Source organism: Bacteroidetes bacterium SB0662_bin_6, assembly GCA_009839485.1.
GTDB lineage: Bacteria > Bacteroidota > Rhodothermia > Rhodothermales > VXPQ01 > VXPQ01.
The window spans coordinates 57,672-115,224 of the sequence record VXPQ01000038.1 but is presented as its reverse complement, the minus strand read 5'-3'; the positions used below and the strand labels follow the sequence as shown (position 1 = coordinate 115,224).

Here is a 57,553-nt window from a genome sequence, read left to right as displayed (position 1 = left end):
TTTCTGGAAGGCTCCGGCATTTTTTCCTTCGCTCCCCGAAGCAATCCTACCCCGTTTTTTTCACGTAACATCGGCCTGGTGGGGGGGCGTCCTGTCCCCATCGACTACGGGGTCCGCATGACGGGACAGGTCGGCCGGACCGATGTGGGGTTCTTTCAGGTAGGCGTCGGCGATGATCAGTACCGTAATGAAGACGGGGAAGATGTGGCGATTCCTTCCGAGCAGTTTACCGTGGCCCGTGTCCGGCATCCCATTTTCGAACAGTCCACGGTCGGAGCAATCTATACGCGCCGCGCCACCTCCGAAGACGCGACAGGCTTTGCCCCCGAAACCGGCCACACGTTCGGTGTGGATGTGCAACTCGCCACCCGGCACTTTTTCGGGGATAAGAATGCGGAACTCGAAGTCTTTGCCGTGGGCAATTCCAACATTGATCCGAATACGACCAAATCGTTGAACGACCTGACTGCGCGCGGCCTCCGCTTCAACTTTCCCAATGATATCTGGTCCGGGCACATTTCCTATCGGGAGTTCGGCGCCGATTACCGTCCGCGGGCGGGTTTTGTGCGACGCAACAATTTCCGCCGCGTCGAGCCGCGCATAAACTGGATGCCCAGGCCCGCCAGGATCAAGCAGATACGGCAGCTTGGCTTTGGCGTGCAATACCGGCATCTGGTGGCAATGGATACGGGCGTTCCCGAGGAACGGGAGTGGGAAGTGGAAGTGCTCGGGATCGAATTTGAGAGCGGCGATAACGTGTCCATCGACTTTACGCGGCGCTTTGAAGAACTCTACCACACCTTTGGGGTCAGCGACGGGATAGATATTCTGCCCGGCGGGTACACGGTGCAGCGGTATTCTATCGGGGGATTCTCTGCGGGCAGGAGAAAGATTTCCGTGTTCGGGAGTGTGGATTGGGGGGATTTCTGGGACGGTTCCAGCACGGAGGTTTTTCTCCGTATGACGTTTCGCCCGAATGCCGGCGTCAGTATCGGGACCAGCGTCGGGTACAACGATGTGTCGATGCCCCAGGGCAGTTTCACCGCCAACGTCTATGAGCTCGAAACCGACTGGGACCCGACGCCGTCCGTTTCCGCCAAACTGCAGGTCCAGTATGACGAGGTCAGCGATCTGGTAGGCCTTTTTGCACGTTTGCGCTGGATCGTACAGCCGGGCTCGAATATCTTTCTCGTATACCGGCACAACTGGCGGAATATGGGCGAAGACCTGTTTGAAAACCGCGATATGATCACGTTGTCGCGGGGCGCTTCGCTCAAGCTCAACTACACATACCGTCTTTAGAGAAGGCGCGTCCCAAGGTCCTCGCCCATGCGAATTTAATCAGAGGTTCCTATGGTGAAATTATTGTTTTCCCGCACCCTGCGGGCGCCGGTGATCTTCTTTGTCGCTTTTCTGACCTTTCCGGCCGCCGCCCAGGACACAGGCGCCGCCGATCTGCCGGAGAGGCCCAATATCCTCTTCATTCTGACCGACGATCAGGCGCCGTGGGCGCTGGGCGCGGAAGGCCATACGCTTGCCGCATCCATGGGACATGCCCTGGAAAGCGATCCCGAAAACTTCGCCGTGCTCGGTGCGGGGCATCCGGACCTGCGCACGCCCCACATGAATCGCCTCGCGGCGGAAGGGGCATTTTTCAGCAATGCCTTTGTGGCGACGCCCGTATGCAGTCCGTCGCGGGCGGAACTCATGACAGGCCGCTACGGCTCGGAAGTGAATGTTTGGGACTGGATCAATCCTCAGCGGGAGGTCGGTCATGGGCTGGACCCGGGCCTTCTCACCTGGGTCGATTTGCTGAACCAGGAAGGCTATGAGACGGGACTTGTCGGCAAGTGGCATCTTGGAACACAGGATCGGTACCATCCCACCACGATGGGGTATGACCATTTCTTCGGATTCCGCAGCGGCGGCAACACCCCCCGCGATCCCGTCCTCGAAGAAAACGGCGTGACGGGAACGCATGAGGGGTTCACCCAGGACATCCTGACGGATCAGGCCATCGGGTTTCTCCGGGAACATCGGGAAGGCCCTTTCATGCTGTCGCTCCACTACCGGGCGCCCCACGCCGCCTGGCTGCCTTTGCCGGAGGAAGACTGGGCGCCGTATGAGGAACTCGACGCCGTCCTGCCCAATCCCGATTATCCCCTGCTCGATACGGCTCGCCTGCACCGCTATATGCCCGAGTATCTTGCGGCAGTAGCAAGCATCGATCGTAACCTGGGGCGCATTCTTGATGTGCTCGACGAACTTGGGCTTACAGACGACACCATTGTCGTCTTTACGTCCGATCATGGGTACAACATGGGCCATAACGGGATGTGGCACAAGGGGAACGGGCATTGGATCCTGACCGACCCGCCGCCGGGCACGTACAATGTGCCGCAGGGGCAGCGTCCGAACATGTACGACAATTCGCTGAAGGTGCCGCTGCTCGTCCGGTGGCCGGGGGTCACCGCGCCCGGTACCGTCGTGGAGTCGATCGTAAGCAATCTCGACTGGTACGCCACGCTTGCCGAGATGGGCGGAGCCGACGTGCCTGCCGGGCTGCTGCTGCGGGGGCGCAGTTTCGTGCCGCTCTTACGGGGCGATACGCCCGAAGACTGGCCTACCGAATTTTATGCGGAGTATTCTACGCATCACCAGTCGTGGACCCATATGCGTGCCTATCGAACCCCCGAATGGAAAATGGTCCGCGACCTGCTCGATGCGCGCCGCGACGAGTTGTTCAATCTGGTGGACGATCCCGCCGAAAGCGTGAACCTCATTGCGGAAGACACGCCGGAAGTCCGCGCCGCGATCAAGTACCTCGATGCCCGTCTGTTGGAGCGCATGACCGAGATCAACGACCCGGTGCTGCCTCTTGCGGCGCGGTTGACTCATTGACGATGCTTTTCCTGGAAATTGTCATTTTCCCTGATTTTTTCTTATTTCCCTGCTTTTCAGGATTTTCCCTGTTTTTCGCCGCTTTCCCTGCTTTATCCGAACTTTCCACATGATGCGCTTTTCCCCCTTGTTTCTCGTTCCGCTGCTTCTTCTCGCAGGATGCACCGCTCCTTCCGGCGATACGCCTCCGAACATCATCCTCGTCATTACGGATGATCAGGGCTACGGGGATTTCGGATTCACGGGCAACCCGATCCTCCGGACGCCTCACCTGGACCAACTGGCGACGGAAAGCATCCAGGTCAACCCGTTTTATGTCAGTCCGGTGTGCGCTCCCACGCGCGCATCGCTCATGACGGGGCGGTACAATTACCGCACCCGCGTCGTCGATACCTGGGTGGGCCGGGCCATGATGGACCCGGACGAGATCACTGTGGCCGAATTGCTTCAGGGCGCCGGCTATGCCACGGGCATCTTCGGGAAGTGGCACCTTGGGGATAACTACCCCATGCGCCCGCAGGACCAGGGGTTCGAAGAGGCGCTCGTGCACCGGGGCGGAGGAATCGGCCAGCCGTCGGATCCGCCCGGCGGCGAAGGAGCCTACACCGATCCGATTCTGTTGCGCAACGGCGAACTGGAGCAAATGACCGGGTACTGCACCGACATTTATTTCGACGAGGCGCGCCAGTGGATGGAAACCGAACATGCGGCGGGACGCCCGTTCTTCGCCTATATCGCCGCGAACGCCCCCCATTCGCCGTACCACGACGTGCCGGAGGACCTGTATGCGTACTATGCAGGCCAGGATCTGTCCCCCGCGCGATTTCCGCAGGAGGCCGGACACCTGCTGCCGGAAGAGAACGACCCGGACCGCCTGGCCCGCATTTTTGCCATGATCGACAACATCGACGACAACATGGGGCGGCTCACGGCCTGGCTCGACGAGTCGGGTCTGGCGGAAAACACGCTGGTCATGTTCATTGTCGATAACGGTCCGAATACGCGCCGCTACGTGGCGGGTATGCAAGGCATGAAAGCCGGCGTGCATGAGGGCGGGATCCGCTCGCCGCTTCTGGTGCGCTGGCCCGCGCAGCTTATCCCGGGACGCCTCGACGATCACATTTCGGCGCATATCGACCTGATGCCCACCATGCTCGACGCGGCGGCGGTGGCGCTCCCGGACGACCGCACGATCGACGGACAGAGCCTCTTGCCGGCGTTGCTGGGCGAAGAAGTGGATCAGGGCGATCGGATGCTTGTGCTGCAAACGCACCGCGGCAATGTGCCGGACCGCTACCATCATGTCTCGGTGCGCACGCCGCGCTGGAAACTGGTCAACGGCAGTGGGTTCGGGCTGGAGGCGCTTCCGGAAGAGGGTCCGGCGTTCGAGTTGTACGACATGCTGGAGGATCCGTACGCCCTTACGGATCTGGCCGCCGAACGTGCTGACGTCGTGGGGGACCTGATGATACGCTACAATGCCTGGTTCGACGATGTGAGCAGCACCCGGCCCGATAACTATGCCCCTCCGCGTATTCATGTGGGTACGCCGCACGAAAACCCGACGGTTTTGACGCGGCAGGACTGGCGCTTCATACAGGGGGGATGGCGCCGTAATGCGCAGGGCTTCTGGTTACTGGACGTCAGGGGCGAAGGGACCTATGACGTGCTGGTGCGGTTCGATCCCTCCGACAAACCGCTGACCGTGCTGCTTCAGGCGGATGATACGGAGTATTCCGTAGACGCCGCGGCAGGGGAAGGCGCCGTGCGGTATGAAGGTATTTCCCTGCCTGCGGGTCCGATCCGGCTTGAGGTTTCTCTGGAAGAACCGGATCTCGTGCGCGGTCCTCATCAGGTTGAAATCACGCATCGTGTCGACTGATCCGAACCGGACGGAACAGAGCGCCGCTGTATAGTTTTAACAGGCCCTGACGTTCCCGCCTCTTCCCCGTCCGGCGTATCTTATCGGGATATACTGCATTTCCGCGAACGGATATCCGCGCCGGGACAAATAGTCGCCGTGCGGGTTTTTGATATCCGGGTTTGCCCGGCCGGTGCAGCCAACCCGCATTGATTCCGTATCCTCCCATGCCCTCTGAACGCCCCGTTTACGTACACAAGTTTGGCGGCACCTCCGTGGCGACGGCGGAGCGCATCCGGCGGGCAGTCGATCTTGTATCGGCCGAGGACCGCGACGGCCTGCGCATCGTGGTGGTATCTGCGCTGGGGGGGGTGACGGACACGCTTCTCGAAGCGATCGATCTGGCCATTGCGCGCGCCGGCAATCATGGCGAAATACTTCGCGAACTCGGGGAGCGGCATCTTGCCGTTGCAGAGGCGCTGGCGAGCGATGCCGAGAGAGCTTCTCTTCGGGGGCTGCTCGAGGCCAAAATGCTGGAACTCACCGAACTTCTCGATGGCGTGTACCTGCTTCGGGAATGTACGGACCGGGCTCGTGATGCCGTACTCGGCCTGGGAGAGCAGTTATCCGCTCCGATGGTGGCGGCTGCCTTTCGCGCGGCGGGTCAGGATGCAGAGGCCGTGGACACCAGGAATATCATTTGCACGGATGCCTCGTTCGGGGAAGCGAATGTACTGTTCGACGAGACGAATGAACGGGTCCGCGCCCGTTTCGCTTCCTGCAAAAAGGGTGACATTGTGGTGGCGACCGGCTTCATTGCGTCCACGGTGCGCAAGGTATCGACCACACTGGGTCGTTCGGGGAGCGATTATACGGCGGCCATTATCGGGGCTGCTCTCGAGGCGGAGCACGTTACGATCTGGACCGATGTGGATGGGGTGCTGTCCGCCGATCCCCGGTTGGTGCCGGAGGCTTTTGCACTTCCCAGGTTGAGTTACCGGGAAGCGGCGGAACTCGCCTATTTCGGGGCGGAAGTGCTGCATTCCCGTACGATGCGCCCCCTGCTTCCCGGGAATATCCCTCTTTGCATTCGGAATACGCTGAATCCATCGGCGCCGGGTACCCTTATTTCGAAGGATACGACGACGATGGAGGGGCATGTCAAAGCCATTACCGCAATCCGGGATGTGGCGGTGGTTATGCTGGAGGGGACAGGGTTTGTCGGGATACCGGGCATTTCCGCGCGTGCGCTGACGGCGCTGGCCGCTCGGGGCATCAATGTGTTTTTGATTGCGCAGGCCTCGTCGGAACAGAGCCTCTGCACGGTAGTGCGGGCCGAGAACGCCGAACTTTCCGCCAATCTGATCCGGGAAGAGTTCGAACTCGAACTGGTCCGGGGCGATGTCGGCCGTGTATATACCATGGAGCAATGCGCCATCGTATCGGTGGTGGGCGACAATATGCGGCAGCGCCCCGGGTTGGCTGGCCGCATGTTTTCCACGTTGGGACGGGACGGGGTCAACGTACTGGCGATTGCGCAGGGGGCGGCGGAAACGAACATTTCGGCGGTCGTATCCGATGCGGAGGTGAAGCACGCCGTGCACGCCCTGCACGATGAATTCGCGCTGGTGCGGCACAGGGTGCATGTCTTCCTTATCGGCGCCGGCGTAGTCGGGCGGGCGTTGCTGAAGATGCTGGAAAATCAGCAGGAAACGCTCTTGCGGGACCTCAGGCTGAACATCCAGCTCGTGGGCCTTTCCAATACCAGGAAAATGGCCTGGGATGTGGGGGGGATCCCCTTTACTCAAGCGCTCGAATCATTGAAAAATGGAGCGAAGGGAGGGATCGATGCCGTGATGGATCAGCTCCGGGAAGGGCGGTTGCACCGGATGATGGTCATAGACGCTACGGCTTCCGAGGAGGTAGCCTCGCAGTATCCCGAACTGCTTTCGCGTTCCATATCGATCATCACGCCCAACAAACGGGCCAATACGCAGGACCAGTCGTTCTACGAAGAACTTTTAAGCACGGCGTATCGCCGGCAGGTCCCGTATCTCTACGAGACGACGGTGGGTGCGGGCTTGCCGGTGATTTCCACGCTGCGCGACCTGATTCGAAGCGGCGATCGGGTGATACGGATCGAAGGCGTATTTTCCGGGACGCTGGCCTATATCTTCTACAGCATGGCGACGGGGATGAAGTTTTCCGAGGCTGTTCGCACCGCCCGCGAGAAGGGCTATACGGAGCCGGACCCGAGGGAAGACCTGCAAGGAGAGGATGTGGCGCGCAAGATCCTCATTCTGGCCCGGGAGGCAGGGCTTCAGGTCGAACGTGATGATATTGCCGTTGATTCGCTGGTGCCGCCTCCCTTGCGCGAGGCGCCGTTGGCCGAGTTCATGGAACGCACCACCGAGCTGGATGCCGAATGGGAGGAACGTATCGGGGAAGCTGCCGGCGCGGGGCAGCGTTTGCAGTACATCGGCCGCATGGAGGAGGGGCGCTTGAGCGTGCAGACCCGTTGTATCGAACAGGGTTCGCCTTTTGCGCGGCTTGACGGCAGCAATAACATGGTTGTGTACACGACGGAACGTTACCTCGACAATCCGCTTGTGGTGCAGGGGCCGGGCGCCGGCCCGGAAGTGACGGCGGCAGGCATTCTGGCCGACCTGATCAAAGCGGCGGAACTGGGGGCCTGATGGCAGGGCGTACGAGCCTGTAGCCTGGACAAAAACGGATACATCGTATGCGAATCGCATTGGTTGGAATGGGACGGATGGGCGAAGCGGTGAGCGAACTCGCTGCGAGGCGCGGGCACGAAATCGTGGCCCGGTTCGATGAGTACATCGATCAGTACCCGTCTCTGCCCGATGTTCCGGATCTGCCTGATGCGCTGGCATCCGCCGATGCGATCATCGACTTTACCCTTCCTGGTGCGGTTCCGGAGAATATCGCACGGTATTGCCGGTGGGGTCTTCCCGCCGTGATCGGCACGACCGGCTGGTATGACCGGCTCGACGAAGTGAAGGTGCTGGTGGACAAGTACGACGGCGCTGTGCTCTACGCTCCGAATTTTTCTATCGGCGTGGCCTTGCTCGCACAGGTTGTCCGCTCCGTCCTGCCGCTTCTTGACGAGTTGCCGGAATACGATGCCGCTGTCCACGAAGTGCATCATATCGGCAAGGCTGACAGCCCTTCCGGTACGGCGCTCATGCTGGCCGATCTGATTGTGGATGGGCTCAAGAGGAAGGATCATATTGAAACCGAAACGCAACACGGGCGCATCGACGCTGCTGCGCTGCACGTAACCTCGTCCCGGCTGGGCGGCGTGGTCGGCAAGCACGATGTTTCGCTCGACAGCCCGTTCGATAAACTGGTGTTTTCGCACGAGGCGAAAAGCCGGCGCGGTTTCGCGTTCGGCGCCGTACGGGCTGCCGAGTGGCTTTCGGGTCGGAAGGGACTCTTTACACTGGATGATCTGCTGGCCGAATGGCTCGGATCATAATGCGCGCCGGCGCATTATGCGGCAGGCGCACTTTTTTCACCGGAACCATCATACCATAGCACAGGCATGGGCGATTTTCTTTTTACCGGCACCGGAACGGCCCTCGTGACGCCGTTCACCCCGGACGGAGAGCGGATTGATCACGAGGCGTTTTGCCGCCATGCAGACATGCAGATTGCCGGGGGCGTCGAGGCGCTCGTTGTACTCGGTACGACCGGCGAGAACGCCACGATCTGGCCTGCGGAGCGCGAAAAACTTGTGATCGCCGCCATAGAGCATGTGGACGGCCGCGTACCCGTCATTGTGGGTACGGGCAACAATTCCACGAGCGAGAGCATCGTTTTTTCGAAGCAGGCGGAAGCTGCCGGCGCCGACGGCCTGCTTGTGGTGGGGCCCTACTACAACAAACCGACGCAGGCGGGCTTCAAGGCCCACGTACAAGCGATCGCAGCGGAGACGGATTGTCCGATCATGCTGTACAATGTGCCCGGCCGCACCAGCTTCAACATTCTCCCGGACACCATTCTCGAACTGGCGCAGGAAATCCCCTCGGTGGTTGGCATCAAGGAGGCTTCCGGAAGCATTGCGCAGATAGGCGACCTGATTGCGGGCCGCCCCGATCATCTGGCCGTGTATTCCGGCGACGACGAAATGACGTTGCCGCTGGTTGCGATGGGCGGGCATGGCGTGATTTCCGTGGTCGCCAATGTGTTGCCTGCGGCGTTCTCCAATCTGACTCGTGCGGCGCTGGAAGGCCGCCTCGACGATGCGCGCCAGGGGCATTTCGACCTGCTGGAAGCCATGCGGGCCTGTTTCTACGAGACGAATCCGATCCCCGTCAAAGCCATGCTGGCGGAAATGGGGCGGATGGACGGCCGGCTGCGCCTGCCTCTGGTCGGGATCACAGACGAGACACTTCCGCGCGTGATCGAGGCGTTTCGTCCCCACCTGTAGGGATACGCTGATCAAGTGCACTTCGATCAGCATTTCACGCCTGCACTGACCTGTTTCCCTAAATCGATCCCGTCAGCGCGTTCTCGTCATGAAGAGCGTGGCCAACCCTGCAAGGGCGGCGGTGTAGAGTGAGGAACCAAGCCAGATTCCGGTGACGATGGATACGTTTTTCGTGCTTGCGTCCAGCGCGATGAACAGAGCAAACAGCCCGTTGTGCAATAGCGCCACGGCGAGGCTGCCAACGAAAATATACGACGGGACGACCGGGAAGCTTTCCCGCTCAGTGGGCTGGAAAATCCCTATGAGAAATCCGATCAGCGTTTTCACGAACATCTGAATGCCCCATGTTCCGTAGAGGGCATCCATAAAAAAACCGCTCACGAATCCCGTAAGCGCCCCCTTCCGCCGACCGAACTGCATGGCTGTCCAGGCTACGTACAGCAGCACAGCGTCCGGCCAGGCATTCCATATATGGAGTCTCCCCAGCAAAAGCCATTGCACAGCGATAATCAGCGCGCCGACGAGAATGTGAGGAAGCAATGAGGGCATGCCGGCGCCGGATTACGATGGGGAAGAAGAGGCGGCCAGTTCTGTAACGATGCGGTCGATCGTTTGCGTGATTCGGTAAGATGGCCCCGAGCAGTTGTTGGCGAAGACAGCGAAGGCCAGCGTTTGCCCGTCCCTGGTCGTAACGTAGCCGCTCAAAGACCGCACGAATTCGAGGGAGCCCGTTTTGGCGCGGACGGGCATCCGATTCAGTCGGTAGCGAAGCGTGGATCCCCGCTCTCCGCCTCTGGCAAGCGAAGCAAGGAATGCTTCACGTTGCTCGTGTCCGTGCATGTAGGTCAACAGGTTGCCCATGGCGCGCGGCGTAATCATATTCTTGCGGGACAGTCCGGATCCGTCACGAACCTCGATGTCGCCCGTTGCGGCTCCGGCTCGCCTCAACAGTTGCTTGATACGGTTTTCAGCACCTTGCGCGGAGCCGTTGGAAGCATACGTTCGAAAGACCTGCTCTGCATAGAAATTGTTGCTTTCCTTGTTGACGATGTTCAGAATGTCCAGCAGCGGAGGCGATACATACACGAATAAGGGTTGCTCCCTGTCGTACCGGAAATCATTCAGGTCATCGATATCGACCGGTTCGCCTTGCACCTCGATACCTGCTTCGCGCAGATATTTTGCAAAGGTGGCGGCGGCAAAGGCCGTGGGATTCGCTACCGGGACGCCGACCGTTCCGTTATACGTGCGCGGGAGGCTTCCTTGCAGGGTAATGCGTTCGTTTCTGAAGTCCCGGTGGGTCGTGATGGCGATGCCCCGCCGCCGGTTGGCCGTGACCATCCGGTTCTGAAAGTCGAGGAATCCGTCGGGATTCATACTGACCCGGGGGGGGCGTCCCGGGGAGCCGGCCCGGATACTTACCAGGACGACATTGTCGTTGTATGCGAGGCCGCCAATGCTTACACCCACCTCACGGCTGGCTCTGGAGGTGACAAAGTCGATATCCCAGCCCTCTGCATACGGCTGATCGTCGAAGGCGTTGTCATCTCCCACGATACGCCCCTCGATCCGCCTGATGCCCATGTCGGCCAGGTCCGCTGCCCATGTTCTGAGGGGATCCCTGCGGCGGACCTGCTCGCTTCCGAACGTGGGGTCGCCCGAGCCGCGCAGTACGAGATCCCCTTTCAGGACACTCCCTTCCACCTGCCCGTCAAAGTACAGCACGGTGCGGTACCGGTAATCGCCGCCGAGGGCGTCGAGGGCAGTAGCCGAAGTAAAAATTTTCTGATTGGATGCGGGGAGAAAAGCGTTCGAGGCGTTGTGCTCGTACCAGGTTTCGCCGGTTTCGACATGCTGCACATACACGCCCCAGAAAGCGTTCCGGGAGATGGACCCGTTGAGAATGGTATCGAGGTCCGGCGGCGGGCCGGTAGGGGCCGTTGCGAATGCAAGAGCGATAGCCGCTGCCGGCAGGGTTGCAAGGCGTCGGCGCTTCGTAGCAGGTAAATCGTTCACGGTGTTTCGCATAAGGGATCGCCAGGACATGGAACCTGAATGCGCCCGTCGGGTTCGCCTTGACAGTACGTTTTGATGCTCATCCTGTTCATGGTATAGATGGCAAAGCCTTCCGGACGACGCCGCACCCCGCAGGCCCGCAAGCAACGCCGCAGTGTGCGTATGGTGTTTCGCCGCAAGAATTATCTGCTGCTCCTGATCGGCGTGGCTGCGGTGGTGCTGGGATACGCGATGATGCGTATCGACAACCAGGTGGAAGGATTCGTTTCGCTGTACATTGCCCCCCTCATTATTCTGGGCGGATATCTGGAGATCATCTGGGCTATTCTTGTGCGGCCGGAAGAGGAGAAAGATTTTCCGAAAAAATCCCGGGCCGCTGCCCGATAAACAGTTCGGTAATCTCCCCTGTAAACGGCCACACGTCGGTTCGCTTCACGGATAAAGGAGCGACGCCGCGCGCATCTCGCGAAAGGCGAGCACCTCGCGTTCCCACGATGCGATGACGGTTTCGGGCGATGCCCCTTCCTGCAGCATGCTCAGCAGACGTTGCGTGCCGGCAAGCCGGGCCATTCCGGCGGGGCGGTTCACCAGTTTCTCCGGCGTATTCGATGCAGCCTGCCTCCGGAATACGTCGAGGACATGTATTCCGGTTTCTACCGGCCGGAATGCCCGCTCGTCGGTAAGGATATGGCGGATTCCCTCCAGGGCTTGCCCTTCCAGTTTCGGATGGGAAGCCATGCCCGGTATGCTTTCCGGGGTGAACACGATGGCCTCGAACCGCACGCCGGGGAGCCTCTGCGCATTGAGCGAATCGGCAGCCGCCTGCCCGTCAAGCCAGGGCGCCCCGACCTGCACGAAAGGCTGCCGGGTGCCTCGTCCTTCGCTGGCCGACGTGGCCTCGAAAAGAACGGGACCGGGGTAGACGAGAGCAGTTTCGAAATCCGGAATGTTGGGACTGGGCGCAATCCAGGGAAGTCCCGTCTCGGGCCAGAGCATGTCTCGCCGCCAGCCTTCCATTTCGACGACATGAAGGTCCAACCCGTCCAGTCCTTCCATCATGGATTCGTCCCGGATCATGCGGGCCAGTTCCCCGACGGTCATCCCGTGGACCATGGGGATGGGGTACTGCCCCACGAAGGACGTATGCTCCGGTTCGAGCATAAAGCCCGATACGTAGTTTCCTCCCAGCGGGTTGGGGCGATCCAGGACGACGAATGCAATGCCCTGTTCGGCCGCTGCCTGCATGGCCAGGCCCATCGTTGAAATGTAGGTGTAGAACCGGGCTCCGATATCCTGAATGTCGAATACCAGCACATCGGCGCCGGCGAGCATATCCGGGGTCGGTTTGCGCGTTTCCCCGTAGAGGCTGTAGACCGGCACGCCGGTGCGTTCGTCCCGCCCGTCGGCGATTTTCTCTCCGGCGTCGGCAGTGCCGCGCAAGCCGTGTTCGGGGCCGAAGAGGGCTGCAAGCTCCACGTTCGGGGCGGCGGCGATCAGGTCGATCAGATGGGTCGTGTCGACGCGGGCCGTATGGTTGACTACCAGGCCGACGCGTTTTCCGTCGAGCAGGTCGAACCCGCGCTCCGCCAGCACCGCCGCGCCTGTTTTAACAGGCGGCGCCTCCGCCGTCCCGGAGGCCGCTGCGGCAGCATCAGTCCGTTCGGCGGCGTTGCCGCACCCCAGGCAAAAAAACAGCGCGGCAAGCATGCCGGCGTACAGGGCGTTATGCCCCGTTCGCCACCAGTTCGCGTTCGCAGAAGAAATAGCCGGCCTCGATGGTTCCATTGGCGACGGAATCGGATCCGTGAACGATGTTTTGTCCCTTGTTGTCCGCAAAAGCATGGCGGATGGTGCCCTCCGCTGCCTCTGCCGGATCGGTGGCGCCGATCAGTGCGCGAAAATCCTCCACGGCATTCTCTTTTTCCAGCACCATCGGGACGCATGGACCGCTCGACATGAATTCCGTCAGTTCGTCGAAGAACGGACGCCCCTTGTGTACGGCGTAAAACCCTTCGGCTTCCTTTCGGGTGAGTTGTTGCATCCGCAGGGCGCGCAGGACGAATCCGGCTTCCTGAATGCGACGAATGACTTCTCCGATGAGGCCCTTGCGGACGCAATCGGGTTTCAGAATGGCAAGCGTGCGCTCCATATGTATACGGTGAATCGGATAAAACGTGCGTAGTGGTGCGTGTGTACAGGCCTGTCGGTGAATAACGGCAGCAAGCCTTCGGTCAGGCCGGATCGGATGCTACATGCCGCTCGGCGTGGTAGGACGACCGCACGAGGGGGCCGCTTTCGACATGATCGATTCCCTTGGCTTCACCGACGACCTTGTACTGTGCGAACGTGTCCGGGTGAATGAATTCCTCGACGGGAAGATGCATGCGCGTCGGTTGCAGATACTGCCCGATCGTCATGACGTCCACCCCGTTCGCCACAAAATCGTCCATCAGGTCGAACACTTCGGCTTCCGTTTCGCCCAGCCCGACCATGATGCCGCTTTTCGTGCGCAATCCTGCTTCCTTCGAGATGCGAAGCACTTCGAGCGACTGCCGGTAATCGGCTTGCGGGCGGACGCGGCGGTAAAGGCGCGGAACCGTTTCCACATTGTGATTCATGATATCCGGCCGGGCGTCGATCACCATCTGCAGCGCCTCCCGGTCGCCCCGGAAATCGGGAATCAGCACTTCGACCGTACAACCCTTCCGTGCTTCGCGGATCTTGCGGATTGTTTCCGCGAAGATCGGGGCGCCGCCGTCCTTGCGTTCGTCGCGGTTGACGCTCGTTACGACCGCATGATTCAACTCCATGAGGCGGGCTGCCCTGGCGACGCGGTCCGGTTCATCCCAGTCCAGGCCCTCCGGCGGGCGGCCCGTCATCACGGCGCAGAAGCCGCACGAACGCGTGCATACGTTCCCCAGGATCATGAAGGTGGCCGTGCCCGCGCTCCAGCATTCTCCCATATTGGGGCATCGCGCGCTCTGGCAGACCGTGTGCAGGTTATGGTCCTCGATGATGCGGGCCACGTTCCGGTAGGTGGGTCCGTACGGGAGCTTGACGCGGAGCCAGTCGGGGCGGCGGCCCCGGGTATTGGCAATGTCCGGCTGCTCCACTACCGGGAGTTCGAACAGGCCCGGATCGCCGTCGCCGGAAGAGAAAAGCGGCTCCTTCTTCACCCGTTCGAGCCGGATGTCGCCGGGGCGCTTGGGCTTTTCTGCAGATGGGCGGGGCATGGAACGGGAAAGGCGCGTACGCTGGATGGGGTGGTTTCCGGAATGAACTATACGTTCATACATTTTCCGATGCAGGAATACGGTTGACCGTCCGATCGGATCCCCCGGAATCCTTTTATGGATACTCTGACCAAGTCCACTTCGATCAGCGCTTCACGTTTGTGCGTTAAGCGCCCTTCGGGAGGCTGAGAGGAGCGCGCTGGCTGCGTCATTCCTCATTGTGTGGGGCCCGCCACACTTCTTCGTCATTTCTTGCCAGCGCACCCCTTTCAGCCTCTGAACTTTGCGGACTTAATCAGAGTATCCATGCGGCAATGGTATGTAGCAAGGAGGTCGATGCTTTTTTGTAACCGTTAGCAAACTCGCATGCGTAGTACGGCTTCAAACACGGTAACCCCCGGGGATGTACGGCGTATTCTGTCGGAGCATTTACAGGTGCGCGGCATGAAGCCCCTCGTGCTGGATATGCAGCGCAGCCGGGGCGTGCATCTTTGCGATGCGGTCACAGGCAGGGAATACCTCGACTTTTTCGGATTCTTTGCTTCCAGTGTGCTGGGGATGAACCACCCCGCCCTCGTTGAGGACGCGGATTTTCGGGAGCGTTTGCTGGAAGCGGCGTTCCACAAAGTCACGAATTCGGATATGGCCACCGTGCATATGGCGCGGTTCGCTCGGACGTTTTCCCGCATGGCGATTCCGGAATATCTGCCCTATGCGTTCTTTATTTCCGGCGGCGCGGCGGCGGTCGAGAATGCCCTGAAGGCGGCGTTCGACTGGAAGGTTCGGAAAAACAGGGCGAAGGGCCGCGGGGGCGAACTCGGGAGGAAGGTGCTGCATCTGGAACAGGCGTTCCATGGGCGTTCCGGATACACGCTTTCGCTCACCAACACGGCGGATCCCAACAAGACCCGGCACTTTCCCGTTTTCGACTGGCCGCGCATCCCGAACCCCAAAATCGTTCATCCGCTGAAGGCGCACCTCGAAGAAGTCGAGCGGGCCGAAGCCTTTGCACTCGACCGGGCACGGGAGCATTTTTTGGCCTGCGGAGACGACATTGCTTCCGTGATCGTCGAGCCTATCCAGGGGGAGGGAGGGGATAATCACTTTCGCCCGGAATTCCTCGCCCGGCTGAAGGACCTGGCCCACGAGAACGACGCGCTGTTCATCTTCGACGAAGTGCAGACCGGCGTTGGCATTACCGGACGGTTCTGGGCACACCAGATGCTCGGCGTGCGTCCCGACCTGATCGCATTCGGAAAGAAGACCCAGGTCTGCGGGGTGCTGGCCGGTCCGAAGATGGACGAGGTGGACGATCATGTATTCCGGTTGCCGGGCCGGATTAATTCGACCTGGGGCGGCAATCTTGCGGACATGGTTCGCTTCGACCGGATTCTGGAGGTCATGGAGGAACAGGATATCGTAGGCCGGGTGGACGGGCTGGGAGCGCATCTGCTCATGCGCCTGCATGAACTGGCCGATGCGCATCCCTGCGTCAGCAATGTTCGGGGGCGGGGCCTCATGTGCGCTTTCGATCTGCCCGATCTGGAAGTGCGCGCCGCCTTTCTCGAGAAGTGCTACGAGGCCGGGCTGGTTATGCTGGGTTGCGGCGTTTCGTCCGTACGCTTCAGGCCCCCGCTTGTCGTCACGGCGGACGAACTGGACCAGGGGATAGACCTCATCGATGGGGTGTTGCAAAGGATGAACTTGTAGCCGGATCCCGGCTGCCGATCTCAATTATGCAAAATCTGCATAATTCGGCATCCAATTATGCAAAAATCGTATAGTCCAGAGGCGCGCACTAAAAATCGCGCCTGATCCGCTACTCTTCTTTCGCATTTTCCGCTTCTTCTTCTCCTTCCTCGTCGTTTTCCTCGATCACGAGGCGGGTGACGTCGGCGATAGCGTCCCCTTCTTTCAGGTTGATGAGGCGGACGCCCTGCGTATTCCGACCCTGCACCGAAATGTCGCCTACGTTCATGCGGATCATCAGGCCTTTCCGGGTTACGATCATCAGGTCGTCGTCGCCTACCACATCCCGGATGGCCACCAGCGGTCCCACTCTTTCCGTCGTTTTGAGCGTGATGCGCCCCATGCCGCCTCGTCCCTGCGGCGTGTAATCTTCCATGCGGCTGCGTTTTCCGTAGCCGTTTTCGCTGATGGCGAGAATCTCGCGTTCCCCGTTTTCCGTCACGACCATCCCGACCACATCTTCATCCCCACGCAGCGAAATGCCTCGCACGCCGCGCGTGTCGCGTCCCATGGGCCGGGCTTCCTTTTCGTCGAAGCGAATGGCCTTGCCGCCCGACGAAGCCAGAAACACATGGGCATTGCCGCTCGTCAGCCGGGCCTCGATCAGCTCGTCTCCCTCCACGATGGAGATGGCGATGATCCCCGACCGCAACGGGCGCTTGAAGGCTTCCAGCGCCGTCTTCTTGACCAGCCCCTTGCGCGTGGCCATCATGACGTAATGCGTTTTGCGGAACTCCTCGTCTGTGAACTGCGCTTTCGGCACCGCCAGCACGGCCCGCACGCGGTCCTCATGGTCGATCTGTATCAGGTTACGGATCGATCTGCCTTTGGCGGTGCGCGATCCGTCCGGTATCTCATAGACGCGCAGCGAGTAGCACTGGCCGTGATCGGTGAAATACAGCAGATAGTCGTGCGTGGATGAGACGAACATGTGCTCGACATAATCCTCGTCCCGTTTTCCGGTCCCTTTCATGCCCACGCCGCCCCGTCCCTGCTGACGGTATTCGGCAAGGGAGGTCCGTTTGATCAGCGCCTGGTGCGAGATGGTCACGACGACCTGCTCCTCTTCGATCATGTCCTCCATCTCGAACTCGCCCCCGCCCATGTAGTCGATCTCCGTGCGCCGCTCGTCGGCGTACTTCTCCCGGATATCGAGCAACTCGTCCTTGATGATCTGCATGCGCAGACCGCGTTCGGCGAGAATGTTTTCGAGACGGCCTATTTCCTCAAGGACGTCCCGGTATTCCTGCTCGATTTTCTGGCGCTCGAGGCCCGTCAGGCGGCTCAGCCGCAGCGCAAGAATAGCGTCGGCCTGGGGCTGCGTAAGCGAGAACATGGGGCCGTCCGCAGGCGGCAGGCCGAGTCGCTTGAGTTGCGCGGCCGTCAACTGGGCCGGATAGACCCCTTCCATCAGGTTGGCGCGGGCCGTGTCGGTATCCTCCGAATGGCGGATGATCGTAATGACCTGGTCGAGATGGTCGAGCGCGATCGTGAGGCCTTCAAGGATGTGCGCCCGATCCTGCGCCTTGCGCAGATCGAACCGGGTGCGCCGCTCCACGATCTCGTGCCGGTGCTTCACATAGTGCTGTACGGCGTCTTTCAGCGTGATGGTCTTCGGCCGGCCGTTCACCAGCGCCACCATATTCACGCCGAAGGACTGCTGGCACTGCGTGTATTTGTACAGCTGGTTCTGCACGACGAGCGGCATCGCGTCGTTTTTTATCTCGACCACGATGCGCAGGCCGTCGCGGTCGGATTCGTCGCGCAGGTCGCTGATGCCCTCGATGCGCTTTTCCTTGACATGGTGGGCGATTTTTTCGAGCAGCGAACTCTTGTTGACCTGGTAGGGGATTTCCGTAATGATGAGCGCGTCTCTCCCGGCTCGAATTTCTTCCTCGTGCATTTTGGCGCGCATCACAATGCGGCCGCGGCCCGTCCGGTACGCTTCCTGCACGCCTGCGTAGCCGTAGATGATGCCGCCCGTAGGAAAGTCGGGCGCCGGCAGGTGCTCCATCAGGCCATCGACGCCAATGGCGTCGTCGTCGATATAAGCAATGACGGCGTTGACCGTTTCCTTCAGATTATGCGGAGGGATTTTCGTGGCCATCCCCACGGCAATGCCGTCGGAGCCGTTCAGGAGCAGATTGGGAATCGCCGCAGGCAATACGGACGGTTCTTCGAGGGAGCCGTCGAAGTTCTCTTGAAAATTGACGGTTTCCTTCTGGATGTCCCGGAGCATTTCCTCCGCGATGCGCGTCATCCGGGCTTCCGTATACCGCATGGCGGCGGCGGCGTCTCCGTCGATCGAGCCGAAGTTACCCTGTCCGTCCACGAGCGGGGACCGCATGGAGAAATGCTGGGCCATGCGCACCATGGTGTCGTACACCGAACCGTCCCCGTGCGGGTGGTACTTCCCGAGCACTTCCCCGACCAGGCGGGCGCTTTTCTTGTAGCCGGCCCCTGCCGTCAGGCCCAGATCGCTCATTCCGTACAGCACGCGCCGGTGTACGGGCTTGAGCCCGTCGCGGATGTCCGGCAGCGCCCGGCTTACGATCACCGACATCGAATAATCGATGTACGAGGACTTCATTTCCTCCTCGATATTGATCGGGATGATCCGCGAGTCGTCCTGTTCCATATGGATTGCGTGCCGGTTGGAATTGCCTCGATGTTTCCCGGAGGAAATCCGGGAAAGACCCTATCGCTGTAAAATACGAAATTCGGCCCTGTGCTGCAACTTTTCGGCCCTTTCCTAAAACTTCACAAGTCCTTGATATGCAAGGAATTAAAGGAAAATTTCGTGAAGGGGTGACAGGAGAGGGGGCGGGAGGTGCGAGATAGGGGCGCCGGGCGAAAAATCAAGACGCTGTATTCAGGGCATAATCCGGCTTGTTCTGCTTGACAGGGCAGGCTCCGGGATGTATTCTTTTACACGAAAAGCGCCATGCAGGGTGTTCTGCCTGGCTCGTAAGATTATACTCTGGAAGCCTTTTTGATTTTCCCAAACCTTGATAGATGCCCCGAGGCGATACATGGAGCAGGGTGGAGTGTGAAGCGATCGTTGCCGATTATATCGATATGTTGTCGCGCGAATGTCGTGGAGAGCCCTTTATTAAAGCGGAGCATCTTCGAGTGCTGCAAGGGAAGCTGAATAACAGGTCTGAGGGGGCCATAGAATTTAAACATGGGAATATATCCGCGATCTTATTGGAGGAAGGTCACGTGTATATACGAGGTTATCGCCCCGCGAAAAATTATCAAAGACTGTTACGGGACGTGGTAATAGACAGGCTGGGCAAAGAAGAAAATAACCTGATTACCCAAGAAGATAAACTGAATCAGGAAAGGGGCATGTTATTTGATGGGTCATTTTTTGACGAGGTTCTTGTTGATCCTCCGGAGAAAAAAATTACGCCTCCAAGAAAAGACATTGTATCGGGGCCTGCTCTCGGGTATACCGCTCGACCGCGCCGTATCGACTACGCCGCGCGGGAAGCGCGTAACAGACAACTCGGTGAACGAGGAGAGGAATTTGTGTTGGAATATGAAAAATTTCGTCTGCGGCGTGCTGGGCGCGACGATTTGCTTTCCGACGTAGAATGGACAAGCAAGGAGAAGGGCGATGGCGCGGGGTATGACATCCGTTCGTTTGATGGTGAAACGGATGATAAACTGTTTATCGAAGTGAAAACCACCAATAGCGGTATGTATCAGCCATTTTTAATTACACAGAACGAAGTTGCCTTTTCGGAGAAAAAGGAATCGCAGTATGCATTGTATCGACTGTTTTCTTTTAGCCGCGATCCTCGTATGTTCTCGCTTCCGGGATGTATTAAGCAGCATGTTGCTCTTGCCCCACAGCTGTATAGGGCAGAGGTGGGTCGGTTTTGATTGGGCAGATTTCGGCGGATCTCGCCGGGCTCCAATGATCCGCTTTATCCCTTTTGAGTAATTTCTACTCATAAAAGGGTATTAAAGGCGCATTTTTCTGTCCCACGAGTTTTTTTTCTGCTTGGCTTCCTGGTAACTTCGGTGGCCCGAAAAAAGATGTGGCCCTTGTCGTGGTCATCTCAGAGCATGAAATGGGTGTCCCTATTAACGAAAATAACCCCTACAACCATGCAGACGGACTATCAGAAAGTCATCCATCCGCTTGTTGACCACATACGGGAAATCCAGTGGCAGTACAAGCAGGAGCCGTGCAACACAGACAACGTGTTTAACGACTACCGGAACAAATACCTTGAACAGTACGACTGGTATTATCCGTACGATCAGGAAGTTGGCCCGGACGAGATAAGGCGTTCTTTCCGCGTTCAGGCGACCACTAACGACAGCAATGTGGGTATTAAGGGCGAGTACAAGCCCATGACGAGGGAGGTGGCCCATTATATCGTTGAACTTGGCGGCACGGTGGTTGACCGTGCCGACGTCAAGGAGTGGGACGACGAGGTTATCTTATGGCTGGTCGCTATGCTTGCGCCGGACCCGGCGTACATCGTGCCGTACACGGAGCTTATCCCGAAGACGGAGAATGCTCAAGGCAACATTTACACCGGCCTTCCCGACTCGGATTTAACCCATAGGTTGCCAAATGAGCAGATACGTTAGCGGTCTTTATCGCAAAAGCCCATCGGCAATTCATGCCGAGATGGTCCAGAGCCCGTTCGAGCAAGGCATCCCATCCCCCGGAACCTTTCCCGGCGCCGGGCTAAAACAAGATGCCCCCTCTTTTCCCTGTCATGCCGTCGCGGCAGCCGCTGTTCATGCGTATTTCGTATTGTCTCCTGCCGGCGCTTCTGTCTATGTTGATTACAGGAGCAACACTTGCTCAGGATAGCGCCTCGCTCAGCGGCTATGTCCGCGACGCCACGTCCGGGGAAACACTGCTCCTGGCGAATGTGCGGGTGGAGGGTACGTTGATCGGCGCCGCCACCAATAACTCGGGGTATTACACAGTAACGAACATTCCTCAGGGTGCCTTGACGGTTGCGGTGTCCTACATCGGGTATCGTACGGAACGCGTCGAGCTCGAACTGGCCCCGGGCGAGCAGCGCCGGCTGGATATCGAACTGCTTCCGGAAGAGCAGGACATCGAGGAAATCACGGTCACCGGGGAGCGGGAAGAACTGTACGAAGCCCGCAAGGTCGGCGTACAGCAGCTCCAGACGCAGCTCATCAAGTCGCTTCCGGCACTTCTGCAGCCGGACGTATTCCGATCCCTGCAACTGCTGCCCGGCGTGAAAGCGGCTTCGGATTATTCCAGCGGTCTCTATATCCGAGGTGGCGGTCCGGACCAGACGCTCATTCTGCTCGACCGCACCACCATCTACAACCCGTCGCATTTCTTCGGGGTGTTTTCAACGTTCAATCCGGACGCCATCAAGGATGTGCGGCTCTACAAGGGCGGGTTCCCTGCCGAGTACGGCGGGCGTCTGGGTTCGGTCGTCGATATCTACAACCGCGACGGCAACCGGCGCGAATTCGACGCCGGCCTCAGCATCGGTTTGCTTTCTTCGCGGGCGATGGTCGAGGGGCCGTGGAACCGGGGTTCCTATATGCTGGCGATGCGGCGCTCCACCGTCGAGCCGCTATTGTATTTTTTGCGCCAGTCCGGGACGGAGGGTATTCCGGACGCGTTTTACTTTGTGGACGTGAACGGGAAATTCAATTTCGACCTGTCGAACAGGGACCTTATTTCGCTTGCGTTCTACGCCGGGCAGGATGTGCTCGATATCGAAATCGTGGATGATGCATTTGCAAGTATCCGGTACGGGAACAGGACGCTGAGCGTGAACTGGACTCATCTTTTTTCGCAGGAGCTCTTTTCCAACTTTACGTTCACGGGGTCCCGGTATTTCAACACGCCGAGGATCGAACTGGCGGCCACGCCTATCGAGAACGAAAATACGGTAGACGATATTTCCGTCAAGGGCGATTTCGAATATATCCCCGGCGGGAATATTTCGGCGAAGGCCGGTTTCTGGTCAGGATTTCTGACCTTGCGTTTCCGCACGGATTTCAACGAGGAAACGGCGATCGATTGGCTTACCCGGAGCGTGTATACCTCTGCGTATGCGCAAACCAGTTGGCGACCGACGCCCCGCATGACTGTCGAAGGCGGCGTCCGGGGCAATTATTTCGAGGAAGGCGGGTTTTTCCGGGCGTCGCCCCGCCTGTCGTTCGAATACGAACCGACGCCGGCTTTGCGGCTTCAGGCCGCCTACGGGAGGTACTACCAGTTTCTTACGCTCATAACCAGCGAACTTGTACCGGGGTTCGACACTTGGCTGGCCACCGGAGAGGGGGTACGCCCTTCGCACGGCAATCAGGCTGTAATCGGCATGAAACACATCTCGCCGTTCGGCTTCAATCTGGATGTGGAGGCCTATTACCGCACGATGGAGAATCTCTTTGAATGGGATCCTTTCATACAGGACGTGGGGGGGCTGGCCTATTCCGAGTTGTTTCGTGTCGGGGACGGCCGTGCCTATGGCCTTGAAACGACCCTGCAGCGCTCGCAAGGGCGCTTGAACGGGTTCGTGGCCGGCACGCTGAGCCGGACCGAGCGGCGGTTTCCGATCGTCAACGATTTCAGGTTTTATCCGCCCAAATACGATCGGACACTGGACGTGAAGACGGTGCTCAATGTCGAAATATCGCGCGCTTTCCGGGCCAGCGCTGTCTGGATCTATGCGACCGGCCAGGCCTACACCGAACCGCTCGGGCAATACCGCCTCGTGAATTCACCGTTCGATTCGGATTGGTACAATGTACTGGTCACGAAATACAACAATCGTCGCCTGCCCGCCTATCACCGGCTGGATCTCGGCGTTTCCTGGCGCACCACATTGTTCGGGGCGGGTTTCGAACTGCAAGCGCAGGTGCTCAACGCATACAACCGGCGCAATATCTGGTTTTATTTCTTCGATTTCACCGATGCGGCGGATATCGTACGCAACGACATACCGCAGATTCCCGTGCCGCTGCCGAACATCTCGTTCACCTTCGATTTCTGACATGCGCTCGACCTCAGCATGGATATTCGTTCTTGCGGCGACCGCTTTTGCGGCGGCGTTGTCCGGTTGCGACACCGTCGATCCGCCGGCGTTCGAGGAAGAGATCGTCGTGGAAGGCTATCTCGAAGCCGGACAACCTGTCGGCTATGTTACCGTGAGCCGGACGCTCCCGGTCAACGAAACCTACGATCCCGCTGTCCAGGGCGTGCCGGACGCTACAGTGCGCATTGAACTGCTCGAAAATGGAGGCAACGGCGTTGAGACATCCTGGGATTTGTTTGCTCCTCGCCCGGCTTCCGGGCGATACCGCACGCGGGAGGTAGTGGATGTGTTGCCGCTCCGGGCGTACCGCCTTGTCGTGGACGTTCCCGGAGCCGGAACGGTCACGTCGGAAACGACGGTGCCTGCCCTTTTCCGTTTTGTGGATATGGAAGAACGCACGTTTGTGTACGATGCAGACGAAGCGCCTCTGTTCGAGATTACGGAGCCCTTCTATCCCGGCCGCCAGAGCATTTTTCTGATCACCACGGTTTCACTCGAGCCCGATACGACGAATCTGACCCCGTTCGCCGATGCCATCGGCGAAGATGTTTTTACGCTTCGAGAGACCTTGTCGCCGCCTCTGAACGGCGAAAATTTCGACCGGACGCCGAGCGGCGGGATGCTCATCCGGTATCCGTGGATCGGGCTGGCCTTTTATGGCCTCAACGAGATGCGGATTCAGGCGATCGACGACAACGTATTCGATTTTGTGCGTTCGAATGCGGTACAGCAGGGGGGCCAGGGCGGTTCGACCTTAGCACCGGGCGAAGTGCCTAATGTGATCGATCATGTGGAGGGCGGGCGCGGCCTGTTCGGCAGTTTCGCAACCGCTTCCGTACGGTTCCGGGTGTTGCCCAATCCGGATCGGTAGCGCCGGAGTAACGGGTTGCGGGTCCGCGCTGCCCCGAACCATGTCTATGTATACGTACGCAAAAAGCCCGCACGGGGCAGTCCCGCGCGGGCTTATGCATGGTTTCGCCGGCCTGAGCCGACCGGTTGTGTACGATCCGCGTTACGACACCGCGATGCGGTGCGGGCGGCGGGCCTCCTCCTTCGGAATGCGGATGGTCAACACTCCGGCTTCGTAGGAAGCTGCGATGCGTCCTCCGTCGCCGGTCGCCTTCGGCAAGCGATAAGAGAACCCGAACTTTCCGCGGACCCTGTCGGCGCGAACCGATGTCTCGCTCTCATCGAGGGCGGGAAGCTCCCGTTCGCCGCTCACGGTCAGCACGTTCTCCTGCCAGTGAATGTCGAACGTGTCCTTGGCCATGCCGGGCGCGTCCGCGTGGAGGATGTATTCCTCCTCCGATTCCGCGATGTCCACGCGCGGGGACCAGTTGGCCGTTTCGGTGCGCAGGTTTCCGAAGCTTCTCGTGGGGAAAAAGTCGTGAAAGAGCCGGTCGATCTCATGCTGCATGTTTTGCAACCCGCTGACCGGCGTGAAACGTACCAGGTTGTTCATGACGTACCTCTCATAAGGATGGTGGGTTGTTGTGTGAATGTTGCTTTCGTGTTGATCAAAGGCTGTGCCAATGCGAAAAGTGTGACAAAATGGCATAGATATATCCTGCCGTGCATCACGCCAATGTGGATTTTTCAGAGTCGCAGCAACGGATTCCGTTCGCAGTTATGGGCTATCTTTGATCCGGCTTCGACACAACTTTCAATCTTCCGAAAAACACCCATGCAAATCGACACATCTTCCCCGGTCATGATTACCGGCGCCACCGGATATGTGGCTGGCTGGATTGTCAAAGATCTTCTCCAGGCGGGCGTCACCGTGCATGCGCCGGTCCGTGATCCGGACAATGCGGACAAGTTGCAATACCTGAACAGGATTGCGGAAAGCACGCCGGGCGCGATCAAATACTTCAAGGCGGATCTGCTCAGCGAGGGGTCTTACGCGGATGCGATGGCCGGTTGTTCGATCGTTTTTCACACGGCCTCACCCTTCCGGATCGAGGTTGCGGATCCCCAAAAAGAACTGGTTGATCCGGCGCTGCTCGGCACCCGAAACGTACTGGAAGAAGCCAACCGTACACCCGGTGTGCAGCGCGTGGTGCTTACCAGCAGTTGTGTTGCCATTTACGGCGACAGCGCCGATCTGGAAAAAACGCCCAACGGGGTGTTCACGGAAGAGATATGGAATACCACCTCCAGCATTGATCACCAGCCGTATTCCTTTTCGAAAACGGTTGCCGAGAAAGAGGCCTGGAAAATGGCCGGGGCGCAGAACCGGTGGAAACTGGTCGTCATCAATCCCTCGCTGGTGCTTGGCCCCGGGATCAGTCCCCACGGAACATCAGGCAGTTTCGATCTGGTGCGTCAGTTAGGGGATGGCACCTTGAAAGCGGGAGTCCCGGATCTGCGTATCGGAGCGGTCGATGTGCGTGATCTGTCCCGGGCGCATATCGCTGCGGCCTATCTGCCCGACGCCGAGGGGCGTCACATCGTATCGGGCCATAATACGACCTTTCTGGAGATGGCCGGAACGCTGCTCGACAAATACGGCAAAGACTATCCGGTTCCGCGGCGGACGATGCCCAAATGGTTGATCTGGCTCGTGGCGCCCATGGTAAGCAAAGGCATGACCCGCAAGATAGTGTCCCGGAACATCGGACATCCCTGGATAGCCGACAATTCCAAAAGCAAGCGTGTCCTCGGCGTGACGTACCGCCCGCTGAAAGAGTCCATGACGGATTTCTTTCAGCAGATGATCGATAGCGGGGCGTTTGAGAAGAGGTCGTTCACCACCACGGGGCAGTAACCTTCGCGCTTCAGGTAGGAAACGGCGGCGGAAGCCCGTCCGCCGGTGCGGCAGTGGACGAGGATCTCCCGGTCTCGGGGAAGTTCGCCCGGATGCGCAGCAAGACGGGTATGTGCGATGTGGACGGCGCCGTTCAAGCGGGATTGCGCGAACTCCTCGGCCGTGCGGACATCAAGGATCAGGGCGGACTTTTCTGTCTGGCGCAGAGGCACGTCCCGAAAGCTGATCGCGTCGATTCGGGCAAGGCGATCGCCTGTCTTTCGATATGCGGCAACCGCCTCGGGCGGCGCCCACCCGGTTACGCGGTCCAGGCCGATACGGATCAGGCACCGAACAGCGTCTTCAAGTTCAGTTTCATGGCAGAGGAGCACGATTTCGCGATCCGGATCGATATAAGAGCCGGTTACCGTGGGAAAAGACTTGTTGACCGGTGCATAGATCGAACCCGGAATGTGGCCGGCGTAGTAGTCTTCGCGGTCGCGTCGGGTATCCACCAGCACCGTGCTGCCGTCCGAAGCCCTGATTCGTAATGTTTCTTCGCTGAGGCGCGGAGGAGAGGGCAATTCCCCGAGGAGTGCAGGTCCCCGACGGTTCTCTTCCTTCATGCGCGCAAAGTACGCAGGGGGGTCCGGTTGTCCCTTGAGGATGAAGTCCACGAAGGCCTTTTTTCCCTTACGCGCCGCGCCCAGGGCCGGATTGAAGCGGATTTCGTAGCCAACGGTGCTGCCGGGAACGGCTGCCAGTGTTTTTCCGCACATGCTTCCGGCGCCGTGGCCGGGCCAGATACGCAAGTATTCGGGCAGACGGAAGATGCTTTGTGCGGAGACGTAGAGATCGTGGGCTGCAGGCTTCATCGTATCAGCCTTTCCGACCGCCGACTCCAGAAGGTCGGGCCGCCCAAGGTCTCCTGCAAAAATGAAATCGCCCGAGAAAATTCCCATCGGTTCGTCGGCGCCCGCACCCCGGTCGGTGACCTCAAACGCAAGGTGTTCGGGAGTGTGACCGGGTGTGTGCAGGGTGCGGAAGTCCACTCCCCCGACGTTGAAGCGGTCCCCGTCCCGCAACAGGGTGACCGCGCTGCAGCCGTCCGCCCACTCGTACTTCCAATCTGTTCCGCCCTCGCCCGACAGGTAGGCACGACACCCGTAACGCTCGACGAATTCCCGGCATCCCGAAAGGAAATCCGTGTGAATGTGTGTTTCGGCCACCGCTACGACCCGGAGGTCCTCGCTATGCGCCCACTTCAGGTAGCGGTCGATGTCGCGCTCCGGGTCAATGACAAGGGCCTCGCCAGTGCGCCGGCATCCCACCAGATAGGCGTACTGCGCGAGCTGAGGATCGCTGATTTGCCGCAAAACCACGATTCGATTCCCCCGATTTTTTCTGTGCGGGCGGCTCGCGGGGTACTGACCAGTGGAGCGCCTTCGCCTGTTGCGCCTCGCGGCGTTCGGCGCCCTCTGGCATAATGCAGAAACCCCGGAACGGAAGCATTATGCTTGCATGCTATTTTAAGATATATTCGCCGCTCTGTCAAAGGGGGGGTATGGATGATACTCCGCCAGTGCCGAGTGGCCTATAATATCGACGATGCGCACCAGCATCTCTTTGCCATTGGCGTCCTTCAGGTACATTTTTTCTCCCGGCAGAAAGGAAACGGGTTGCTGCTTGCCGCCGTTGATGGCGATGTTGTCTGCATAAAGATAGGTCCGGTCCAGATTGTCCCGTATGGGGTTCAGGCGTCCTGCCAGGCCCGGGATGTACCCGGTTGCTTTCTCAAAAATAACTGCGCCGCCACCGGACAATGCCGTCATATCAATATGCAGTGCCTGTTCGGCGGGTATCCAGGCTTCTACCAATTGCGCCGTGAATCCCTTGGCTGCTACGAATACGGTCATTGGCAGGGCGTGGGCGTACAGATCGAAATGCGCCTCGCCGTTCTCGCCGGTGATTCCGCGTTTCCAGGTTTTGTTGGGAAACAGCGTGAGTACATCGGCGCCGGCGAGCGGCTCGCCATCGGCAAATACATACACCGAAGGTTTGATATCCGGTAAGGCCACCACACGGAGCATGCGCCATGGAATCAACCGTCCGTCGGTGCGCTGTTGGAATTCTTTCCCTCCATAGGCGACCGCCACGTCGCAGTCACGGGATGAATCCTTGAGATGCCGCCGAACACGCCGTGCGCCGTCGAGCAAGCTTTTGGAGGGTGTTTCCGTGGATTTGGCTTCCAGCAGGATCAAGCGATCCGGTTGCTCCATCAGCAGGTCGACTTCGGCGCCGTTTTTGTCACGATAGAACGAGAGACCATGCATGGTGCTGGTGCCCATACCTCGATGAATGCGGTGTTTCAGAATCTCCGAAATCACCCACGTTTCGAAGATAGCCCCGCGTAAGGGGTGCGAGTGCAGTTGCTCCGCTTGCCGGATGCCCAGCAGCCAGCAGGCCAGACCTGTGTCGTAGAAATACAGTTTGGGCATTTTGATCAGACGCTTGCGCAGGTTGGCGCTGAAGGCAGGCAGGCGAAATGTGATGTAACTCGCCTCCAGAATGCCGAGCCAGGCTCTGGCGGTTGGCTGCGAAATGCCGCAATCATTAGCCAGAGACGAATAGTTGAGCAGTTGCGCCGTGCGCCCGGCGCACAATTCTACGAATCGTTGAAAGGTGATGAGATCCCCGATATTGCTGAGCGTTCGGACATCTCTTTCCAGATAGGTGGCCACGTAGGAACGGAGCCAGACCGACGGCTCGAGTTTTTGATCGAAGATGCGAGGATAGCCGCCGCTGAAAAGCACCTCTTCGAGGTTTGCGGGGTGTTCGGCAAAGCGACCGATCTCGTCCCAGGTCAAAGGAAGTAGCTGATGTACTTCGGTTCGGCCGGCCAAGGATTGGCTGACCGATTCCAGCAGGGAAAAATTTTGCGATCCGCTGAGTATCCAGCGGCCGGGAGCCGGATCATTGTCGATAATGCCTTGCAGATAGGAGAGCAGATCGGGGGCACGCTGGACTTCGTCGAGGATGACGCCCTCCGGGAATTGCGCCAAAAAAGCCCGAGGGTCGTCCATTGCGAATACCCGGTCGTCCGGAAATTCGAGGCTTACATACGGATGTTCGGGAAAGACCGACTGGCATAGGGTCGTCTTTCCACTTTGCCGGGGCCCGGTGAGCGTGATCGCCGGCGCCCGGGTTGCCGCGCTGGCAAGTTCTGCGGCCAGATTTCGACGAATCATGAGATTAGAGTGTCTAATGTATTAGGATAATTCAAAATACAAATTTTAATTAGGCGATGTCAATATTTATTTTCAAAGTCTTTTTCAAATTACTTATTCGCAAAATACTACTCGAATCCCAACGATTGCAGGTTTTCCAGGATCAAGGTATCCATTAGTACGCCTTCTTCCTGCCACCTGTCCGGTTGCGCAATGAGGCGTTGCATCTTCTTGGCGAACAACTCACCGCTCTCAGGCAGTGGTTTCACGTTCGCATATTAGCTCACTACCCGGCATCACCAGCCCGTAGCAACTCCGTTTCGCTTAACCCCGCCCCCTCACGAAGCAAACCAGTGCAGAATCTTTCGGTCCTTTCTGGATGCCGTGTCTTGTCGCAACTGTCCCCGCGCCTCCAGCACTTTCTCCACGATGATTTCCAGGTTCTCATGGTCCACGAACGGGGACATGATATAGGATTTCAGGGCCACGATGGGTTCCCCGTAGATGGTGTGCCGGTAGCAGTCCGTCAGGGAAAGTAACACGCCCCGGCCCGCCATGGCTTCCTCGTGCACATACGCTGAGACCTTCCGGTTATAGTTGTTGTACGCGAGCAGGGCGTTCCGATAGGCGGGGTCCGTGAATTCCTTCCGCCTGTTCGTGAAGGTCGCAAAGGCTTCCTTGCCGGGGGGATATACCCGGAACAGCGTCACGGGCCCGTAATTATCCCGGTTCAGCACGATAATGCCTTCGTGCCCTTCGAGGTGTTCGCGCAGCAACTGGGCCATCTCCACGAGATGTCCGATCAGGGCGCGTATGCCCTGCACGCCAAGCAAGCGGTAATTGGCGAGCGCCGCCATGGGACCTGTCGCCGCCCGGGACGTTTCCAGGGTATACATCCCCGGCTTGTATTCCCCGAATTGATAGAGATACGGCATCTGCTCCCGGTCGCGTTTCAGCAACCGGAGGTCTTTGTAGTCCTTGACGAGCACGAGGCTGGATATGTAGGGCGTAAAACCGGTCTTGTGGAAGTCCACGCCCACGGAGTCGGCGAGCGGAAGCTCCCGTATCCGCCTGCATGCGCCTGCGAGCGCCCGCAGGGTGCGGGGCCGGAAGCCCAGCTCGTTCTTCTCGAAATCGTAGTCATTGAAGACCGACCAGGCCCATCCGATCACGGCGTCGGCATGCACATGCGGACGATAGGGCAGATCGAACTCCTCGACCAGCCTGTCCCGAAGCGCCACGATAGCCTGCAGATCGTCCACGCCGAAGGCGTCGGTGCTGCCCATCGTCGCAATGAAGGCCGCGATCTTTTTGCCGTCCTGCAGCGCCTTGCACGCCGCTTCCTCGAGCAGGTGCAAATCGATTTCGTTTTCGGGGGTCGTGGGAATCGAAACCACTTGATCCGAGCCTATGCCGACCCATCCTGCAATGCTGTACGCGCAGTAATGGCCTGTATCCGCCACAAACACTACCGCCTCTTCGGACAATCCGCGGCGTAAGGTTCCCGGACACGCTTTTTCCAGGCCGATCCGGATTCCGTACAGCGAAGTGCCGGTGCCACCGAACGTGAACACGCCGGCGGCCTCTTTCTGATCGTATCCGATCAGCCCGGCAGTGATGCTGGCGGCCTCGACCTCGGCCAGCGCAAAGAGCCGACTGTGTTCGTCCCACCCCAGATTCGGGTTGTGCAGCGCGGCGAGCAATACCCCGATCACGCTGGGAATGGAGGGTGGACAAATGACGTTCTGCTGTGTGCGGGGATGCCCGACGACCGTCATGCCCCGCAGGTAGCTTACGAGTTCGGATGCGACCTCTTCCACCGAGGACATGTCCTCGGGTAATCGGGCGTGTCTTGCCTGCTCGTAGTCGGGTTTGACGACGGCGCCGAGCATCGGCAAATGCATTTTCAGGGCATCCACCTGGTTCAGCGCATTCATAAACGAATGCACGAGATACGAGTCGTGAATCCGGTCGGAAGTCGGCTGAGGAAACGCGAGCCGGATATCCTTGATAATTTCTCTATAAGGCGCGGCCATATCTTACCTCTCTTTTTTAAATCACAATACTCCGCCGGGAAAAATTCAACCGGCGCCCTCTTTGTACTTTATACGAAAACGGGTTCCCGATAGATGCGGGGGAGAGAGGAGAATTCGTGGCCGGCCGAGCGGCCGGGCAGGAGCCGGCGCAAACAGACCTGTCCGCCGGATTCGGCGGGCTCGCGACATGTCAGGAAAGCAACGCCCTTCGGGCGTCAGAGAGAATACCTGAGTCCGGCTGTCATGACCCAGCGACTTACGCCGCTTACCATGAAATCGCTCGTAAACGGCGTCACGCCGTCGGAGCGAACAGGGTCATGATCCCGGATTTGTGTCCATAGATTGTCGTTATCATCGAAGCTGAAGGAGGGTATCCAGCGCACCTTTGCGATGATCGAAACGTTGTCGCGCAGCGCGTAATCCATGCCTACTGCTGCCTGAAATCTCCAACCGGTATTTTCCAGTTCGGCGTCTATGTGGCTGAGCGTGCCCGCAGCGGCCATCTGCCACGGTTCCGGCCCGAGATCGCTTCTGCGCAGGAATCTGGCTGAGTAGTGCATGGTCGTCGAGGCCAGACCCACGCCGCCCCCGATATAGGGCGTTAGTCGCGAGCCGGTCCGCAGATCGTACCAGGCGTTGAGGAAAACATGATGGGTGCTCAAGCCATAGAGCCGTTCCGAGGGAGGATCGTTTGCATCCCATTCGCTGCTCTTTTGATCAAGGACGTCATCACTGTCCGAACCCAGGGAAATGGCCCGATTATGCGAACCCTGGCGGCGGTTGAGGTATTCCACTTCAATACGCAGCCTGTTGCGGAGTGCATACCCCAGCGATGTGCTTCCGGCGAAGCTCGCGCCGGGAACGAATATGGCGTCTATGTAGGATATTTTCCCCGCCGCGCACTCTCCGCCGGTCGGCGCCGCGCCGGGGGCATAAAAAAACGGATCGCACCGGGTCGGATGATTCAAGAAGATATGAGAAATGTCGAGATGGCCCGACAGGGAAACGCCTGCTTCGAGTCCGATATAAAACCGGTTGGCTGTCAGGGTAGTCCTTTTGGTCGTTTCCGGCAGAGCCCCTGAATCGTAGCCGAACGTGTTGTCCGCGAAGTCGCTTCCGATCGCTGCTCCGTCTCTGGGACTCGTGCGGTGCGCCGGGTCGGGGTCAGGTGCGACGGCACCGGATATATTCTGCGCCAGAGCCGCTTGGAGAGAAATCCCGCCGATTACAAGCAGGCAGCAAACGATTTTTGCTATGGCGCGAAGAGAATCCCTCACTCCACCGTCACCGTGATTTTCTCCGACATCACCGGCGCATCGTGGGGGATGTGATTTTTGTCCCCGACCAGTAGTTGCAGGGTGTACACGCCCGGTTCCAGTTCAAGGGTCGTTTCCGTCTGGCCCATGCCGAAGTGGAGATGGGTTTCGTCGGTAGGGATGGGCATGTCCATGGGGGGCAGCTCTTCCGCATTGACCAGCAGGTGATGGTGTCCGGTGTCGGGGTAGTCGATGCCTGCGGGGGCCACGCCCATGCCTTTCAGGCCGAACACGACATGTACTTTGCCGCCCTCTATCGTGGCGCCGTCTTCAGGGCTGATGATATATACCGAAGCGCCTTCGGGCGCGTCGGTGCGGGGCATGTCCTGCGCGAAGGCTGCTTGCGAAAGGAGTCCGCCGGCGGTGAGCAGGCAAAAGGCGATTTTAGCGATGGAGCGAAAGGAAGTCATCGTAAGAAAAGGGCAAGGTTCGTAATGAAAAACACGCTGCCATGAAGCGGGGCAGGCGATCACAATGCATCAAGCGCAAAATAGGCGTTTGCGACTTCTTCGTTCAAGAGATTTCCTCGAATCATTTCAGGACTGCACGGTTCCCCGTGGATTGGATACATATGGAAGGACGTCCGTGCAACGATTGATTATCTCGCCGCCACCCTCATTCCACCACCACGACCCCGCTGCGCGCGGTTTCTTCCCGGTACAACCCGGCAAGGCGCTGCGTCATCGGCCCGATACGCCCGTCGCCGATGGTCCGTCCGTCGAGCTGCGTAACGCCCGCCAGTTCACCCATCGTTCCGGTGCAGAACATTTCGTCCGCGCTGTACGCTTCCGCCAGAGACAGATTCCGCACGTCGGATTCGATGCCGTGCGCTGCGCACAATTCCAGCACAACCTGCCGGGTAATGCCTTCCGGGCAGGCATGAGTATGCCCCGTCAGCACGATCCCGTTCTTCACCAGAAAAATATGCGTGGCGTTCGTTTCGGCGATGAACCCGCTGCGGTCCAGCATCAGCGCATCGTCCGCTCCCGCCGCATTCGCTTCCGTTTTGGCCAGGATCGACTGGAGCAGATTCCCGTGGTGAATCTTCGGGTCCAGAAAGTCGGGCGGGAATCGCCGGATGGAACTTGTTATCAGCGTCAACCCGTCCGTCGGGTACACCGGGGCCTTGTATTCGGCCAGCACGATCAGCGTCGGGCCGTTCTGGTTCAGGCGCGGGTCCATGCCCGACGTGATTTTCACCCCCCGCGTCAGTGACAGACGGATATGCACCCCGTCCCGCATGTCGTTGGCCTCCAGCGTACGACGTATTTCCCCGATGATTTCTTCATGCGACGGAATGACGGCAAACGCCAGCGCCTGCGCCGATGCTTTCAGTCGGTCGAGATGTTCGATAAGGCGAAAGATGCGGCCCTTGTACAGGCGAAGCCCTTCCCATACGAAATCCCCGCCCTGCACCGCACTGTCGAACGGGCTCACACCCGCCTGATCCCGGGGCGTCAGCGTACCGTTGATATTGACAAGAATATTCCGGTTGCGCTCGTCGAAGGTCTGGAGCATGTCAGGCTGTGATCCGGTTTCGGTGCAATGCTTCGTACAGGGGGCGGCAGGTCTCGACCAACTCGTGCAGCGCCTTCGGGACCTCCCGGTTTCCCGGGGGACGGGACCGGAATCCCGTCGAGGTGGCGACCTGGTCGTACCAGTGAGGAGCCCAGACGCCGTCCGCAGGCCGCAGGCCCGGCTCCCAGGAGAGCATGGACGGAGTCCAGGGTACGCCGAGCGCCACGCAGAGTTTTTCGAGCACGCCGGCCGGGTTTTCCAGCACATCGCGTGCGTCGATTACAGGGGCCGGTCGCCCCAGCTTTTGCGTTACGCGCCGGTACAGCGCGCATTGGTTCGGCAGTCCGGTATCGTCCGGTCCGGGATTCGCCGTGATGCGGGCCAGCGACACCGCCATCTCTGCCGGATCGCGGATCAGGAAAGCATGGGTCAGCCGTTCCAGCCAGGGCCCCTCCATTTCCGGGAGCAGATGATGCGCCATGTGCTTCTGGTAGTGAATGTACTTCCGAACGGGCGCATCCCGATTTCCTGTCCCGCTGCGCTGCCCGTCCCCGTTGCGATGCGCCCCCTCGACAAGGTTTTCTCCGCTGTCCGTTTCACCGGTCAACTGCGCTGCCACCTTGCGCCAGTCCGTTTCGCAGCGCGCGATGATTTCGTCGCGTCCGGGATGCGGGGCGCCGGTTTTCAGCAGATAATGCGCATACAGCGGCTCGTCCGTCACGACCGTATCGCCGCGGGCTTCCCATGCGCGCATCAGCGCCGTGGAAATGTTGCGCGGCCCCGACCACATCGCAATGCGGACGACAGGATGTTCGAGCGAACCGTTCAAGGCAATCAAAGGCAATCAATCGAGCGTTACCTGGGTAACGTGTCCCGTTTGCTTGTTTTTCAGGATGCGGCGCGTCGTGCCGTCGGGCAGTACTTCTTCCTTGATGATGACATGTCCGTCTATCTCGCGAACGGTCGGCGCCACCCTCGGATGCGGTTTTTCTGCTCGCCAGTCGTCCAGCACGACCTCTTCCCATTGCCTCGATTTAGCCGATTTGTAGCAGGCGTCGAGGACCGCATTGACTACGTATCCGTCGTAAAAAGTTTCCATCGGCTCCCGGCCTGCCTCCGCCGCCTCGAACATATCCTGAAACATGTCCGTGTAGCCGAGCGCTTTCGGTTCGTCGCCCACCGGAAACAGCCACCCGCTGGGCGTTTCGACCTTCTCGGCCACGTAGCTGCCCGTTTCGCCCGAAGTAAACATCTCGAATCCGGTGCGCAGCCAGTGATTGAGCCAGATCGTGCCCTCCGTTCCGGCCACCTCGTCGCGCAGGTCCATGCCGCCCCGGAACGCCCAGCTTACCTCGATCTGCCCGACTGCCCCGCTTTCGAAGCGGATGAGCGCCACGCCGTGATCCTCCGCATCGATGGGGTGGACGAGCGTGTCGGCCCAGCACATGACTTCCACCGGGCGATTGTTTTTGCCCACGAAATTCCGGACAATTTCGATCGTATGGCACCCCATGTCGATCAGCGCACCGCCGCCCGCCTGTTCGATGTCCCAGAACCAGGCGCTGTGCGGCCCGGGATGCGTTTCACGGGAGCGCACCCACAAAATGTCTCCCAATGCGCCTTCCTGCACGCTTCGGATGGCCTTGAGCGTCTTGGGGGTATAGACGAGGTCTTCGAGATACCCGTGAAACACCCCGGCTTCCTCGACCATGGCCAGCATGCGTTTTGCCTCGGCGGCGGTCCGGCCCAACGGTTTCGTACAAAGGATGCCTTTGCCGGCCTCCGCAGCGATTCGAACACATTCCTCATGCAACTGGTTGGGCAGGCCGATGATCACCATGTCCGTTTCGGGATGCCGGATCGCGGTTTCCAGATCATCGGTGTGATGGGCGATGCCCCATTCTCCGGCGAAGGTCTCCGCCCGTTCCGCGCTGCGCGAAAACACGCTGCGGACGCGGTCGCGCCCCCGGCTACCGTTGACGGCCAGCGCATAGAACATGCCGATCAGGCCGGTTCCGAGCAAAGTGATGGAGGATCCTCTGGGGGTAGTGTCTGTCATGGCAGGTTGAAGGATTTACTGTCGAACACCGGACCGACCGGATATACTTCCGGACGGGTCCGGTTTCTTTCATAGCGGGTGTAAGAAACGATGGGTGTAAAGCCGGGCCATCTCCCTATTCCGGTTTTGCGAAAGGGGGCGACGGCGCCGGGGTATCCCCGGCATTCTTTAGGTATTCGTGCAGGGCTTTATGGTATGAAACCAGTTTATTTCCGATCTTGATTTGTTCGTCCAGCCGTTTTTTGATACCAAAGATCGCAAAGGGAAGAAGCGTCCAGAGTATGGCCAGAAAAACAAGAAAGATGGAAAAAATAACCGTAAGCCAGGCTGCGCCGGTGAGCAGATCTTCCATGGTTGGCGTGGTCTCGTTGGGTATAAAGCAGATCGCCCCAATCTACCGACGGAGCCATTGACGCGCAATGAGCGCGCGGACGGATTATCCGGCTGTCGCCTTCCGCACAATTCTTTCGTTCAATTCGCTTTCCGGGATACCCTGTGCGCATTCACAGCAAGCAAATAATAGCCGAGAAACGCGCCGAAGTGCTTGTTGTGGGCAGCGGCTCCGCCGGGGCTACCACGGCTATCGCAGCCGCAAAGACCGGCGCCGACACGCTGCTTGTTGAGCGATACGGTTTCATGGGCGGCGTCAGCACCCAGGTGCTGGATACGTTCTACGGATTCTATACGCCGGGAAAATCCTCCAGAAAAGTCGTGGGCGGCGTGCCGGACCTCGTCGTGGACGCCCTGAAAGCACGCGGGGCCATGCTCATTCGCCCGAATACCTACGGGGCGGGCGACGGCGTGACCTACGATCCCGAAACGCTCAAGATGGTTTGGGAGTCGCTTGCGCTCGAAGCCGGAGTGCGGCTCCTTTTTCACACCTTTGTCATGGATGTCCTGATGGATGGCGCCCGTGTGGCGGGCGTGGTTGCGGCCACCAAGCGGGGCTGGTTCGAGATCCGCGCCGACTGCATCGTGGACGCCACCGGCGATGCGGATGTGGCTGCCTGGTCCGGCGCGCCGTACGAAGGCCCGGACGAAGGGCCCGTGCAATCGCTCACGACTACCTTCCGCATGACCGGCGTGGACGACGCCAGGGCCCGCGCCGTGCGCAAGGAGGATTTGCATGCCCTGCTGGCCCAAGCCGTCGAAACCGGCAAGTATGACCTGCCGCGCCGCGAAGGGAGCATCCACATTACGCCGTACCCCGGTGTGATGGCCACCAACATGACCCGGGTGGGCGATGTGGACGCCACCGATCCCGAACAATTGACCCGCGCCGAGGTCGAAGGCCGCCGGCAGGCCATGGAGTATGCCCGTTTTCTGCGTGATTTCGTGCCGGGGTACGAGCGCGCTTTCCTGACCGATTTCAGCAACCAGATCGGTGTGCGGGAAAGCCGCCGTATCCGGGGCGTCTACCGGCTGACGAAAGAAGATGTGCTGGCGGCCCGCAAGTTCGACGACGCGATTGCGCAATGCGGGGCGCCCATCGAGGATCACCATGCCGGGCGCGACACGCATTGGGAATATCTTCCGGACGGCGCCACCTATGACATACCGTACCGCTGCCTGTTGCCGCAACAGGTGGAGGGGTTGCTTGTGGCTGGCCGGTGCCTGTCCGCAGAACACGATGCCCATGCTTCCGTACGCAGCATGGCGCAGTGCATGGCGATGGGACAGGCGGCGGGCGCGGCGGCGGCGCTGTCCTGCCAGGGAAAGACCCTGCCTCATACGTTGCCGGTCGATACGCTGCGGGAACGGCTCGCCGGGATGGGCGCCGTATTGTAAATGAACATTATAGATCGGGAATCCGTGAAGATGTCGAATTCTATATTTCCTGCGCCGCCATGCCGATGATCCAGACGGTCCGGGGACCGATCGAAGCCGCCGAACTGGGCGTGTGTTACGGCCACGAGCATCTGCTAAGCGGTCCCCCGGAGCCATCCCCCAACGAGATGGACTTCGTACTTGACGACGAGGACGCCGCCGCGCTCGAACTGCGGAGTTTCCGCAGGGCCGGGGGAGCGGCTGTCGTGGAAATGACCACCCCGGATTATGGCCGAGACGTGGCCGGCCTGCGCCGGATCTCCGAGCGGACGGGCGTACATATCGTGTGCGCTGCCGGATACAACAAGGATCCGTTTTCAGCTTCCTTTGTCAACGGGGTATCCGTCGAGGAACTCACGGAGCGTTTCGTACGGGAGATTGTCGAAGGTATCGACGGCACCGGCATCCGCGCCGGTCTGGTAAAGGCATCCTCCACGCTCAACGAAATCAGTCAGGTTGCGGAAAAAGTGTTTCGCGCCGCCGCCGCGGCGCATCTCCGGACCGGCGCACCTGTTTCGACCCATACCGAGGCCGGAACGATGGCGCTCGAACAGGTCCGCCTGCTGGAATCCGCCGGAGTCGATCCGCGGTGCGTCGTCATCGGACATATGGATCGCAAACTGGACCTGTCGTATCACCTCGAGGTGGCTTCCACCGGCGTTTTTCTGGGGTACGACCAGATCAGCAAGGTGCAGTATTACCTGGATCGGGAGCGGGCCGAGGCGATTGCCCATCTTGTCGACGCCGGGTATGGAAGCCGGATACTTCTTGGAGGAGATCTGGCCCGCCGTTCCTACTGGCCTGCCTGGGGCCATGCCGAAGGCCCCGGATTTGCCTACATTCTGGAAGGATTCGTCCCGCGTTTGCGGCAGATCGGCGTAAGCGATGCGGCAGTCGACGACCTGCTGATAACTAATCCGGCAAGGGCGTTCGCGTTTTCGGCGCCGGAAACGGCCTGAAGTAACGCAGGCCGATCGTTTTCCTTATCGAATCGAACTATAGGGGACCCGGAGCACGAAAGGCGCCCCGATCCTAACCCCCACGCCGCCGATCCCGGAGCGGATCATTTCCCTTTGATATTGATTGCAATGAAATCATTTTGTAAATTCGTGATTGATGAAAACCAAAGGGGGTGGTATGGCGAGTATCACGATTCGTAAACTCGACGACGATGTAAAAACGCGTCTTCGCAAGCGGGCGGCCGGGCATGGGCGCTCGATGGAGGAAGAGGCGCGCGTGATTCTGCGCGAGGCGGTCGAGCGCAAGGAAGGACCGGCCAATCTGGCGAGCGCCATTCGCGCCCGCTTTGCGCCTTTGGGTGGCGTCGAACTGGAGTTGCCCCCACGCGAACCCATGCGTGAACCGCCCCGGTTCGGTTGAGGCGGCCATGATTCTGCTCGATACCAATGTGGTTTCCGAGTTGATGCGTCCGTCGCCGCATCCTGTTCCGGAGGCCTGGGTCGCAAGACGGGCGGCAGCCGGTTTGTTCTTCTCCGCAGTGGGCGAGGCGGAACTTCGTTACGGTATAGCGATCATGCCGGCAGGGCGGCGTCGGGACGAACTGCTTTCGGCGATCGAGGCCATGCTGCGCGAAGATTTTTCAGGACGGGTTCTCCCGTTCGACAGCGATGCGGCGCGCGCCTATGCAGAGATTGCAGCCGCCCGTCGTGCTGCCGGTCGGTCCGCTTCGCAGGCCGATGTCCAGATTGCGGCCATTGCCCGCTCGCGCGGTATGGCCGTGGCGACGAGGAACGTTCGGGACTTCGACGGCATGGGGATCGATATTATTGATCCTTGGGCGGGCGTGTGAGCGAACATTCGCTACAGGATGCTCTGATCGAAACCACCCCCTCAGCCTCTATGCCCCGCAGAGCGCCGCTGCATAGTGGTAACAAGCCCTAATTTCGCGGACTTGATCAGCGTATCCTATATTGAACAGCACAGTTACCCCCCGATGCTAATGATGCGATGTCAAGAAACGTTGTAAAACTTCCCCTTCCGATCCGGTTTTTATGCCTGTGGATGCTGGTCGGTGCGGTTGCCGCCGTTTCGACCGTCTCGGCGCAGCCCGCCGACCGCCCCAATATCGTTTTCATTTTTTCGGACGATCATGCGACGCAGGCGCTCGGCGCCTATGGGGGCCGCCTTGCCGCACTGGACCCCACCCCCAATCTGGACCGCCTCGCGGACGAGGGCATGCTATTCCGGAACGCCTTCGTGACCAATTCCATTTGCGCGCCCAGCCGGGCCGTCATTCTGTCCGGTCTGCACAGCCACCTGAACGGCGTCGAAACGAATGCGCGGCATGACAGCCTCGAAGCCTCCATTCCCGTTTTTCCGGAAATGCTCCAGCAGGGAGGCTACCGGACGGCTATCATCGGCAAATGGCATCTGAAGAGCGATCCCCGGGGGTTCGACTACTGGGAAGTGCTGCCGGGCCAGGGCGATTATTACAACCCGGCGTTTCGAACGCAGGAAGGGGATACGCAATACGAGGGCTACGTCAGCGACATCGTGACAGACCGGGCGCTCGAATGGCTCGAAAACGGGCGGGATACCGACGAACCTTTTCTGCTGATGTACCAGCACAAGGCCCCGCACCGCAACTGGCTGCCCGGCCCGACGCACCTGAACCGCTACGACGACGTGGAAATCCCCGCGCCACGCTCCCTGTTTTATGATTATTCCGGTCTTTCGACGCCTGCCGTGCTGCAGGAGATGGAAATCTCCACGGACCTGCGCTGGGGATGGGACCTGAAACTCCCTCTGAACCCTGAACATCTTGACGAGGTCGCGGAGGGATACCAGTGGATCGATCGCTTTACCCCGGCCCAGCGAACCAATTGGGAGGCGGCCTACGGCCCGAAGAACGATACCTTCTACGAGCGGTATCGCGTGGGGGGCATGCAGGAACGCGATCTGATTCGCTGGAAATACCAGCGATACCTGAAGGATTACCTGCGCACCATTTATTCGATGGACGAAAACATCGGGCGCCTGCTGGATTACCTCGAAGAGACCGGCCTGGCCGAAAACACCATCGTGATCTACAACTCCGATCAGGGGTTCTTCCTCGGCGAAAAGGGGTGGTACGACAAGCGGTGGATGTATGAGGAATCGTTCAAGACGCCGCTCATCGTGCGCTGGCCCGGCGTCGTGCAGCCCGGCTCCGAAAGCAAGGCCCTGGTGCAGAATCTCGATCTTGCGCAGACCCTGCTGGATATGGCCGGCGTGGCGCCGTCCTCGCCGATGCAGGGCCACAGCCTCGTGCCGCTGCTACAGGGAGAAATCCCTGAAGACTGGCGCGAATCCGTCTACTATCACTACTATGAGTTTCCGTGGCCCCATCATGTCCACCCGCACGAAGGGGTGCGCACGGCAGGGTACAAGTTGATCCATTACTATACGCTGGACCAGTGGGAGTTCTTCGATCTCGAAGCCGACCCGGACGAACTCCGCAACGTGTACGGCGACCGTGCATACGCCGAAATGATCGCACACCTGCGGGAAGAACTGGCGCGGCTGAAGGAGCAGTATAACGTACCGGCTCGGTGAGAGGAGTACGGATCCTCCCACCTTTTCTGATCAGACAAGCAAAAACATTTCTCCCGCCATGACACTTCACGGCAAACATCTTATTGCAGGCTGGACGAACGGCGAGGCTACGGAAGGCTTCCGGGCCTGGGATCCGGTACAGGGTGCCAGCCTGGACCCCGTGTTTATCGAGGCTTCTTCTGCCGACATCGACGCGGCCGCCGAAGCCGCCGAGGCCGCTTTCGAGGCCTATGCGGCCACCGAACCCGCCCACCGGGCGGATTTTCTGGAGCGTATCGCATCGGAGATCGAGGGTCTCGGCGAAACGCTGGTCGAACGCGCCAGCCGGGAAACAGGACTTCCGGAGGGTCGGATCCGGGGAGAACGGGGCCGCACCGTGTACCAGTTGCGTCTCTTTGCCGCCGTCGTGCGGGAAGGCTCGTGGGTGGACGCCCGCATCGAACGGGCCGTGCCCGACCGTACGCCCATTCCGAAGCCCGACCTGCGCCGCATGTCTGTGCCCCTCGGACCGGTGGCCGTATTCGGGGCCAGCAACTTTCCGCTGGCCTATTCGGCGCCGGGGGGCGATACCGCCTCTGCGCTGGCCGCCGGTTGCCCGGTAATCTGCAAGGCGCATCCGGCGCATCCCGGCACCTCCGAACTGGTGGCCCACGCTATTCTCCGGGCCGCCGAAGCCGAAAAAATGCCTGCCGGCGTGTTCTCGCTGGTGCATGGACAAGGCTACGAGGTAGGGCTGGCGCTGGTCCGGCACCCGCTGGTGCAGGCAGTGGGATTCACCGGATCGCTTCAGGGAGGACGTGCGCTCTTCGATGCGGCGGCCGCGCGCCCCGTGCCAATACCTGTGTATGCCGAGATGGGGAGCGTCAATCCGGTGTTCATCCTGCCTTCCGCCCTGGAGAACGGGGCGGAGGCCCTTGCCGAAAAACTGGCGGGGTCGATTCTGCTGGGCGTGGGGCAGTTCTGTACGAACCCGGGGCTGGTGTTCGGGGTCGGCGGGGAAGCGATGGAAGCCTTCCTGCAGGCTTTGGGCGAACACATCCGCCGGGCCGAACCGGCGTCGATGCTCCACCGGGGCATCCGCGACCGGTTCTGCGCCGGCACCGACCGCTTGGCTGCTGCGCAAGGGGTCGAGCGCGTGGCGGCTTCGGAGCGAGAGGCGGACCCGGCGCGTACGGAGGGGGGAGGAGCCCTCTTTCGCACAGATGTGCAGACCTTCCTGGCGAACGATATGCTGTCCGAAGAGGTGTTCGGGCCGTCGAGCCTGGTCGTGGTGGCGAGGGATACCGCTGAGTTGGAAAGCGTTGCCCACAGTCTGAAAGGGCAGCTCACCGCGGCGATTCACGGCGATGAAGAAGATATTGCCCGCTATGACAGGCTCGTTCATGTGTTGCGGCGAAAGGCGGGCCGGTTCATATTCAACGGATTTCCCACGGGCGTGGAGGTATGCCCTGCCATGCATCATGGAGGCCCCTATCCGGCCACGACCGATGTGCGTACCGGAGCCGTGGGAGACACCGCGATTCAACGGTTCGTGCGGCCCGTAGCCTGGCAGAATTTTCCCTCGTCCGCATTGCCCCCGGAACTGCGCGACCGCAATGAGCGCGGCATCCGGCGCCTTGTGGATGGGGAGTATTCGACAGGGGATGTGGAGTGAGGCGTCAAGGCAGTGAGGACTATTCCGGCTGCCTCATACGCAAAATCCGTACGCGAAGGGGCTTTTTCTTGTCACGCAAGCCCCTTTGTGGCCTTGCACGGGTATCCTGACCGGCCTCAATCCGCCGGAGGTCCAAAGTTTATCTGCCACGAGATGCCGAACTTGTCGACGCACATACCGAAGTAGCCACCCCAGAACATGTCTGCCATGGGCATCACCGCGGCGCCTCCTTCGGACAGTTCGGAAAATAGCCGGTCGGCTTCTTCCCTGCTGTCAGGGCTGACGGAAACGGCGAAGTTGTTGCCGGGGATGAGCGGAGGCGTCTGCGAGTCGATGTCGCAGCCCATCAGGACGTTGGATCCTATAGGCAGCGACATATGCATGACGAGGTCGCGATCGCCTTCCAGCACATTCATTTCCGGCGGTCCCTCGCCATAGGTGAGAAATTCCGTGAACTCGCCGCCGAATACCGTGCGGTATAATTCGAATGCTTCCCGGCAGTTTTTGTCGAAGACTAAATAAATGGTGAAGTTCATTGTGTGGTATGTGGGTGTTCCTGGGATCGAGTGGGCTTGAAACCGGATGGAATGTAATCTGTCTCTGCCTTGATCGCAAATCCACGAACTCCGGTTTATCCGGCCGCAACCACGCCGGGTGCAATAGCACTATTCGAGCACGTTCAAGCCGCCGTCGTCCAGCTTACCCGGGCGGCTCCAATAAGCGTATTGGGGCGTCCATTCCTTTTCGCCCAGTCCGGCGAGGCCGAGCAGACTCCACATTGCGCAATAGATGTCTCCGGGCCCGAACACGCACGCGTTCTTGCGCAGTATGGCGTCGCCGTTGCGTTCGTAGATCACAGCGCCAGGATAATTGCTCTGGCCGTTTACGACGGATTGCTCGCGAATGTAGTCCCCGCCGCCGTGCGAGGCCAGTCGAAACCGCCAACCGCGGGCATTGGCGAATCGGCGCTGGGTTTCCGGCGGGTCCTTCGAGAGGAGTACTACAGACAAGGCCGACTCCAGATGGGCAAGTAATCCGTTGAAGCCGTCCGCCCACAGCGTACAATAGCGGCAGCCCTGTCCCATGTTGTGGATCGCAAGCAGCTTGTCCTTTTCGCCGAACAGGTCGAGCAGCGTGGTGTCACCGGTCAGCGTCGCAAAGGTGTAATTGCGGACGGGCGCCCCCAGGCTGGCCTTTCGCAGGGTGTTCAGTTCCGCGATCAACTCGCCGATCTGTCGTTCGAGTTCGGTAATTCTATCGTCTGCCATTCGTTGCCTTCGCTGGTGGATTATCAAAGCGTTGATTATGTCATCGGGTAAACGGACGCGACCGGAACGAACGCGGCATCCGGCGCCTTGTGGATAGGGAGTATTCTACAGGAGACGTGAGGTAGCCGTTACACGAAGTATCCGGCGATAATGGCGGCCGTGATCACGACCGCACTTCCCACCACCCAACGCAGCAACCGGTTTTCCGAACCGGTTATCTCGGCTCGCAGAAAATCCTTCGTTACGAGGTCATCTTGCGATACCGTGTACGACTCCACAATAGCGTTCGCTTGCGTTTCGCTGAATCCGGAGGCCGTCAAGGTGTTGAAGATGCGGTGCGTATCCATGACCGATTTCCGCCATTCGATATGGGCGTATCCTACGAAAACCGCAGTGCGACGAACAGAACAGCGTTCATTGCTGCCACAATACCCACTGTCGCCAGAATTATTATGCGAGTTTGCCGCTCGACGATCGCTTCTATTTTGTCTTTTGTCGCCATCCCCTTACGGGATTCCTGCACTGCATATACGATCTCGTCCGCCTGACCTGGAGCGAAACCAGCTTGAGTGAGACGGTTATGTATAGCGTGCGTGTCCACAGTCAATTTCTCTTCGATTTCAAGCTGCTTCCATGAGCGAAGCAAGGAAAAAGAATGAGGGTGGTGTTTCCCAGCGACAGGTACAAGATACGCACGCAGCCGCAATATAACCTTGTCCGTTCGAAAAACCGCAGAAGCGAGCGGGAGAAATCCTCGGGACCCGCTTCCATACTTCCTGACATACTGTGGTGGAGATGGCGGGAGTCGAACCCGCGTCCGAATGGCCGTACCGACAAGCGTCTACGTGTGTAGTCGGTCTTTCGTGCTCACCTGCATCAAGAGCCGCCCGACAAGAGCCGGATGCAAGCAAAGGCTGATTGTTTTGACTGCGGCCTGTTCAGCCGGTACGGACCGCAGCGGGTTCATCTGAGTCGGTGCCCTAATGCATGCCGATGAACGAGCAATGCATTGGACAGATGGGGCTTACGCCGCCATCGCGTACGAGTAATCGTTCGCATTTACCAGTTCCCAGTCATATTAACGAGCTGGACTGAGGAGCTCGACACGCAACTTGCAGCGCGAATACCACCCGTCGAAACCATGTCATCCCCATATGTGCAAAGAACAGCGCCGCCGTATGGCCGCGCAAGGCTACTGTCCCGACGCATCGTACGCACCCGTCCAAACCGGGGTTGCCCGTTTGCGGCTGGGACAGAAACCCCCTTAACCCGTTCTACGGAACGCCCTCAGGCAGGTTTCTTGCCGCGGTATGTCCGTTCCCCCAAAACTACCAATTCAAATAGAACACGTGAACGAGTATCCCAAGGATTGCCAGATTAACCAGCAGGTGCAGGATGGCGATCTTTTTCATGGCTCTACCCTGGTTTGTTGACCTTGTTTTTTTGGATGAGGAGGTGTATTCATCCAACGCTGAACTGGTAACGCGTGTAGGGGCGGATTTGGTATAACTCCCTACTCCACCAGCACCGGCGTACCCACATGCACTATCTCCCATAACCGGTCGATCCACCAGTCGGTTACGGCGATACACCCCTGCGTCCAGTTTACACTGCCCCCTGTACCGTTGCCGTGAATTTCGATGAACCCGCCCAGCAGGGTGCCCATCGGGGGCATTTCGAGCGTTTCGTCCGCCTCCATGATCGCGTCATATTCCTCTTCGGTAATCAGGCCCGATCTGATTCCCCGTTCGGCGTCTTCCGCCGAGGGATAGTTCAGCACCAGCGCTTTGTAGAATTTGCTGTTCGGGTTTTTCGCCACGATATGGAAGTTTCCCTCGGGCGTACGCCAGTGATCGGGTTCCAGCGTGCCGCCTCTCCGCACCTTGTCCATGATGGCATTGAGACCCAGATCGACCGAAATCCGCATTGCCAGATCCGCCCCCCGGTACACAAAAAGCGTTTGCTGCTTCTTTGAAATGCGGAGCCACACGTTCGATACGGCTTCCTCGGGTACGAAGCCGGTCACGTCATCCATCGTTCGGACATGCAGCCATCCGTCCTGCGCATCCAGCATAAAGAGCGGTTCCTGCAGGGCGAGCGGACGAAAATCGGGCAGCGGTGCGGTCCGGTCGGGACGTGCATACAGCGTGCCGTCCCGTTCGATGGAGTAGTAGAGTGGAGGCGAAGCGTCCCGGTCCGGAGGAGCGGCCCCGGATATTCCAAAAACCAGTGCAAAAAAGATCGGAAAGAACGCAGCTCTCATTCTTCCTGTCCTGGCGGAAATGCTTTTGCGAGCCCCTCGACGACCTCGTCCGAAATACCCATGGCGCTGAAGCCCCCGTCATGGTACAGCGTCTGCATGGTCACCATGCGGGTATAGTCGCTCAGGAGCGTGACGGTATAATCCGCGCAACTCGCCGCATCCGCGTTGCCGAGGGGGGAAATACGCTCCGCGAATTCGAACATCGCATCAAATCCGTCAATCCCCGATCCCGCCACCGTGCGGGTTGGGCTCTGCGAAACCGTGTTGATGCGAATCCCCCGCTTGCCCAGCCGGTAGCCGAACGAACGCGTAATGCTTTCCAGCAGGGCCTTCGCGTCGCCCATCTCCGAATATTTCGAGAACACGCGCTGGGCGCCGATGTACGTGAGCGCGACGATGGAAGCGCCGTCCGTGAGGACGCCGGCTTCGAGCGCATGATGCACGATCCGGTGCAGGCTGATAGCGGAAATGTCCAGCGTTTTCTGATACCACGCGTAGTTGAGTTCCGGATACGGCACGTTCTTCCGCAGATTGACGCCCATCCCGATGGAATGCACGATAAAATCAAGCGGGCCGTCTTCCTTGACCTGTGCATACAGTGCAGTCAGGTCGTCGTCACTGGTGGCGTCTGCCCATATAACCTGCCCCCCGGTTTCTTCGGCCAGACTGTTCAGCGTACCGAGGCGTCGGGCCACCGGCGCATTCGAAAGCACGAGAGACGCTCCTTCCCGGTGCGCGGCTTCCGCAATAGCCCATCCGATGCTCTGATCGTTCAGGGCGCCGAAGACAAGCCCCCTTTTTCCTTGCAACAACCCGTTTCCGGTCATCTTCCTGTGGATTATGCGTACTATATTACCGAGGCGTTTTTTGATCGCTTCCGGAATGCGCGGCGCATGCAGCGTATCCGGGATGCGCGCCTGAAATGTAAGAAATCCGGGGTTTTATTCGCTACTGTATCCGTTCTGATCGGTTTTTGCCGCTGTGTCATGCCGCATTTGATGTCCCGCTCTTTGCTCTTTGTCCGGAAAATGCGACCCCTCCGACGGGTTTCGCATGGATCGGTCCTTGCATGGAGCGTGTGTCTGGTATTCCTTGCGTCGGGATGCGCGGACCGGAACCCGACGCTGCCCCTGACGCCGGAGGAATCGGCCGCTGCCGATTCCATCGGCGCCTTGTTGGAGCGCATCGACGAGACGGCGCTGCGCTCTGCCTTTCAGAGCGTTTCGACCCGTGCGTACACGCAACGAACCCGCACCGGGCAATTTGACGAGGGCGGTGCGCTTCTCGCTTCCCGTGAACAGGAAGTACGGCACGATGCGGAAGGGCCGCGCACGATCTACTCGGAGTCTTCCGGAACGTTCGATTTCGGCTATCTGCGCCGTTTCGTTTCAGCGGACGATGACCTGGAGGAAGCCGGCTTCGCCGCATCCGATCTGGCAGAGTATATCATTCCGGAAGATCCGCCGTATGCCGTAGCCCGGAACCGGGAAGCCTGGCGGTACGAATTCGCCCCCGATTCCATGTTGTCCGACCGCCCTGTGCGGGTCATCAGGATTACTGCCCGTCCGGGTTTCGAAGTGTCCCGGTCCATCCGGCGCGTACGCCTGTATCTGGACCGGACATCGGATCGTCTCGTCGGCATATACATCGAGCGTGTGCATACTGCGTTGTGGTTCCGGGAGGAAAGCGCCTTTTTTCTGAGCACGGTTCGTCTCCCTTCCGGCACGTGGGCGCCGGACCATACCCGTTTCGAGACGCGCATCAAACTCCTGTTGCGTCCTGCGCAGCGTTTCCGGAGCAGTGCGGAGTATTACGATTTCGGGGAAATGGTTCAGGCGTCGAATCGCGACGACCCGGACCGTAGCGGCTGAATGTTCGGGAAAGGCCTGTCGGCGGGAAACAGACCGGGTGTGCAAGCCATGACCATCGTGGTTATTTTTTGCAATCCGCTTTAACCCTGTTCGACGAAAGGGTCCTTTCATTCTTCGATTCATGAATGCCCGGGAAAGACCGATGCGCCCCATGGTCACGTCTCTGCGAGAGATAACGGGCGGCCCTGCTCATGAGGCCCGCCGTCTGCTCGATACGCAGTACGCCGGCCGGCAAGGCTATATCGGGAAGGAAATCCGGGCGTACGATACCGTGACTTCCACGAACGATCTTGCTCTGGACTGGGCGACGGCGGGAGCGCCGAACGGGGCGGTCGTGTACGCGGAGCTCCAGACGAAAGGGCGGGGACGCATGGGGCGCGCGTGGTCGGCGCGCAGCGGTCTCAATCTGACCTTTTCCGTGATCCTGCGTCCGGTGCTGGCGCCTGATCGCTGGAACCTCATTACGATAGCTGCCTGCGTGGCGGCGTCGGAAGCCGTCGACAGCTTTACGGCGCCCGTATGCACGCAGATAAAATGGCCCAACGATATCCTGATCGACGAGCGGAAATGCTGCGGGATGTTACTTGAATCCGCCGGAGCGGGACAGGCTTCCCATGCATCCCGCGCGGTCATTCTCGGCATCGGCATAAACGTCAACGAGGACACGTTCCCGACCGATATCGAACCACAGGCTACATCGCTTTTGCTGGCCACCGGGCGCACGATTCACCGCGCTCATCTGCTCGCCGCCGTATTCGATCGCCTCGAACAAGCGCTTGACCGCCTCGAAGAAGATGCCGTCGCCGTGGGGAAGCGGTACATGCGCCGTATGTATAACCTGAATGCTCCGGCGGAACTCCGTTTTGCGCACGGAAGCGGTTCTGTGCAGGGCATTGTAGCAGGACTGGGGGAGACCGGCGGTCTTCTGCTCGCCACCGACGAGGGTATGCGGACCTTTCATGCCGGCGAAGTGACCACGGGATAGGATACTCCGATCAAAACCACTTCGCTCAGAGTATCCTGTATTAACCAGCGAAATCCATGTGGCTCACGTTCGACATAGGAAACAGCGCGATCAAGGGGGGCGCGTTCGAGGGAGACCTGCTGCGCCATGCGTTCTCACTGCCGCACGACCCTGCAGGGATGGAAGCCCGGCTGGACGCAGCTATAAGCCGGGTGCGTGATGCCGGACATAGCATAGACCGGGCCGGGATAGCGTCCGTCGTGCCGGATTCCGCCGCATGTCTGACCCGTCTCCTCAAGGATCGAGGCCACGCTACGGTACAAATTCGTTCTACGATGCGGCTGCCGTTCCAACTGGACTCCACCAGCCCGGATACCCTCGGAGTCGATCGTCTTGCCGCCGCTGCCGCCGCCTGGTTCGAATACGGAAAATCGTCGCAGGACGGCGATCCCCGTCACGTGATCGTCGTCGATGCGGGCAGCGCCGTTACCTGCGAGGTCGTGCGTCGGAGCGGCGTCTATGCCGGGGGCACGATCGGTCCCGGCCCGGAACTTGCCCTGAATGCATTGCACCGGGGCACGGCGCAACTTCCCGATGTGGCTCCGGAGTGGCCGCGCATTCTTGTCGGCCGGTCGACGGCGGAAGCCATGCAATCCGGAATCATGTACGGATTCGTGGAGGGCGTACGCGGCCTCCTCCGCCGAATTCGGGAAACACTGCAGGGGGAAGCGTTTGCAGTGGCTACCGGCGGATGGAGTTACCTGCTCGCAGAACAGGCGCCGGAAGTCGATCGGGCAGACGAATATCTGGTGCTGAGAGGCGTGCGCCTTCTCATGGCGCTGAATGATGAGGCGGAGACAGGGTAGCTATGCGCCGATATGCGCTCAGGCGCGCCGTACGAAGACAATCTTTATTTCCTTCGATGCGGCATTTTCCGTCGTCCCGTCCGGGTCGTACGTATATCCGTCCGGGTGGGTCCAGTGCAGCAACGGCTCCAGATCTTCCAGCGATTCACGCACAATGAAATTGACCAGTTTTCCCCTGAGCGGCGCCAGGCTTTCACCCGATTCCTGCCGCGATCCGTTCTTTTCGTCGTAGAACCTTACGCGCACGATCTGCTCATAGCTGTGGTCGTCTTCCCAGGCGGCAAGGTGTGAATCGGGCAGCATGTCCCATACGAACGCCCCGGCGATAGTCCGGTTGAGGGCGGGGCTGACGAAGGGGCGCCAGAAATCGGTCAGCGCACCGATATTCGGTACCTCCGACTCGATGGGCAGCCGGTGGTCGGGAACAAGGTCGTCCGGGCGCAACAGTCCGAAAAATCCGGAGAAAATGACGCCGTTTTCGAGCAGGCGGCGTTGCGCGCCCGTGGGCAATCCCGGGAAATCCATGGCTTCGTACATCACGCCCGGGCTGAAGCGCTCCAGCGCAGCCATGAGCGGCGCGTCGTAGATTTCCTGATTCAACTCGATGGCTTGTGCGAGCTCTTCTCCGTTGACCGCAAACAGTTTTTCGAGATCCCCCCCGGCTTCGATCGCTTCCTGTACGGCGCCGATGATCTTCCGGCGCTCGGGGTTCAATTCGTTGAAATAGTTGAACGTGTTCGGCGTGCGGTAGTCGAACATGTCCGGAACGAAAGGATTACCCCCCGGTTGCGATTTTTCTGAAGGGGGGAGAAGGATCGAAAAGTTCGGCATGAGACAGGAAGTGCTCCGGCGGGGTGCATCGTGCCGGAGACCCTAATACTATTGTTATTTTTCCTCCTCGGAAGAAGGCAAAGAGGCGCCGCGGGCGTCTCCAAGCAGTGCGTCTATTTCGTCCCGGATCCGGCGGGCCTCTTCCTCGGCGTCCTCGACGAGTCGATTTCCCGTGCGGCGGGCTTCGCTATCGCCTTCCGGGCTGGAGAAGTCCTCAACGGCCGATCCGATCCGATCCGCCAGTGTTTCCACTTGATAAACAAGGCGGCGGCGCAGCTTCCGCCCCTCTCCCGGCGCCAGCAGAAGCCCAACAGCAAAACCTGCGGATACACCGGCTATCAGGCCCCATACCCCTGCTCGAACGATATTACCCAGTGTGTAGTGCTTCATTCGATGTATGCTCAGGTCAAGCCCGCGTTTATCTTCCTTTCTTCTTGTGGCGATTCTTACGAAGACGCTTTTTTCTTTTGTGGGTAGCGATCTTGTGTCGCTTTCGTTTACGTCCGCATGGCATAATGACGATCTCCTGTCGTAAATACGGTAGTAGTGTTCAGCAGCTTGTTTACAGGGCTCCTGCGAGGTGAACAAGTATTTACACGGATCCGGGCGCAAAGTTTCAATCCGGACAACACATAACCTGCTCCATAACCGGCTCGGAATACGAAACATTCCGGTCAGCACCTGGGGGAAACATTTTCAGGACTCCTGCACGACACTTCACGAACGGGAAGCGGGAGAGGTGACCGCCCCATTTTTATTGAAAGCCTTTACGCCGTATCTTATCAAGTCGTTGCGAGTCATTGAATGCAGAGTGCATGTACACGGTTATAGAGAAATCCCTCTACAACGTTAAGGAGCGGGGCGATTTCCGGTATTTGGACGAAGGGCCCGTGACAGAGCGCCCTCCAATCGTTTTCCTGCATGGCATGTTGGGAAATCTGACGAACTGGACGGACGCCGTCCAGTCCGTAGCGGCTAACGGATATCGCGCCATCGTTCCCTTTCTGCCGGTCTACACCCTTCCTGTGGGGCAGACCAGCATGCAAGGCCTGGTGGAGTACGTGCATGCATTCCTCGACGCGATGGAGCTTGATTTCGTGACGCTTGCGGGCAACTCGCTCGGAGGCCAACTCGCCATCCTGTATACTTTCTCCCACCCCCAGCGTGCAAGTGCACTGATACTCACCGGCTCCTCGGGTTTGTACGAGGTGGAAATGGGTACGGGCAGCCCGCGCCGGTATGATCCGAACTTCGTCCGGGAACGGGCAGCCATCACTTTCTACGAAAAGGAACAGGTGACGGAAGATCTGGTGAACGAGATGCTGGAAGTCGTCGCAGATCGCGCCTGTGCGATCAGACTGATCAAGATGGCAAGGGCGTCGAAAAACGAGACCGTTCGTACCCGTCTTCATGAGATCCAGGTGCCGACGCTGCTCGTGTGGGGGGCGAATGACGCGATTACGCCGCCGGATGTGGCAAGGGAGTTCGAAGAACTCATCCCGGATACCGAGTTGCACTTCATCGACAAGTGCGGTCATGCCCCGATGCTCGAACATCCGGAGACGTTCAACCAAATCATGCTGCATTTTCTTCGGGAGCGCGTGAGCACTGCTACCCTGGCGGTATAAAGGGCCTGTTAGCACTATACAGGGATATGGCGCCCGGCCGCGCCGAAGATCCCGGTTGCCTTTCATGCGTACGTACAAGGACGTTCGTTATCCTTGCCCTGCAAGCCGAGGGATCATGAAACGATTATGCGCACCGGCGGCGCTTCTCGGCGCTTCTCTTTTTATTTCGGCGTGCGCCCCGTCCCTTGCCCCTCTGTACCGGGATTATGACAGGCCGTCTTCGGATACGCTTCTTGCGATTGCCGTTTCCGGAACAGTAGATCCACCGGGCGCGCCGTCCGGCATGACGCCGGATGAGGGCGCTGTCGCAAGCACCGTCCCCGAACGGATCGTCGCCGCGCTCAACGAAGCAGGATGGGATACGACGGCCACCGACCTGCCCCACGCCATTGCAACGAAGGAGCGTGTATTGCGCCAGTGGGGTCTGTACCGGATTACTGTGTATATGGAAGTAACTCCGCTGGGGCGCGATCATGTGCGCATCTACATACATCCGTTCCGGAAATACATCTTCGGCAGGGCAAGCAAGATTCAGTATCTGACCCGCCCGATTCGATCCCGGTTCATGCCGGAGCTCGACGAGGCATTCGCAAAGTACGGCCTGAAACCCGCCGGGACGCCGTTCGAACGGGACGATACGGTCTTGCGGTAACAGGCCCTAAGCGCCTGCGGCGTGAATCTTATTTCAAGGAATCTCCGTAAAACAGTCAGGTACCTTTTTCCATGATTGTGCGCCGCCATGAATAGCCTTGCAAGGCGCTTCGTTCCGTTTCTTATCCCGGCAGGCTTGCTGTTCGGCCTGTTTTTTCCCGCGTCCGGTCAGTCGCAACAGACTTCCTCCTTGTCGTCCCCGGACGCGCTGTTCGAAGCGCCGCTGGCCGACGGGCCCGTGTACATTGTTCCGATTCAGGGCCCTATCGACAATGTGCTCGCCCGGTACGTGGGGCGAGCCGCCGGCGATGCGGAAGCGGCGGGCGCATCGCTGATCATCTTTCACGTGGATACGTTCGGCGGGCTGGTGGACGCTGCCGACAAGATTCGCAAAACGATTCTGGACCTCGAGCCGACCACGGTAGCGTTTATCGACAAGAACGCGGCTTCCGCCGGTGCGCTCATATCCTATGCCAGCGACCGGATCGTGATGGTTCCGGGCGCTTCCATCGGGGCGGCCACGGTGGTGGAGGGCGGTTCGGGAGAGGCGGCGCCGGACAAGTACCAGAGTTACATGAGGGGGTTGATGCGGGCCACTGCGGAGGCCAATGGGCGCGATCCGCGCATTGCGGAAGCCATGGTGGATGAAGAACTGGAAGTCGAGGGGGTGTCCGAGGCCGGCAGCGTGTTGACGCTTTCTTCCGAGGAAGCGCTTCGGCTGGGTGTTGCGGACGCTATTCTTTCCGATATCGATGCGGTGGCGGAGCAAGCCGGTCTTGCCTCGACCGCTTCGGTGGCGCACCGTGCCTCGACCCTCGAACGGGCGCTGCGGTTTCTCAGTTCACCGGTTCTGCAGTCCCTCCTCATGCTGATGATGATGGGTGGGCTGTACTTCGAATTGCAAACGCCCGGCGTCGGGTTTCCCGGGGCTATCGCTGCTATCGGCGCCACCATGTTTTTTGCGCCGCATTACATGATCGGCCTTGTCCAGAGTTGGGAAATCGTGCTTTTCGGCATCGGAGTGCTGCTCCTGCTTGCCGAGATCTTCGTGATTCCGGGTTTTGGCGTGGCGGGCATCAGCGGGCTGGTGCTTGTGGCCGGTTCGCTTTTTGCGGCCCTGGTCGGTAATGTCGGGCTTTCGTTTCCGCCTTTTGCCGCGCTGGCGCCCGCGGTGGGTACGATGGCGGCCACACTGGTCCTGTTGATCGTTCTCATGTTTTCTCTCAGTAAATATCTTCCAAAATCGGAGCGGTTCGGCCAGTTGGTGCTGGCCCCGGAACTTGCCAGCGCCTCCGGCTACGTTTCGTCTGAAACCATGGAAGAGCTGGTTGGCCGGACGGGTGTCTCTCTGACCCCGTTGCGTCCCGCGGGCATGGCGGACATCGAGGGGGAACGCATCGATGTGGTGACGCGCGGGGAGTTTGTTTTGCCCGGAACCAGGGTGGAAATAATCCGGGTGCGCGGCAGCCGCGTGATCGTACGTGCGGCGCCTGCCGCCACATGACTTTTTTCCTCCAGCAATACCCCTGATTACCTGATGGAATTTTTTCTTCCCATAGCACTCATTCTGGTGGGTCTCGGTCTGATTGCCGTGGAAGTGTATCTCGTGCCCGGTTTCAATGTGGTGGGCATCTTCGGTTTCATTGTCATTCTTTTCGCTATCGGCTACACCTTCACGGAATCCGGGTTGCTGGGCGGAATCTATGTCATTGTGGGCACGGCGATAGCGGGGGGCGGCCTTTTTTACTGGATGTGGACCTCGGGAGCCTGGGATCGATTTGTACTGGGTACGACGATTACAGGAGAACGGCCCGGGGAAGACCGGGAAACGGAGCGCCGTGCAAAGTATCTCGGCAAGACCGGGGTTGCAGTAACGCCCTTGCGCCCTACCGGTGTAGCCCGCATCGACGGAGAACGCATCGAAGTGGCTACGGAAGGGGATTTTATTGCGGCCGGAAGCAACGTGCGCGTCGTGGCCATGGATCGCCGCCGGTTCTTTGTGCGGTTGGCGAATCTGGAAGAATCTGCTTCGTAGCCGCCCGCTTCAGGATACGCTGAACTTCGCGGTTATGGTAACGGGCCCTGATTTCTTCCCGCGTATCTCACATGCAAAGGGTCGAATCCCCGCTTGCGTTGCGGTATCTTGTTCTGTGCCGGGTGTCGTACTCTGATCTGTAATGAGGCCTGTCGTTCCGGTTGCGGCTTTTTTCCCCTGCACTGTATGCTTTTTTCCGATTCTTCCGGCCCGCCCGCTTCTTCCGGACAACCCGTTTCCAACGGGGAGGCCGGCGAGGCTATTATGGGGGGGCTGAATGCTTCGCAACAGGAAGCGGTGCGGGCGGCCGAGGGGCCTGTGCTTGTCGTGGCCGGCCCGGGTTCCGGCAAGACCCGGATGCTCATGCACCGGATTGCGTATTTGCTTGCGACGGAACGCGCCAGACCCTGGCAGATTCTTGCGCTGACGTTCACGAATAAAGCGGCCCGCGAAATGCGCGACCGCATCGATCGGCTTGCGGGCGACGCTTCCCGCGATCTGTGGATGGGCACGTTTCATTCGATCTTTGCCCGTCTCATGCGTGTGGAAGGGGAGCGGATCGGTTATGCGCGGGATTTCAGCATTTATGACACGGATGATTCGGAGCGGATTCTGCGCCAGTTGATGGAGCGTTTTCGGATAGACGCGAAGCAGCATAGCCCCCGCAGCGTCCGGCATATCCTGTCCGGTGCGAAGAATCGAATGGTGTCCCCGGATCAATACGAGCGTTCCGCTTTCGGGCCCCTGCAGCAGGTAGCGGCGCAGCTTTACGGCCCCTACGAACAGGCGCTTCGCACCGCGAACGCCATGGATTTCGACGACTTGCTCCTGAAACCGATCCTCCTGTTTGAACAATGTGCGGATGTACTCGAAAAATACCGGGAGCGCTGGACATATCTGCACATCGACGAATATCAGGACACGAATCGTTCCCAGTATATGCTGGCGAAACTGCTTGCCGGGCGGCGCAGGAACATCTGCGTCGTGGGCGACGACTCCCAGAGCATCTACGCTTTTCGAGGCGCCGACATTGCAAACATTCTTTCTTTTCGGCGCGATTATCCGGAAGCCGTTACCGTACGGCTGGAACAGAATTACCGCTCTACGGGAAGCATCCTGCGACTGGCCGATTCCATTATCGAACACAATCGGGACCGCCTTGAAAAGAAGCTGTGGACAGAAAACGCCGACGGGGATCCTATTGTGCTCATGGAGGCGCTGTCGGAGCGGGATGAGGCGCAGAAAATCGAGCGGGCGATCCGGAGCCTGCAGGCCCGGTTCGGATACGGCTACGAGCATTTTTCGGTACTCTACCGGACCAATGCGCAAAGCCGCTCGATCGAGGATGCGCTGCGCCGCGGAGGCGTTCCGTACCGTATCGTAGGCGGGCTGTCTTTCTACCAGAGAAAGGAAGTGAAGGACATTCTTGCTTATCTGCGCCTTCTGGTCAATCCCGGAGACCTGGCGAGTTTGCGCCGCATCATCAATTATCCAACGCGAGGCATCGGGGACAGAACGCTCGGACGGCTCATGGCTTTTGCGGAAGAGCATCAAGGGACGGTCTGGGAGGCGATCGAGCAGGCTGAGTCGGTGGGGCTCGGGCCGCAGGCCGGGCGCGCCGTCGTGGCGTTTCGGGAGATGATGCGCAGGCACATGGAAGAGGTCGAACAGGGCCTGCCGGCGGAGGATATTGCGCGTTCCGTCGTGCAGGAAACAGGCATAGTCAAAAACCTTAGCCAGGACCAGACGCCTGAGAATCTCATGCGGTGGGAAAATGTGCAGGAATTGATCGGGGCTATCGCGGAGTATACTGCGGAAAGCCCCGGGGAGCATACGCTCAGTACATTCCTGCAGGAGGCGGCGCTCCGGACGGATCTCGACGAGATGGACAGCGAGTCGCGCGTAACGCTTATGACGCTGCATTCCTCCAAGGGACTCGAATTTCCCGTAGTGTTCGTTAC

General features: G+C 59.5%; 50 protein-coding genes and 1 other RNA gene (2 of these 51 only partly in view). 27 read left to right on the top strand and 24 right to left on the bottom strand.

Annotated features, from left to right (window positions below):
* The 6 genes from F4Y00_07355 to F4Y00_07330 all read left to right on the top strand — a co-directional run.
* Positions 1–1,302, top strand: the 3' end of a protein-coding gene (locus F4Y00_07355) for a carbohydrate binding family 9 domain-containing protein (protein MYE04769.1). Its footprint begins 1,311 nt before the window's first position; only the last 1,302 of its 2,613 coding nucleotides appear in the window; its start codon lies off the left edge, out of view; its stop codon occupies positions 1,300–1,302.
* A gap of 51 nt (positions 1,303–1,353) precedes the next feature.
* Positions 1,354–2,901 (top strand): sulfatase-like hydrolase/transferase, encoded by a 1,548-nt coding sequence (locus tag F4Y00_07350; GenBank protein ID MYE04768.1) that lies wholly within the window; start codon positions 1,354–1,356, stop codon positions 2,899–2,901.
* A gap of 109 nt (positions 2,902–3,010) precedes the next feature.
* Positions 3,011–4,783, top strand: coding sequence for an arylsulfatase (locus tag F4Y00_07345; protein MYE04767.1), 1,773 nt, complete (start codon positions 3,011–3,013; stop codon positions 4,781–4,783).
* A gap of 206 nt (positions 4,784–4,989) precedes the next feature.
* Positions 4,990–7,458 (top strand): bifunctional aspartate kinase/homoserine dehydrogenase I, encoded by a 2,469-nt coding sequence (thrA, locus tag F4Y00_07340; protein MYE04766.1) that lies wholly within the window; start codon positions 4,990–4,992, stop codon positions 7,456–7,458.
* 47 nt (positions 7,459–7,505) lie between these two features.
* The gene (gene dapB, locus F4Y00_07335) at positions 7,506–8,264 is read left to right on the top strand and encodes a 4-hydroxy-tetrahydrodipicolinate reductase (protein ID MYE04765.1); all 759 of its coding nucleotides are present in this window, start codon (positions 7,506–7,508) and stop codon (positions 8,262–8,264) included.
* 66 nt (positions 8,265–8,330) lie between these two features.
* The gene (locus tag F4Y00_07330) at positions 8,331–9,218 is read left to right on the top strand and encodes a 4-hydroxy-tetrahydrodipicolinate synthase (GenBank protein ID MYE04764.1); all 888 of its coding nucleotides are present in this window, start codon (positions 8,331–8,333) and stop codon (positions 9,216–9,218) included.
* Positions 9,219–9,290: 72 nt separating this feature from the next.
* On the opposite strand, the gene mreD is transcribed toward F4Y00_07330, so the two are convergent.
* Together mreD and dacB are read right to left on the bottom strand one after the other, a co-directional pair.
* Positions 9,291–9,767 (bottom strand): rod shape-determining protein MreD, encoded by a 477-nt coding sequence (gene mreD, locus F4Y00_07325; GenBank protein ID MYE04763.1) that lies wholly within the window; start codon positions 9,765–9,767, stop codon positions 9,291–9,293.
* A gap of 12 nt (positions 9,768–9,779) precedes the next feature.
* Positions 9,780–11,264, bottom strand: coding sequence for a D-alanyl-D-alanine carboxypeptidase/D-alanyl-D-alanine-endopeptidase (dacB, locus tag F4Y00_07320; GenBank protein ID MYE04762.1), 1,485 nt, complete (start codon positions 11,262–11,264; stop codon positions 9,780–9,782).
* A 132-nt stretch (positions 11,265–11,396) separates the two neighbouring features.
* Here dacB and F4Y00_07315 point away from each other — a divergent pair, with 132 nt between their 5' ends.
* A complete protein-coding gene (locus F4Y00_07315; protein MYE04761.1) occupies positions 11,397–11,621 on the top strand; it encodes a DUF3098 domain-containing protein in 225 nt (74 codons plus the stop codon).
* A gap of 45 nt (positions 11,622–11,666) precedes the next feature.
* On the opposite strand, the gene F4Y00_07310 is transcribed toward F4Y00_07315, so the two are convergent.
* From F4Y00_07310 to lipA, 3 genes are all read right to left on the bottom strand, one after another.
* A complete protein-coding gene (locus tag F4Y00_07310; GenBank protein ID MYE04760.1) occupies positions 11,667–13,019 on the bottom strand; it encodes a DUF1343 domain-containing protein in 1,353 nt (450 codons plus the stop codon).
* Entirely contained in the window at positions 12,958–13,383 is a 426-nt protein-coding gene (locus F4Y00_07305; protein MYE04759.1) for a nucleoside-diphosphate kinase, read from the bottom strand. The genes F4Y00_07310 and F4Y00_07305 overlap by 62 nt, the downstream gene beginning before the upstream one ends.
* An 82-nt stretch (positions 13,384–13,465) precedes the next feature.
* Entirely contained in the window at positions 13,466–14,467 is a 1,002-nt protein-coding gene (gene lipA, locus F4Y00_07300; GenBank protein ID MYE04758.1) for a lipoyl synthase, read from the bottom strand.
* A 366-nt stretch (positions 14,468–14,833) separates the two neighbouring features.
* Here lipA and F4Y00_07295 point away from each other — a divergent pair, with 366 nt between their 5' ends.
* The gene (locus tag F4Y00_07295; protein MYE04757.1) at positions 14,834–16,177 is read left to right on the top strand and encodes an L-lysine 6-transaminase; all 1,344 of its coding nucleotides are present in this window, start codon (positions 14,834–14,836) and stop codon (positions 16,175–16,177) included.
* A gap of 109 nt (positions 16,178–16,286) precedes the next feature.
* Here F4Y00_07295 and gyrA read toward each other — a convergent pair whose 3' ends face one another.
* Entirely contained in the window at positions 16,287–18,854 is a 2,568-nt protein-coding gene (gene gyrA, locus F4Y00_07290) for a DNA gyrase subunit A (protein MYE04756.1), read from the bottom strand.
* A 377-nt stretch (positions 18,855–19,231) separates the two neighbouring features.
* On the opposite strand from gyrA, the gene F4Y00_07285 reads away from it, so the two are divergent.
* The 4 genes from F4Y00_07285 to F4Y00_07270 all read left to right on the top strand — a co-directional run bounded on the left by F4Y00_07285 (position 19,232) and on the right by F4Y00_07270 (position 24,148).
* A complete protein-coding gene (locus F4Y00_07285) occupies positions 19,232–20,107 on the top strand; it encodes a DUF3883 domain-containing protein (GenBank protein ID MYE04755.1) in 876 nt (291 codons plus the stop codon).
* Positions 20,108–20,335: 228 nt separating this feature from the next.
* On the top strand, positions 20,336–20,827 hold the full coding sequence (locus F4Y00_07280; GenBank protein MYE04754.1) for a hypothetical protein: 492 nt from the start codon (positions 20,336–20,338) through the stop codon (positions 20,825–20,827).
* A gap of 155 nt (positions 20,828–20,982) precedes the next feature.
* Entirely contained in the window at positions 20,983–23,235 is a 2,253-nt protein-coding gene (locus F4Y00_07275; protein MYE04753.1) for a TonB-dependent receptor, read from the top strand.
* On the top strand, positions 23,156–24,148 hold the full coding sequence (locus tag F4Y00_07270) for a DUF4249 domain-containing protein (GenBank protein MYE04752.1): 993 nt from the start codon (positions 23,156–23,158) through the stop codon (positions 24,146–24,148). Before F4Y00_07275 ends, F4Y00_07270 begins: the two co-directional genes overlap by 80 nt.
* A 141-nt stretch (positions 24,149–24,289) precedes the next feature.
* Here F4Y00_07270 and F4Y00_07265 read toward each other — a convergent pair whose 3' ends face one another.
* A complete protein-coding gene (locus F4Y00_07265) occupies positions 24,290–24,835 on the bottom strand; it encodes an Hsp20/alpha crystallin family protein (GenBank protein ID MYE04751.1) in 546 nt (181 codons plus the stop codon).
* Positions 24,836–24,961: 126 nt separating this feature from the next.
* Between F4Y00_07265 and F4Y00_07260 the strand changes: the two genes are divergently transcribed.
* Positions 24,962–26,044 (top strand): NAD-dependent epimerase/dehydratase family protein, encoded by a 1,083-nt coding sequence (locus F4Y00_07260; GenBank protein ID MYE04750.1) that lies wholly within the window; start codon positions 24,962–24,964, stop codon positions 26,042–26,044.
* On the opposite strand, the gene F4Y00_07255 is transcribed toward F4Y00_07260, so the two are convergent.
* From F4Y00_07255 to F4Y00_07215, 9 genes are all read right to left on the bottom strand, one after another.
* Positions 25,984–27,405: an MBL fold metallo-hydrolase gene (locus F4Y00_07255; protein ID MYE04749.1), complete on the bottom strand. Its 1,422-nt coding sequence runs from the start codon at positions 27,403–27,405 to the stop codon at positions 25,984–25,986. The two genes, F4Y00_07260 and F4Y00_07255, sit on opposite strands and share 61 nt — an antisense overlap.
* A gap of 147 nt (positions 27,406–27,552) precedes the next feature.
* On the bottom strand, positions 27,553–29,271 hold the full coding sequence (locus F4Y00_07250) for a DUF4143 domain-containing protein (protein MYE04748.1): 1,719 nt from the start codon (positions 29,269–29,271) through the stop codon (positions 27,553–27,555).
* Between the two features lie 317 nt (positions 29,272–29,588).
* Positions 29,589–31,286: an aspartate aminotransferase family protein gene (locus F4Y00_07245; protein MYE04747.1), complete on the bottom strand. Its 1,698-nt coding sequence runs from the start codon at positions 31,284–31,286 to the stop codon at positions 29,589–29,591.
* Positions 31,287–31,501: 215 nt separating this feature from the next.
* Entirely contained in the window at positions 31,502–32,563 is a 1,062-nt protein-coding gene (locus F4Y00_07240; GenBank protein MYE04746.1) for an outer membrane beta-barrel protein, read from the bottom strand.
* Positions 32,560–33,012, bottom strand: coding sequence for a DUF4399 domain-containing protein (locus F4Y00_07235; GenBank protein ID MYE04745.1), 453 nt, complete (start codon positions 33,010–33,012; stop codon positions 32,560–32,562). Before F4Y00_07235 ends, F4Y00_07240 begins: the two co-directional genes overlap by 4 nt.
* 205 nt (positions 33,013–33,217) lie before the next feature.
* Complete coding sequence (locus F4Y00_07230) at positions 33,218–34,120, bottom strand: aminotransferase IV (protein MYE04744.1); 903 nt, start codon at positions 34,118–34,120, stop codon at positions 33,218–33,220.
* A 1-nt stretch (position 34,121) separates the two neighbouring features.
* Positions 34,122–34,910, bottom strand: coding sequence for an HAD family hydrolase (locus tag F4Y00_07225; protein ID MYE04743.1), 789 nt, complete (start codon positions 34,908–34,910; stop codon positions 34,122–34,124).
* Positions 34,911–34,964: 54 nt separating this feature from the next.
* Entirely contained in the window at positions 34,965–36,179 is a 1,215-nt protein-coding gene (locus F4Y00_07220) for a Gfo/Idh/MocA family oxidoreductase (protein ID MYE04742.1), read from the bottom strand.
* A gap of 115 nt (positions 36,180–36,294) precedes the next feature.
* Positions 36,295–36,531, bottom strand: a complete 237-nt coding sequence (locus F4Y00_07215; protein ID MYE04741.1) for a hypothetical protein — start codon at positions 36,529–36,531, stop codon at positions 36,295–36,297.
* A gap of 164 nt (positions 36,532–36,695) precedes the next feature.
* Between F4Y00_07215 and F4Y00_07210 the strand changes: the two genes are divergently transcribed.
* From F4Y00_07210 to F4Y00_07185, 6 genes are all read left to right on the top strand, one after another.
* Positions 36,696–37,967 (top strand): FAD-dependent oxidoreductase, encoded by a 1,272-nt coding sequence (locus tag F4Y00_07210; protein MYE04740.1) that lies wholly within the window; start codon positions 36,696–36,698, stop codon positions 37,965–37,967.
* Positions 37,968–38,026: 59 nt separating this feature from the next.
* Positions 38,027–38,965: a phosphotriesterase-related protein gene (locus tag F4Y00_07205; protein MYE04739.1), complete on the top strand. Its 939-nt coding sequence runs from the start codon at positions 38,027–38,029 to the stop codon at positions 38,963–38,965.
* A gap of 178 nt (positions 38,966–39,143) precedes the next feature.
* Entirely contained in the window at positions 39,144–39,386 is a 243-nt protein-coding gene (locus tag F4Y00_07200; GenBank protein ID MYE04738.1) for a plasmid stabilization protein, read from the top strand.
* Between the two features lie 7 nt (positions 39,387–39,393).
* The gene (locus F4Y00_07195) at positions 39,394–39,816 is read left to right on the top strand and encodes a type II toxin-antitoxin system VapC family toxin (protein MYE04737.1); all 423 of its coding nucleotides are present in this window, start codon (positions 39,394–39,396) and stop codon (positions 39,814–39,816) included.
* A 212-nt stretch (positions 39,817–40,028) separates the two neighbouring features.
* Positions 40,029–41,561: a sulfatase gene (locus tag F4Y00_07190; protein MYE04736.1), complete on the top strand. Its 1,533-nt coding sequence runs from the start codon at positions 40,029–40,031 to the stop codon at positions 41,559–41,561.
* 58 nt (positions 41,562–41,619) lie between these two features.
* On the top strand, positions 41,620–43,215 hold the full coding sequence (locus F4Y00_07185) for an aldehyde dehydrogenase (NADP(+)) (protein ID MYE04735.1): 1,596 nt from the start codon (positions 41,620–41,622) through the stop codon (positions 43,213–43,215).
* 116 nt (positions 43,216–43,331) lie between these two features.
* On the opposite strand, the gene F4Y00_07180 is transcribed toward F4Y00_07185, so the two are convergent.
* The 6 genes from F4Y00_07180 to F4Y00_07155 form a co-directional block, all read right to left on the bottom strand.
* Positions 43,332–43,751 carry a VOC family protein gene (locus F4Y00_07180; GenBank protein MYE04734.1) on the bottom strand — a complete coding sequence of 140 codons (420 nt, stop codon included), beginning with the start codon at positions 43,749–43,751 and terminating at the stop codon, positions 43,332–43,334.
* Between the two features lie 129 nt (positions 43,752–43,880).
* The gene (locus tag F4Y00_07175; protein MYE04733.1) at positions 43,881–44,483 is read right to left on the bottom strand and encodes a DUF899 domain-containing protein; all 603 of its coding nucleotides are present in this window, start codon (positions 44,481–44,483) and stop codon (positions 43,881–43,883) included.
* A gap of 128 nt (positions 44,484–44,611) precedes the next feature.
* Positions 44,612–44,830 (bottom strand): hypothetical protein, encoded by a 219-nt coding sequence (locus tag F4Y00_07170; protein MYE04732.1) that lies wholly within the window; start codon positions 44,828–44,830, stop codon positions 44,612–44,614.
* 440 nt (positions 44,831–45,270) lie between these two features.
* Positions 45,271–45,635: a transfer-messenger RNA gene (gene ssrA / locus F4Y00_07165) on the bottom strand.
* Positions 45,636–45,996: 361 nt separating this feature from the next.
* A complete protein-coding gene (locus F4Y00_07160) occupies positions 45,997–46,746 on the bottom strand; it encodes a L,D-transpeptidase (GenBank protein MYE04731.1) in 750 nt (249 codons plus the stop codon).
* Positions 46,743–47,573, bottom strand: a complete 831-nt coding sequence (locus F4Y00_07155) for an enoyl-ACP reductase (GenBank protein MYE04730.1) — start codon at positions 47,571–47,573, stop codon at positions 46,743–46,745. The genes F4Y00_07160 and F4Y00_07155 overlap by 4 nt, the downstream gene beginning before the upstream one ends.
* A gap of 201 nt (positions 47,574–47,774) precedes the next feature.
* Between F4Y00_07155 and F4Y00_07150 the strand changes: the two genes are divergently transcribed.
* The 3 genes from F4Y00_07150 (at position 47,775) to F4Y00_07140 (ending at position 50,447) form a co-directional block, all read left to right on the top strand.
* Complete coding sequence (locus tag F4Y00_07150) at positions 47,775–48,617, top strand: hypothetical protein (protein MYE04729.1); 843 nt, start codon at positions 47,775–47,777, stop codon at positions 48,615–48,617.
* Positions 48,618–48,738: 121 nt separating this feature from the next.
* Entirely contained in the window at positions 48,739–49,602 is an 864-nt protein-coding gene (locus F4Y00_07145; GenBank protein MYE04728.1) for a biotin--[acetyl-CoA-carboxylase] ligase, read from the top strand.
* 56 nt (positions 49,603–49,658) lie between these two features.
* A complete protein-coding gene (locus tag F4Y00_07140; protein MYE04727.1) occupies positions 49,659–50,447 on the top strand; it encodes a type III pantothenate kinase in 789 nt (262 codons plus the stop codon).
* Positions 50,448–50,465: 18 nt separating this feature from the next.
* Here the strand turns inward: F4Y00_07140 and F4Y00_07135 are convergent, their stop codons facing one another.
* Both F4Y00_07135 and F4Y00_07130 read right to left on the bottom strand, forming a co-directional pair.
* Entirely contained in the window at positions 50,466–51,278 is an 813-nt protein-coding gene (locus F4Y00_07135) for a YaaA family protein (GenBank protein MYE04726.1), read from the bottom strand.
* A gap of 54 nt (positions 51,279–51,332) precedes the next feature.
* Positions 51,333–51,668, bottom strand: coding sequence for a YtxH domain-containing protein (locus F4Y00_07130; GenBank protein MYE04725.1), 336 nt, complete (start codon positions 51,666–51,668; stop codon positions 51,333–51,335).
* Positions 51,669–52,093: 425 nt separating this feature from the next.
* Here F4Y00_07130 and F4Y00_07125 point away from each other — a divergent pair, with 425 nt between their 5' ends.
* The 5 genes from F4Y00_07125 to F4Y00_07105 form a co-directional block, all read left to right on the top strand.
* Positions 52,094–52,906 (top strand): alpha/beta hydrolase, encoded by an 813-nt coding sequence (locus tag F4Y00_07125; protein ID MYE04724.1) that lies wholly within the window; start codon positions 52,094–52,096, stop codon positions 52,904–52,906.
* Positions 52,907–53,021: 115 nt separating this feature from the next.
* Positions 53,022–53,558 (top strand): hypothetical protein, encoded by a 537-nt coding sequence (locus F4Y00_07120; GenBank protein ID MYE04723.1) that lies wholly within the window; start codon positions 53,022–53,024, stop codon positions 53,556–53,558.
* 87 nt (positions 53,559–53,645) lie between these two features.
* Positions 53,646–55,061, top strand: a complete 1,416-nt coding sequence (locus F4Y00_07115; protein ID MYE04722.1) for a hypothetical protein — start codon at positions 53,646–53,648, stop codon at positions 55,059–55,061.
* 33 nt (positions 55,062–55,094) lie between these two features.
* Entirely contained in the window at positions 55,095–55,592 is a 498-nt protein-coding gene (locus tag F4Y00_07110; GenBank protein ID MYE04721.1) for a hypothetical protein, read from the top strand.
* A gap of 186 nt (positions 55,593–55,778) precedes the next feature.
* On the top strand, positions 55,779–57,553 hold the 5' portion of the coding sequence (locus F4Y00_07105) for an AAA family ATPase (GenBank protein ID MYE04720.1). 556 nt of this gene lie beyond the right edge of the window; 1,775 of the gene's 2,331 nt are visible here — the first part of the coding sequence; the start codon lies at positions 55,779–55,781; its stop codon lies beyond the right edge, outside the window.

Excerpts from the sequence above, each read along its gene's own strand:
- F4Y00_07350 (MYE04768.1), top strand. The coding sequence starts at position 1,354 with ATGGTGAAATTATTGTTTTCCCGCACCCTGCGGGCGCCGGTGATCTTC.
- F4Y00_07345 (MYE04767.1), top strand. The coding sequence starts at position 3,011 with ATGATGCGCTTTTCCCCCTTGTTTCTCGTTCCGCTGCTTCTTCTCGCA.
- thrA (MYE04766.1), top strand. The coding sequence starts at position 4,990 with ATGCCCTCTGAACGCCCCGTTTACGTACACAAGTTTGGCGGCACCTCC.
- dapB (MYE04765.1), top strand. The coding sequence starts at position 7,506 with ATGCGAATCGCATTGGTTGGAATGGGACGGATGGGCGAAGCGGTGAGC.
- F4Y00_07330 (MYE04764.1), top strand. The coding sequence starts at position 8,331 with ATGGGCGATTTTCTTTTTACCGGCACCGGAACGGCCCTCGTGACGCCG.
- mreD (MYE04763.1), bottom strand. The coding sequence starts at position 9,767 with ATGCCCTCATTGCTTCCTCACATTCTCGTCGGCGCGCTGATTATCGCT.
- dacB (MYE04762.1), bottom strand. The coding sequence starts at position 11,264 with ATGTCCTGGCGATCCCTTATGCGAAACACCGTGAACGATTTACCTGCT.
- F4Y00_07315 (MYE04761.1), top strand. The coding sequence starts at position 11,397 with ATGGTGTTTCGCCGCAAGAATTATCTGCTGCTCCTGATCGGCGTGGCT.
- F4Y00_07310 (MYE04760.1), bottom strand. The coding sequence starts at position 13,019 with ATGGAACCATCGAGGCCGGCTATTTCTTCTGCGAACGCGAACTGGTGG.
- F4Y00_07305 (MYE04759.1), bottom strand. The coding sequence starts at position 13,383 with ATGGAGCGCACGCTTGCCATTCTGAAACCCGATTGCGTCCGCAAGGGC.
- lipA (MYE04758.1), bottom strand. The coding sequence starts at position 14,467 with ATGCCCCGCCCATCTGCAGAAAAGCCCAAGCGCCCCGGCGACATCCGG.
- F4Y00_07295 (MYE04757.1), top strand. The coding sequence starts at position 14,834 with ATGCGTAGTACGGCTTCAAACACGGTAACCCCCGGGGATGTACGGCGT.
- gyrA (MYE04756.1), bottom strand. The coding sequence starts at position 18,854 with ATGGAACAGGACGACTCGCGGATCATCCCGATCAATATCGAGGAGGAA.
- F4Y00_07285 (MYE04755.1), top strand. The coding sequence starts at position 19,232 with ATGCCCCGAGGCGATACATGGAGCAGGGTGGAGTGTGAAGCGATCGTT.
- F4Y00_07280 (MYE04754.1), top strand. The coding sequence starts at position 20,336 with ATGCAGACGGACTATCAGAAAGTCATCCATCCGCTTGTTGACCACATA.
- F4Y00_07275 (MYE04753.1), top strand. The coding sequence starts at position 20,983 with ATGCGTATTTCGTATTGTCTCCTGCCGGCGCTTCTGTCTATGTTGATT.
- F4Y00_07270 (MYE04752.1), top strand. The coding sequence starts at position 23,156 with ATGCGGCGGATATCGTACGCAACGACATACCGCAGATTCCCGTGCCGC.
- F4Y00_07265 (MYE04751.1), bottom strand. The coding sequence starts at position 24,835 with ATGCCATTTTGTCACACTTTTCGCATTGGCACAGCCTTTGATCAACAC.
- F4Y00_07260 (MYE04750.1), top strand. The coding sequence starts at position 24,962 with ATGCAAATCGACACATCTTCCCCGGTCATGATTACCGGCGCCACCGGA.
- F4Y00_07250 (MYE04748.1), bottom strand. The coding sequence starts at position 29,271 with ATGATTCGTCGAAATCTGGCCGCAGAACTTGCCAGCGCGGCAACCCGG.
- F4Y00_07245 (MYE04747.1), bottom strand. The coding sequence starts at position 31,286 with ATGGCCGCGCCTTATAGAGAAATTATCAAGGATATCCGGCTCGCGTTT.
- F4Y00_07235 (MYE04745.1), bottom strand. The coding sequence starts at position 33,012 with ATGACTTCCTTTCGCTCCATCGCTAAAATCGCCTTTTGCCTGCTCACC.
- F4Y00_07230 (MYE04744.1), bottom strand. The coding sequence starts at position 34,120 with ATGCTCCAGACCTTCGACGAGCGCAACCGGAATATTCTTGTCAATATC.
- F4Y00_07225 (MYE04743.1), bottom strand. The coding sequence starts at position 34,910 with ATGTGGTCGGGGCCGCGCAACATTTCCACGGCGCTGATGCGCGCATGG.
- F4Y00_07220 (MYE04742.1), bottom strand. The coding sequence starts at position 36,179 with ATGACAGACACTACCCCCAGAGGATCCTCCATCACTTTGCTCGGAACC.
- F4Y00_07215 (MYE04741.1), bottom strand. The coding sequence starts at position 36,531 with ATGGAAGATCTGCTCACCGGCGCAGCCTGGCTTACGGTTATTTTTTCC.
- F4Y00_07205 (MYE04739.1), top strand. The coding sequence starts at position 38,027 with ATGCCGATGATCCAGACGGTCCGGGGACCGATCGAAGCCGCCGAACTG.
- F4Y00_07200 (MYE04738.1), top strand. The coding sequence starts at position 39,144 with ATGGCGAGTATCACGATTCGTAAACTCGACGACGATGTAAAAACGCGT.
- F4Y00_07195 (MYE04737.1), top strand. The coding sequence starts at position 39,394 with ATGATTCTGCTCGATACCAATGTGGTTTCCGAGTTGATGCGTCCGTCG.
- F4Y00_07190 (MYE04736.1), top strand. The coding sequence starts at position 40,029 with ATGCTGGTCGGTGCGGTTGCCGCCGTTTCGACCGTCTCGGCGCAGCCC.
- F4Y00_07185 (MYE04735.1), top strand. The coding sequence starts at position 41,620 with ATGACACTTCACGGCAAACATCTTATTGCAGGCTGGACGAACGGCGAG.
- F4Y00_07180 (MYE04734.1), bottom strand. The coding sequence starts at position 43,751 with ATGAACTTCACCATTTATTTAGTCTTCGACAAAAACTGCCGGGAAGCA.
- F4Y00_07175 (MYE04733.1), bottom strand. The coding sequence starts at position 44,483 with ATGGCAGACGATAGAATTACCGAACTCGAACGACAGATCGGCGAGTTG.
- F4Y00_07170 (MYE04732.1), bottom strand. The coding sequence starts at position 44,830 with ATGGATACGCACCGCATCTTCAACACCTTGACGGCCTCCGGATTCAGC.
- F4Y00_07160 (MYE04731.1), bottom strand. The coding sequence starts at position 46,746 with ATGAGAGCTGCGTTCTTTCCGATCTTTTTTGCACTGGTTTTTGGAATA.
- F4Y00_07155 (MYE04730.1), bottom strand. The coding sequence starts at position 47,573 with ATGACCGGAAACGGGTTGTTGCAAGGAAAAAGGGGGCTTGTCTTCGGC.
- F4Y00_07150 (MYE04729.1), top strand. The coding sequence starts at position 47,775 with ATGCGACCCCTCCGACGGGTTTCGCATGGATCGGTCCTTGCATGGAGC.
- F4Y00_07145 (MYE04728.1), top strand. The coding sequence starts at position 48,739 with ATGAATGCCCGGGAAAGACCGATGCGCCCCATGGTCACGTCTCTGCGA.
- F4Y00_07140 (MYE04727.1), top strand. The coding sequence starts at position 49,659 with ATGTGGCTCACGTTCGACATAGGAAACAGCGCGATCAAGGGGGGCGCG.
- F4Y00_07135 (MYE04726.1), bottom strand. The coding sequence starts at position 51,278 with ATGCCGAACTTTTCGATCCTTCTCCCCCCTTCAGAAAAATCGCAACCG.
- F4Y00_07130 (MYE04725.1), bottom strand. The coding sequence starts at position 51,668 with ATGAAGCACTACACACTGGGTAATATCGTTCGAGCAGGGGTATGGGGC.
- F4Y00_07125 (MYE04724.1), top strand. The coding sequence starts at position 52,094 with ATGTACACGGTTATAGAGAAATCCCTCTACAACGTTAAGGAGCGGGGC.
- F4Y00_07120 (MYE04723.1), top strand. The coding sequence starts at position 53,022 with ATGAAACGATTATGCGCACCGGCGGCGCTTCTCGGCGCTTCTCTTTTT.
- F4Y00_07115 (MYE04722.1), top strand. The coding sequence starts at position 53,646 with ATGAATAGCCTTGCAAGGCGCTTCGTTCCGTTTCTTATCCCGGCAGGC.
- F4Y00_07110 (MYE04721.1), top strand. The coding sequence starts at position 55,095 with ATGGAATTTTTTCTTCCCATAGCACTCATTCTGGTGGGTCTCGGTCTG.